The organism is Mesorhizobium subarcticum (assembly GCF_055456085.1).
Genome location: NZ_CM144237.1, coordinates 4471134 through 4528804, shown reverse-complemented (window position 1 = coordinate 4528804; position 57671 = coordinate 4471134). Strand labels below are relative to the sequence as shown.

Annotated in this window: 46 protein-coding genes and 1 pseudogene (2 of these 47 cut by a window edge); 17 read left to right on the top strand and 30 right to left on the bottom strand. The window is 62.7% G+C overall.

Annotation, left to right across the window (positions count from 1 at the left end; translation table 11 throughout):
* Together ACZYHG_RS21975 and ACZYHG_RS21970 are read left to right on the top strand one after the other, a co-directional pair.
* Positions 1 to 1072 carry the 3' portion of a YcjF family protein gene (locus tag ACZYHG_RS21975; protein ID WP_464610360.1) on the top strand. It extends 14 nt beyond the left edge of the window, so only the last 1072 of its 1086 coding nucleotides appear in the window; the start codon falls outside the window, past its left edge; the stop codon is at positions 1070 to 1072.
* A gap of 123 nt (positions 1073 to 1195) precedes the next feature.
* Positions 1196 to 1747 carry a hypothetical protein gene (locus ACZYHG_RS21970; protein WP_464610359.1) on the top strand — a complete coding sequence of 184 codons (552 nt, stop codon included), beginning with the start codon at positions 1196 to 1198 and terminating at the stop codon, positions 1745 to 1747.
* Positions 1748 to 1833: 86 nt separating this feature from the next.
* Here ACZYHG_RS21970 and ACZYHG_RS21965 read toward each other — a convergent pair whose 3' ends face one another.
* The 3 genes from ACZYHG_RS21965 to ACZYHG_RS21955 form a co-directional block, all read right to left on the bottom strand.
* Positions 1834 to 2100 (bottom strand): hypothetical protein, encoded by a 267-nt coding sequence (locus ACZYHG_RS21965; protein WP_027029131.1) that lies wholly within the window; start codon positions 2098 to 2100, stop codon positions 1834 to 1836.
* A 180-nt stretch (positions 2101 to 2280) separates the two neighbouring features.
* Positions 2281 to 3489 carry an MFS transporter gene (locus ACZYHG_RS21960; RefSeq protein WP_464610358.1) on the bottom strand — a complete coding sequence of 403 codons (1209 nt, stop codon included), beginning with the start codon at positions 3487 to 3489 and terminating at the stop codon, positions 2281 to 2283.
* 60 nt (positions 3490 to 3549) lie between these two features.
* Complete coding sequence (locus ACZYHG_RS21955) at positions 3550 to 4539, bottom strand: AraC family transcriptional regulator (protein ID WP_464610357.1); 990 nt, start codon at positions 4537 to 4539, stop codon at positions 3550 to 3552.
* 162 nt (positions 4540 to 4701) lie between these two features.
* Between ACZYHG_RS21955 and ACZYHG_RS21950 the strand changes: the two genes are divergently transcribed.
* Together ACZYHG_RS21950 and ACZYHG_RS21945 are read left to right on the top strand one after the other, a co-directional pair.
* Positions 4702 to 6537 carry a monovalent cation:proton antiporter-2 (CPA2) family protein gene (locus tag ACZYHG_RS21950; RefSeq protein WP_464610356.1) on the top strand — a complete coding sequence of 612 codons (1836 nt, stop codon included), beginning with the start codon at positions 4702 to 4704 and terminating at the stop codon, positions 6535 to 6537.
* Between the two features lie 14 nt (positions 6538 to 6551).
* The gene (locus ACZYHG_RS21945) at positions 6552 to 7097 is read left to right on the top strand and encodes a DUF924 family protein (RefSeq protein WP_464610355.1); all 546 of its coding nucleotides are present in this window, start codon (positions 6552 to 6554) and stop codon (positions 7095 to 7097) included.
* 40 nt (positions 7098 to 7137) lie between these two features.
* On the opposite strand, the gene folK is transcribed toward ACZYHG_RS21945, so the two are convergent.
* From folK to folP, 3 genes are read right to left on the bottom strand one after another with little or no spacing between them, the layout of a single operon-like run.
* A complete protein-coding gene (folK, locus tag ACZYHG_RS21940) occupies positions 7138 to 7650 on the bottom strand; it encodes a 2-amino-4-hydroxy-6-hydroxymethyldihydropteridine diphosphokinase (protein ID WP_464610354.1) in 513 nt (170 codons plus the stop codon).
* Positions 7634 to 7993: a dihydroneopterin aldolase gene (folB, locus tag ACZYHG_RS21935; protein ID WP_027029137.1), complete on the bottom strand. Its 360-nt coding sequence runs from the start codon at positions 7991 to 7993 to the stop codon at positions 7634 to 7636. Before folB ends, folK begins: the two co-directional genes overlap by 17 nt.
* A gap of 3 nt (positions 7994 to 7996) precedes the next feature.
* Positions 7997 to 8860: a dihydropteroate synthase gene (gene folP, locus ACZYHG_RS21930; protein ID WP_464610353.1), complete on the bottom strand. Its 864-nt coding sequence runs from the start codon at positions 8858 to 8860 to the stop codon at positions 7997 to 7999.
* A 115-nt stretch (positions 8861 to 8975) separates the two neighbouring features.
* Here folP and ACZYHG_RS21925 point away from each other — a divergent pair, with 115 nt between their 5' ends.
* Both ACZYHG_RS21925 and ACZYHG_RS21920 read left to right on the top strand, forming a co-directional pair.
* Positions 8976 to 9599 (top strand): DUF922 domain-containing Zn-dependent protease, encoded by a 624-nt coding sequence (locus ACZYHG_RS21925; RefSeq protein WP_464610352.1) that lies wholly within the window; start codon positions 8976 to 8978, stop codon positions 9597 to 9599.
* A 229-nt stretch (positions 9600 to 9828) separates the two neighbouring features.
* Entirely contained in the window at positions 9829 to 11310 is a 1482-nt protein-coding gene (locus tag ACZYHG_RS21920) for an MDR family MFS transporter (RefSeq protein ID WP_464610351.1), read from the top strand.
* Positions 11311 to 11371: 61 nt separating this feature from the next.
* Here the strand turns inward: ACZYHG_RS21920 and ACZYHG_RS21915 are convergent, their stop codons facing one another.
* The 3 genes from ACZYHG_RS21915 to ACZYHG_RS21905 form a co-directional block, all read right to left on the bottom strand.
* Positions 11372 to 12403: an NAD(P)/FAD-dependent oxidoreductase gene (locus tag ACZYHG_RS21915; RefSeq protein WP_464610350.1), complete on the bottom strand. Its 1032-nt coding sequence runs from the start codon at positions 12401 to 12403 to the stop codon at positions 11372 to 11374.
* 258 nt (positions 12404 to 12661) lie between these two features.
* A complete protein-coding gene (locus ACZYHG_RS21910) occupies positions 12662 to 12982 on the bottom strand; it encodes a 2Fe-2S iron-sulfur cluster-binding protein (RefSeq protein WP_027044661.1) in 321 nt (106 codons plus the stop codon).
* A gap of 99 nt (positions 12983 to 13081) precedes the next feature.
* On the bottom strand, positions 13082 to 13450 hold the full coding sequence (locus ACZYHG_RS21905; protein WP_464610349.1) for an Hpt domain-containing protein: 369 nt from the start codon (positions 13448 to 13450) through the stop codon (positions 13082 to 13084).
* A 272-nt stretch (positions 13451 to 13722) separates the two neighbouring features.
* Here ACZYHG_RS21905 and ACZYHG_RS21900 point away from each other — a divergent pair, with 272 nt between their 5' ends.
* Both ACZYHG_RS21900 and ACZYHG_RS21895 read left to right on the top strand, forming a co-directional pair.
* On the top strand, positions 13723 to 20319 hold the full coding sequence (locus tag ACZYHG_RS21900) for a coiled-coil domain-containing protein (protein ID WP_464610348.1): 6597 nt from the start codon (positions 13723 to 13725) through the stop codon (positions 20317 to 20319).
* 188 nt (positions 20320 to 20507) lie between these two features.
* Complete coding sequence (locus ACZYHG_RS21895) at positions 20508 to 21122, top strand: 3'-5' exonuclease (protein WP_464610347.1); 615 nt, start codon at positions 20508 to 20510, stop codon at positions 21120 to 21122.
* 37 nt (positions 21123 to 21159) lie between these two features.
* Here ACZYHG_RS21895 and ACZYHG_RS21890 read toward each other — a convergent pair whose 3' ends face one another.
* From ACZYHG_RS21890 to ACZYHG_RS21875, 4 genes are read right to left on the bottom strand one after another with little or no spacing between them, the layout of a single operon-like run.
* Complete coding sequence (locus tag ACZYHG_RS21890; protein WP_464610346.1) at positions 21160 to 21810, bottom strand: ABC-type transport auxiliary lipoprotein family protein; 651 nt, start codon at positions 21808 to 21810, stop codon at positions 21160 to 21162.
* Between the two features lie 37 nt (positions 21811 to 21847).
* A complete protein-coding gene (locus ACZYHG_RS21885; RefSeq protein ID WP_464610345.1) occupies positions 21848 to 23221 on the bottom strand; it encodes an MlaD family protein in 1374 nt (457 codons plus the stop codon).
* Between the two features lie 14 nt (positions 23222 to 23235).
* Complete coding sequence (locus ACZYHG_RS21880; protein WP_464610344.1) at positions 23236 to 24057, bottom strand: ABC transporter ATP-binding protein; 822 nt, start codon at positions 24055 to 24057, stop codon at positions 23236 to 23238.
* Between the two features lies 1 nt (position 24058).
* The gene (locus tag ACZYHG_RS21875) at positions 24059 to 25246 is read right to left on the bottom strand and encodes an ABC transporter permease (RefSeq protein WP_464610343.1); all 1188 of its coding nucleotides are present in this window, start codon (positions 25244 to 25246) and stop codon (positions 24059 to 24061) included.
* Positions 25247 to 25323: 77 nt separating this feature from the next.
* Here ACZYHG_RS21875 and dgcA point away from each other — a divergent pair, with 77 nt between their 5' ends.
* Positions 25324 to 26307 (top strand): N-acetyl-D-Glu racemase DgcA, encoded by a 984-nt coding sequence (gene dgcA / locus ACZYHG_RS21870; protein WP_464610342.1) that lies wholly within the window; start codon positions 25324 to 25326, stop codon positions 26305 to 26307.
* Here dgcA and ACZYHG_RS21865 read toward each other — a convergent pair.
* The gene (locus ACZYHG_RS21865) at positions 26278 to 27492 is read right to left on the bottom strand and encodes an MFS transporter (RefSeq protein ID WP_464610341.1); all 1215 of its coding nucleotides are present in this window, start codon (positions 27490 to 27492) and stop codon (positions 26278 to 26280) included. The genes dgcA and ACZYHG_RS21865 overlap by 30 nt on opposite strands.
* A gap of 125 nt (positions 27493 to 27617) precedes the next feature.
* Positions 27618 to 28433, bottom strand: a complete 816-nt coding sequence (locus tag ACZYHG_RS21860; RefSeq protein WP_464610340.1) for a UDP-2,3-diacylglucosamine diphosphatase — start codon at positions 28431 to 28433, stop codon at positions 27618 to 27620.
* Between the two features lie 119 nt (positions 28434 to 28552).
* Between ACZYHG_RS21860 and ACZYHG_RS21855 the strand changes: the two genes are divergently transcribed.
* The 4 genes from ACZYHG_RS21855 (at position 28553) to ACZYHG_RS21840 (ending at position 33962) form a co-directional block, all read left to right on the top strand.
* Positions 28553 to 29332 carry an SDR family oxidoreductase gene (locus ACZYHG_RS21855; protein WP_464610339.1) on the top strand — a complete coding sequence of 260 codons (780 nt, stop codon included), beginning with the start codon at positions 28553 to 28555 and terminating at the stop codon, positions 29330 to 29332.
* A gap of 175 nt (positions 29333 to 29507) precedes the next feature.
* Positions 29508 to 31832, top strand: a complete 2325-nt coding sequence (locus tag ACZYHG_RS21850) for an NADP-dependent malic enzyme (protein WP_464610338.1) — start codon at positions 29508 to 29510, stop codon at positions 31830 to 31832.
* Positions 31833 to 31991: 159 nt separating this feature from the next.
* A complete protein-coding gene (locus tag ACZYHG_RS21845; protein WP_464610337.1) occupies positions 31992 to 32672 on the top strand; it encodes an outer membrane protein in 681 nt (226 codons plus the stop codon).
* 84 nt (positions 32673 to 32756) lie between these two features.
* The gene (locus ACZYHG_RS21840; RefSeq protein ID WP_464610336.1) at positions 32757 to 33962 is read left to right on the top strand and encodes a DUF2865 domain-containing protein; all 1206 of its coding nucleotides are present in this window, start codon (positions 32757 to 32759) and stop codon (positions 33960 to 33962) included.
* Here the strand turns inward: ACZYHG_RS21840 and gltX are convergent.
* The 7 genes from gltX to ACZYHG_RS21805 form a co-directional block, all read right to left on the bottom strand.
* On the bottom strand, positions 33880 to 35253 hold the full coding sequence (gene gltX / locus ACZYHG_RS21835) for a glutamate--tRNA ligase (protein WP_464610335.1): 1374 nt from the start codon (positions 35251 to 35253) through the stop codon (positions 33880 to 33882). The genes ACZYHG_RS21840 and gltX overlap by 83 nt on opposite strands.
* Before the next feature lie 145 nt (positions 35254 to 35398).
* Entirely contained in the window at positions 35399 to 36574 is a 1176-nt protein-coding gene (locus ACZYHG_RS21830) for a hypothetical protein (protein WP_464610334.1), read from the bottom strand.
* A gap of 372 nt (positions 36575 to 36946) precedes the next feature.
* On the bottom strand, positions 36947 to 38752 hold the full coding sequence (locus tag ACZYHG_RS21825) for an ABC transporter ATP-binding protein (RefSeq protein ID WP_464610333.1): 1806 nt from the start codon (positions 38750 to 38752) through the stop codon (positions 36947 to 36949).
* A gap of 382 nt (positions 38753 to 39134) precedes the next feature.
* Positions 39135 to 40085 carry a diacylglycerol kinase catalytic domain-containing protein gene (locus tag ACZYHG_RS21820; protein ID WP_464610332.1) on the bottom strand — a complete coding sequence of 317 codons (951 nt, stop codon included), beginning with the start codon at positions 40083 to 40085 and terminating at the stop codon, positions 39135 to 39137.
* A gap of 8 nt (positions 40086 to 40093) precedes the next feature.
* The gene (locus ACZYHG_RS21815; RefSeq protein WP_464610331.1) at positions 40094 to 40978 is read right to left on the bottom strand and encodes an SPFH domain-containing protein; all 885 of its coding nucleotides are present in this window, start codon (positions 40976 to 40978) and stop codon (positions 40094 to 40096) included.
* A 35-nt stretch (positions 40979 to 41013) separates the two neighbouring features.
* The gene (locus ACZYHG_RS21810) at positions 41014 to 42690 is read right to left on the bottom strand and encodes an NAD+ synthase (RefSeq protein ID WP_464610330.1); all 1677 of its coding nucleotides are present in this window, start codon (positions 42688 to 42690) and stop codon (positions 41014 to 41016) included.
* A 106-nt stretch (positions 42691 to 42796) separates the two neighbouring features.
* Positions 42797 to 43513: a DNA-3-methyladenine glycosylase I gene (locus ACZYHG_RS21805; RefSeq protein WP_464610329.1), complete on the bottom strand. Its 717-nt coding sequence runs from the start codon at positions 43511 to 43513 to the stop codon at positions 42797 to 42799.
* A gap of 89 nt (positions 43514 to 43602) precedes the next feature.
* Here ACZYHG_RS21805 and ACZYHG_RS21800 point away from each other — a divergent pair, with 89 nt between their 5' ends.
* Positions 43603 to 44166, top strand: coding sequence for a DUF1003 domain-containing protein (locus ACZYHG_RS21800; protein ID WP_464610328.1), 564 nt, complete (start codon positions 43603 to 43605; stop codon positions 44164 to 44166).
* Entirely contained in the window at positions 44163 to 44750 is a 588-nt protein-coding gene (locus ACZYHG_RS21795) for a DedA family protein (protein WP_464610327.1), read from the top strand. Before ACZYHG_RS21800 ends, ACZYHG_RS21795 begins: the two co-directional genes overlap by 4 nt.
* A gap of 3 nt (positions 44751 to 44753) precedes the next feature.
* Here the strand turns inward: ACZYHG_RS21795 and ACZYHG_RS21790 are convergent, their stop codons facing one another.
* From ACZYHG_RS21790 to ACZYHG_RS21780, 3 genes are all read right to left on the bottom strand, one after another.
* A complete protein-coding gene (locus tag ACZYHG_RS21790; protein ID WP_464610326.1) occupies positions 44754 to 45341 on the bottom strand; it encodes a hemerythrin domain-containing protein in 588 nt (195 codons plus the stop codon).
* Positions 45342 to 45381: 40 nt separating this feature from the next.
* Positions 45382 to 45741 carry a diacylglycerol kinase gene (locus tag ACZYHG_RS21785; RefSeq protein WP_027029167.1) on the bottom strand — a complete coding sequence of 120 codons (360 nt, stop codon included), beginning with the start codon at positions 45739 to 45741 and terminating at the stop codon, positions 45382 to 45384.
* Positions 45742 to 45819: 78 nt separating this feature from the next.
* Positions 45820 to 46236, bottom strand: a complete 417-nt coding sequence (locus ACZYHG_RS21780) for a GFA family protein (protein ID WP_464610325.1) — start codon at positions 46234 to 46236, stop codon at positions 45820 to 45822.
* A 410-nt stretch (positions 46237 to 46646) separates the two neighbouring features.
* Here ACZYHG_RS21780 and ACZYHG_RS21775 point away from each other — a divergent pair, with 410 nt between their 5' ends.
* On the top strand, positions 46647 to 47717 hold the full coding sequence (locus tag ACZYHG_RS21775) for a diguanylate cyclase (RefSeq protein ID WP_464610324.1): 1071 nt from the start codon (positions 46647 to 46649) through the stop codon (positions 47715 to 47717).
* Positions 47718 to 47830: 113 nt separating this feature from the next.
* Here the strand turns inward: ACZYHG_RS21775 and ACZYHG_RS21770 are convergent, their stop codons facing one another.
* The 3 genes and pseudogenes from ACZYHG_RS21770 to ACZYHG_RS21760 form a co-directional block, all read right to left on the bottom strand.
* Complete coding sequence (locus tag ACZYHG_RS21770; protein ID WP_464610323.1) at positions 47831 to 49204, bottom strand: class II 3-deoxy-7-phosphoheptulonate synthase; 1374 nt, start codon at positions 49202 to 49204, stop codon at positions 47831 to 47833.
* Between the two features lie 135 nt (positions 49205 to 49339).
* Positions 49340 to 52838 (bottom strand): annotated as a pseudogene (gene mfd, locus ACZYHG_RS21765) (transcription-repair coupling factor).
* Positions 52839 to 52910: 72 nt separating this feature from the next.
* Positions 52911 to 53198, bottom strand: a complete 288-nt coding sequence (locus tag ACZYHG_RS21760; protein WP_464610322.1) for an FAD assembly factor SdhE — start codon at positions 53196 to 53198, stop codon at positions 52911 to 52913.
* 92 nt (positions 53199 to 53290) lie between these two features.
* Between ACZYHG_RS21760 and recG the strand changes: the two genes are divergently transcribed.
* Positions 53291 to 55399 carry an ATP-dependent DNA helicase RecG gene (recG, locus tag ACZYHG_RS21755; RefSeq protein WP_464610321.1) on the top strand — a complete coding sequence of 703 codons (2109 nt, stop codon included), beginning with the start codon at positions 53291 to 53293 and terminating at the stop codon, positions 55397 to 55399.
* Here the strand turns inward: recG and ACZYHG_RS21750 are convergent.
* On the bottom strand, positions 55351 to 56103 hold the full coding sequence (locus ACZYHG_RS21750; RefSeq protein ID WP_027058805.1) for a DUF502 domain-containing protein: 753 nt from the start codon (positions 56101 to 56103) through the stop codon (positions 55351 to 55353). The genes recG and ACZYHG_RS21750 overlap by 49 nt on opposite strands.
* 190 nt (positions 56104 to 56293) lie before the next feature.
* A protein-coding gene (gene glmS, locus ACZYHG_RS21745) for a glutamine--fructose-6-phosphate transaminase (isomerizing) (RefSeq protein WP_464610320.1) crosses the window boundary here: on the bottom strand, positions 56294 to 57671 show its 3' portion. It continues 446 nt past the right edge of the window; 1378 of the gene's 1824 nt are visible here — the last part of the coding sequence; its start codon lies off the right edge, out of view — the gene reads right to left on this strand; its stop codon occupies positions 56294 to 56296.

The window sequence follows — 57671 nt, the reverse complement described above, 5'->3', positions numbered from 1 at the left end:
CAAGCCGGCGGCATTCCGCATCGAGCCGGAAGCCGCGCCGAAACAAGCAGCGCCGGAGGCGCGCCAAGCCGAGCTTTCGCGCAAACCTCGGTCGCTTAAGACGGACGTCGCACTGGTCATACCGGCCGAGGTCGACGTGTTCGACGAGCCAGACATCGTTGCGGCCGAGCCGCCGCCGGCGATCGCCCCCGGAAAACGCTCGCTGTTCAGCAGCATTTTCTTTGGCGCGATCGGCGTGCTGGTTTCGCTGGCTGTCGGTCTGTGGACCGACCAGCTGATCCGCGATCTCTTCGCCAGGGCCGAATGGCTGGGCTGGCTGGCCGCCGGCATGGCAGCGATCGCCCTGCTGGCGCTTCTGGTGATCCTGATCCGCGAGTTCCTGGCGATCGCGCGCCTCGCCGAAGTCGAAAAACTGCAGAAGCGGGCACTCGATGCCATCGCGCGCGACGACCCCAAGGCGGCGCGATCGGTGGTCGACGAGCTTTCGGCCTTCGTTGCGGCCAAGCCAGAAACCGCGGCCGGCCGGCGCGCGCTGGCCGAACTGCGCGGCGAAATCATCGACGGCGGCAATCTGGTGCGTCTGGCGGAAGCGGAAATTCTCGGCCCCCTCGACGCCAGGGCAAAGGTGATGATTCTCGAGGCCGCCAAACGCGTCTCACTGGTGACGGCGGTCAGCCCGCGTGCGCTCGTCGATGTCGCCTATGTCGTGTTCGAGGCCGGGCGCCTCATTCGCCGGCTCTCGGAACTCTATGGCGGACGCCCGGGAACGCTCGGTTTCTTCCGCCTGGCGCGCAGCGTGCTGGCGCATCTGGCGGTTACCGGTTCGATCGCCGTCGGCGACAGTTTTGTCCAGCAGATCGTCGGCCATGGCTTGGCGGCGCGCCTCTCGGCAAAACTTGGCGAAGGGGTGGTCAACGGCATGATGACGGCGCGCATCGGCATAGCGGCGATGGAGACGGCGCGTCCCCTGCCCTTCAGCGCCGCGAAGCGCCCGGGACTGGGCGATTTCCTCTCGGCATTGACATCGTTCGCGACCAAGAAAGACACCGAACCAGCAGGCTCCGGCAAATAGAGTTCTGTTCTTCCCAGCGATGAGCGGATTGCGGTTTCGAAGGCCCGCAGTGACGAAGCATTAACCAATCTTCTTCATGGTCAAACCGGTTCCAAACAGCCACTTTGTTGCCGGGTGTCGTCGATGAAAAGCGTAATTCTGTCCAGCGTCCTGCCCCTGGCCGTCGCGATCACAGCAGTCGTCGGTGTCGCCTCGGGGGCTTCCGCTGCAGAGCCGGACAGGCAGTTCTTCCAATCGGCCGAAGGCAAATGGGTTGGCCCAGGCGAAATCGTCGCCGGCAAGTACAAGGGCACGAAATTCAACTGCAGCTTTACCGGCTCCACGCCGGACGGCAAGATGGGCATGACGCTCGACGGCGGCTGCCGGGTCGGCGTGTTCACCCAGCCGATGTCCGCCACGATCGAGCGCAAGGGCCGCGACTACAAGGGGTCCTTCATGGGGGGAGCTGCCGGTTCAGGCCTCGATATCATCGGCGGCAATGTCGTCGATGCCCGCAAGGTGATCTTCACCATCAACCGCAACCAGCTGCGCGGCGTCATGCAGGCCCGCATTCCCGACGACAATTCGATGACCGTGACGATTGCCGTGCGCGTGCAGGACCAGTTGGTGCCGGTGATCGGCATGAGCCTGAAGCGCGTCGACGCGGTCGAAGTCGGCTCCATCGCACCGAACTGAGCGCCTATCGCGCTACCCTCAGATACATCCCCAAAAAAAAGGCGGCGGCCCATCGCCACCGCCTCCTTGAACAGTCGAATCAGGCGTCAGCCCTTGATCGCTGCCGTCACTTCGTCATAGGCCTTGCAGGCGTCGGCCAGGGTCGTGGAGCCCTGGTACTTGGTTGTCACCGCCTGGACCTTGGCGGTCAGGTCGGCCGCCTTGGACGGATCCTTGGTGATCGCTTCCTGCAGCGCGGCAGCCATGTCCTGAGCCTTCTTGGTCGCGATCTCGGTCGTGCATTCCGGCGCCTTCGAACAGGCCGAACCAGCAAGCACCGCCAAGCCGACGGCAACAAGCAAAAACTTCTTCATGTCAGTCATCTCCTCAAAAGGGCGCGACTTGATCGTCGCTCACCCTCCAATGGCCGAAGCCGAACGTCCTTAGCCTTCGATTGTGGCAACAAGCAACGCACGCCCGGCGTAAACTTGTGTAACGCGCCTGCAACATCGCCGGCGGCCGGATTGAGGCTACTGTGTCAGCGGCAGCAAAGTTTAGCTGCGTGGCTGTAGCAGCGCCAAGAAGGCTGTCGAAGCGGCAAGGATAGCAGTCAGAGTCAAAGGCCCGGTAGCGCCATAGCTGTCCACGACATAGCCGCCAACAACCGCACCGATAGTGATGGCAACCTGGAAGGAGGTCACCATCAGGCTGCCTGCTGCTTCCAGCGCATCAGGCGCCGCGCGGGACATATTGGTCGGCAGAACCACAGGCGCCATGCCAAAGGCGAAGCCCCACAGCGTAACGAAGCCGAAGGCAACACCGATATGCGCGCCCCAAAGCACCAGAGCCAGCGCCGCAAACGCCATTAACGCAGCGGTGACCGCGAGGGCCACGTGGATGTTGGTGTCGGCCATGCGGCCACCGGCGATATTACCGATCACAGCGGCGATGCCAAACCCGAGCAGCGCCAGGGCAATTGGTCCGGTTGTAAGGAGCGTCACATGTTCAAGGAAGGGGCGCACATAGACCGAGCCGGCAAAATGCCCCGTCATCAGCAAAACAATAGCAAGCATGCCGAGTTGAATGCCACGCCGCCGTGTTAGCCGAAATACGTCTGCAAGACTGTTGCTGGCTGTTGCAGGCAGGGTCGGCAGGCTAAGCAACTGTAGCAGCATGGCGACCGCGGCCAATCCCGCTGTCATGGCCATGGCGCTGCGCCAGCCTATCCAGTCACTGATCAACGCGCCCATCGACGGCGCGGCAATGGTTGCGAGCGAGACGCCGAGGGTGACGATAGCCATGCCGCGACCTGTCGCATTGGCGCCAACCAGCCGCGCCACGACGGCAACTGAAAGTGCCCAGAAAGCGCTGAGCGCGATACCCAACCCGGCCCGGCCCAGCAACAACAGCCAGAAATTGGGCGCCAGCGCCGCAAGAATATTGGAACCGACTGCCAGGGCCATGAGGCCAATCAGCACCGTCTTGCGGTTCAGTCGGCCGATGAGAACATTGCTCAACATGGCCGTCACGGCGCCGACGGAAGCCGTGGCGGTGACGACCTGCCCGGCCGTTCCCTCGCTGATGCCGAGATCGCGCGCCATTGGCGTCAACAAGCCTGCCGGCAGGAATTCGGCTGACACCAGGGCAAAGCTGGTGGCAGCCAGTGAAATGACCGCGAACCAGGTGGCCGCGCTCCACGCGGCCGGGGCGTCGGCATCAAGGCCGATCGCGGCGTCTTCAAGCTGTAATGTTGTGTCAGTCACGGGAAGATCTCCAAAGTTTGGAGATCTTAGATAGGCGAGTCCCGTCGGATCATATGTACCTTAAAATCCGAAATTCATGTCTATTCGTCCGGGAATTGTGCGACGCACAACGCCCGGCGAGACATTCGTGATGCGCTTGAACGCGCGAGCGAAGGATGCCTCGGAATCATAGCCCAGGCGGGTAGCAACCTCGGCCACCGACAAGCCGTTTTGCCCCAGCAACTCGCGGGCTAGCTGCATGCGCAGACGGGCGAGATAGCGTGCAGCACCCTCTCCCAATACAGCGCTGAAGCGCTCGGCGAAAATCGAGCGCGATTGGCCTGCCAGCCCGGCGAGGCTTTCGAGCGTCCAGTTATGGCCGGGGTCTCGGTGCATGGCTGCCAGAGCGCGGCCAATATGGGGGTCGCGGATGGCAGCGAGCCAACCGGTGGTCGAGGCTCCATTGCAATTGACCCAGCAGCGGATGAGCCGGGCAGTCAGCAGGTCCGCCATACGCGACAGAATCGTGGCGCTGCCCATCTGCGGTTGCGCGGCCTCCGCCGTCATGGCCGCCAGCAGAGGGCCGACAATCGGGTCATTGCCGGCCACATCGCACCCCTTGATGATAGGCGGCATCAACGTGATCAATGGGTTAAGCGCACAAGAGCCCAGGGCCATGGAGCCACAGAAAAGAGTGCTCGTCGCCCCCGTTCCTTCCCGCACCACCTCGCAGAAATTGCCGCCCAATTTGATCACCTGGCAATCCCCGAGCGAGTTGCCTGCAACGTCCGGGGCACTCGCCAGCCGATGGGCGATGCCTTGCGGCAACAGCACCAGATCGCCATCGCGCAATTCCTGCCATCCCTGCGCTTCGGTATGGATCCAGCATGGACCCTGACCAACAAAGTGAAACCGAAGCAGCGATTGTTGCGGAAATTCTATGCTCCAGGGATGTCGGAGCTCGCAGCGGCCATAATTGACGCCACTCAAGCGAAAGTCCTGTAGAACTTCGCTGAGCGCGTCCATCGGGATATGTGGCCGCGGAGACGGCCGGGACGAATGGTCAGTCATTCCATAGATATAGATACCAATCGTCCGGCGAGCAAGCGGAGACCGTTGTTCAAACAGCGGAAACGCTTCAACGGCACCCTACCCGTCCTGGCAGGCTCCCCGCCCTTGCCTCCCGCTCCAACTGCATGCAAGGAGTTGCTGTCGGACACAGGGACAAGAGGCATGGCAGCGGAAGCATCGGGCAGCGATCTCATTCAGGTGGTGGCGCTGCTTGCCGCGGGGGTCATCGCCGTTCCCATCTTCAAACGCATGGGTCTCGGTTCGATCCTGGGCTATCTGGCCGCCGGCGTGGTGATCGGCCCGTTCGGTATCGGCGTCTTTTCCGAATCGGGAGCCATCCTGCATGTCGCCGAACTCGGCGTCGTCATGTTCCTGTTCATCATCGGGCTGGAAATGCAGCCGTCGCGGCTTTGGGGCCTGCGTCGGGAGATTTTTGGCCTCGGCGCGCTGCAAGTAGGCGTCTGCGCGGTTCTGCTGACCGGTGTCGGCATGGCCGGAGGCTTTCCGATTGCGCAATCCTTCGTTGCCGGCGCCGGTTTCGTGCTGACCTCGACGGCGATCGTCATGCAGCTCCTCGAGGAACGCGGCGAGATCGCCTCGCCGAAAGGCCAGCGCATCGTCTCCATCCTGTTGCTTGAAGACCTGGCCATCGTGCCGCTGCTGGCCCTCAACGCGTTCCTGGCGCCGGGCGGTGCCGACACCAGCCTGTCGGAACGGTTGACCGAGGTCGGCATCGGCCTTGCCGCGATCGTCGGACTGGTGCTGGCCGGACGCTACCTGCTCAACCCCTTCTTCCGCATCCTGGCGGATGCGCGTGCCCGCGAGGTTATGACGGCCGCCGCACTCCTGGTCGTGCTCGGATCGGCACTCGTCATGCAGCTCAGCGGCCTGTCGATGGCGATGGGCGCCTTCCTGGCCGGCGTGCTTCTGTCCGAATCGACCTTCCGCCATCAGCTTGAGGCAGACATCGAGCCATTCCGCGGCATCCTGCTCGGCCTGTTCTTCCTTGCGGTCGGCATGTCGCTCGACCTGCATGTGGTGGCCGCGAACTGGAAGCTGATTGCGATCTATGTCGTCGCCTACATGGTGATGAAGGCGTTTGGCATTTACATCGTCGCCCGCATCCTCAAAACAGGCCATCGCGAAGCGCTGGAACGCGCGGTCTTCATGGCGCAAGGCGGCGAGTTCGCCTTCGTCCTCTATTCGGCGGCCGCGGCGGTCGGCATCATCGACGGCAACGCCAACGCAACGCTGACGGCAATCGTCATCATCTCCATGGTGCTGACGCCGCTGGCGATCATCGCCTTGCGGTATATCACGCCGCGCGACGAGCAGTCGCTCGACGGGGTCGACGTCGCCGATGGCCTGACCGGCAGTGTGCTGGTCATCGGCTTCGGCCGCTTCGGCCAGATCGCCAGCCAGCCGCTGCTGCTGCGCGGCATCGACGTCTCGATCATCGACAATGATGTCGAGATGATCCAGGCGGCGGCCGATTTCGGCTTCAAGGTCTATTATGGCGACGGCACGCGGCTCGACATCCTGCGCGCCGCCGGCGCTGGCCAGGCGCGCGCCGTGCTGATCTGCGTCGACAAGGCCGATGCCGCCGTTCGCATCGCCGAGCTCGTCAAGGCCGAGTTTCCCTTGCTTACCGTGCTGGCCCGCGCTTTCGACCGTGGCACGGCGCTGCAGCTCATTCGTGCCGGCGTCGACTTCCAGCTGCGCGAGACCTTCGAATCGGCGCTGGTTTTCGGCGGCTCGGCGCTGGAATCGCTTGGTGTTGATCCCGAAGACGTGGCTGAAACGATCGAAGACGTCAGGCGCCGCGACACCGACCGTTTCGAAACCCAGCTCGCCGAAGGCATTCGTGCCGGACAACGCTTCTTGCGGGGCAATATCGGCACGCCAATCCCGACACCGCTCTCCACGCCGCGCCGCCCCGGTCGAGCCCTCAACGAGGAGACGGCCGGCGTTCTGCACAAATCCGAAACGACCGACTGAACAGGGAACCAGGCATGGAATTGGACAGCAGGGCCCTGTCGGTCACCAAATTCTGGCGTGACGCCGGCGAGGACGCATGGTTCGAGAAGAGCGATGCCTTCGATACCGATTTCCGTCAACGCTTTCTCGACCTGCACTATGCCGCCGCGCGGCGCGAATGCGACGACTGGTCGGAGCACGCCGAAGGATCGCTGGCGCTGATGATTCTCCTCGACCAGTTTCCGCGCAATTGCTTTCGCGGCACCGGCCACATGTACGCCACCGACTCCCTGGCAAAGCATTTCGCTCAAAAGGCGGTCACATCAGGGCATGATCTGGCGCTGGAACCGGAGCTCCGCGTCTTCCTCTATCTGCCGTTTGAACATGCGGAAGCCCTTTCCGACCAGGACATTTCGGTCGAACTGCACACCGCCAAGGCCGAATTCAACCTGAAATATGCGCTGGAGCATCGCGACATCATCCAGCGCTTCGGCAGGTTTCCGCACCGCAACAAGATGCTGGGCCGCGAGACGACACCGCAGGAACAGGCATTTCTCGACGGCGGCGGGTTCTCCGGCTGACCGCTACGACGCCCGGCAGCCACCCAGTCTAACGGAGAGCTCAGGTCAGCCACCAATCGCGGCCGGACGCCAGACGCTCGATCCCTGATGCATTGACTGCCGCCAATCGATCCGACACACTTCGTCCGCCGACGGCAAGATCCGGCGCGATCTCGGCCAGCGGCGCCAGCACGAAGGCGCGTTCCAGCATGCGCGGATGCGGCACTTCCAGCCCGGTCTCGTGGATGACGCGGTCGCCGAACACCAGAATGTCGATATCGATCAGGCGCGGCCCCCAACGCTCCTCGCGCACACGCTTCAGCTTGCGCTCCGCGTCGAGGCAGAGATCAAGCAGCGCCCGCGGCGGGAGCCGCGTCGACAGCTCGGCAGCGGCGTTGAGAAAATCCGGCTGGTCGAGCTTGCCCCAGGGCGGCGTGCGGTAGAGCGAGGAGACGGCAGCGACGCGCGTGTCCGCATCGGCATCGAGAATGCGCAGCGCAGCCGCCATCGAGGCCGCCGGATCGCCCAGATTGCCGCCAAGACTAAGGTAGACGGTGTTATTCTGGCCAGACAACGGTCACCTCGACATAATCGAGCACACCAGGCACCGGAGCGTTCGGCTTGCGCACGGTGATCTCGGCCTTGCGTATCTGCGGAAAGCGTGCCGTCAGCGCCTTTGCCACCTCCATCGCCAACGCCTCGATCAGGAAGCGGCGCTGCCCGGTGATGATCTTTTCGATCACCGTGAACGCAATACCGTAGTTTACGGTTTCCCCGATGGCGTCATCGACGAGCGCGCGACCGGGTTCCACGGTGAGTTCCGCGTCGACATAGAAGCGCTGGCCAAGCGCCTCCTCTTCGTCGAGCACACCGTGCCGGGCAAAGAAGGCGCAGTTCTTCATGCGGATGACATACATGGCTCAGCGTTCCGATCTGTGGTCCGACCTGGCGGTTTCCCGCGCCAGCATAGCATCCGCCACGGCCAGCGCGTCCACGTTGATTGCGACATCATGGACGCGAAACAGATGCGCGCCCTTGAGCCTGAGAATGACGCTGGTTGCCGCCGTCCCGGCAGCGCGACCGGCCGCATCGCGGCCGGTGACGGTGCCGAGGAAGCGTTTTCGCGAGGTGCCGGCCATCAATGGAAAACCGAGCGCATGAAGTTCGGAAAAGCGCGCCATCAGGTCGAGATTTTCCTGCGCCGTCTCCTTGGCAAAGCCGAATCCGGGATCAAGCACGATGCGGTCGTCCGCAACGCCATTGTGACGGGCGATCTCTAGCGATTTCTCCAGGAAAACAAACTGGTCGGCAATCACGTCGGGCAGTTTCTCGCGATCCCGCCCGGTATGCATGATGATCAGCCCTGCACCGGTTTCGGCGGCGATATGCGCAATATCGGGCTCGCGCTGCAGGCCCCAGACATCGTTGACGATATGGGCGCCGGCCGCTACCGCAAGCCGCGCGGTTTCGGCGCGATAGGTGTCGACGGAAATCAGCACCTCGCCGGCCTTCGCCAACGCCTCGATCACTGGCAGGATACGGTCCTGTTCCTCACTAGCCGATACAGCGGCGGCACCGGGCCGGGTCGACTCGCCACCAATATCGATGATCCGGGCTCCTTCCCCGACCATGCGACGCGCCTGGGCCAGCGCCGCTTCGGGAGCATCAAACAGGCCGCCGTCGGAAAAACTGTCGGGGGTGACGTTGAGGATGCCGACGATCACGGCCTTGCCGCCAAGGTCGAGATGGCGTCCATGCGCCAGCTGCCATCGCCTCGCCGTCATTGTTCATCAACCATGGGGCTCATCAACCAAGGGCTCATCAACGATGTGTGATCCGCAAAGGATCAATTCCGTTGCGCCGGCAACGGCCGTAAAGCAAGGTGGTCGAAGAGGCAATATGATGAAACGATCCCTGCTCTGCGCGCTGCTGCTTGCCGTAACCGCCGTCCCGGCGGGCGCTGCCAATCTGGTGAAAACATACAGCTATTTTTCCATTGGCGGCAGCACGCTCGAGGATATCGAGGCGCAACTTTCCAAACACGGGCCGCAGGTCAAAAGCACAGGCTCCCGCCACCCCGGCGCCACCCAGATGGCCTTCACCACCCGCATCAGCTACGCAAGGCAGGCTAGCTCCTGCCGGATCGCCGACGCCGCCGTAACGGTCAAGGTCAAGGTGATCCTTCCGGAATGGCGCCGTCCACGCAAGGCGGACCCCGATGTGAAGCTGTTCTGGGACACGCTGGCGGCCGACATCAAGCGCCACGAAGAACGCCATGTCGAGATCGCCAAGAACCACGCCCGCGAGCTGGAAGACGCGCTGAAGGCGGCCTATCCGCAGAAGGATTGCGATACGGCCAAGGCCAAGGCGGCCGAGATCACCGCCGCCGTCCTCGCCAGGCACGACCGTGCCCAGGTGCAGTTCGACCGCGTCGAAAGCGTCAATTTCGAAAGCCGTATCCTGCGGCTCATGCGCTATCGCATCGAGCGGATCCAGAACGGTCAGCTGCCCCCACCGGCCTGAATTTCGGCGACGCACTCAATGGCGCCGACGCAAGCCAAGCGGGCCGAAGCGTAGTGCCAGCTTCGAAAAATTTTCGAGCAGGGGTCGAAATCGGCTTATACGGAACGAGATATCACGGGGTTGGCAGGGCACAACCTTCGAAGCACGAGCACCACGATCGATCGCGCCGCGGATGCACCAGGCAAGCCCAATCGGTGAACGCGTAGCGCGCAAACACACGGACAAGACTATGGACCAGGCTGTCGATAAGCAGACCATCGCGGCTGCCGCAACGCCACTGACCGAACGCGAGAAGAACGCCATTATCGGCGGCGTGCTGTTGTCGATGCTGCTGGCCGCGCTCGATCAGACCATCGTCGCGCCCGCCATGCCGACCATCGGGCGCTCGCTTGGCCATGCCGAATACCTGCCATGGATCGTTACGGGCTACCTTTTGACCGCAACCGCCGTGGCGCCGCTTTACGGCAAGATTTCCGATGTTTATGGCCGCCGGCCGACCGTCTATGCGGCCATCCTTATCTTTCTCCTGGGATCGCTGGTTAGCGCGCTGGCCCCCAACATGTTCGTCCTTGTCCTGGGGCGCGCGATCCAGGGTGCCGGTGGCGGTGGCCTTTTCGCGCTGACGCAGACCGTGGTCGGAGACCTTGTACCGCCGCGCGAGCGCGCGCGCTACGCGGCGTGGTTCTCTGGTACGTGGGCGGTCGCCAGCGTCGCCGGGCCGCTGCTGGGCGGAACCTTCGCCCAACATCTGCACTGGTCGCTGATCTTCTGGATCAACATCCCGCTGGGCTTCGTTGCGATGGCAATCATCAACAAGCCACTCAAGAAACTGCCGATCGCCGCCAAGAACCACAGCATCGATGGTCTTGGCGCGTTGCTTCTCATCGTGGCCACGGCCCTGCTGCTGCTGGCGCTGAACTGGGGCGGCAGCGCCTATCCCTGGATCTCGCCGGAAGTCATTGGCGTCCTGGCCTGCTCCGCTGTTTTCTGGAGCGCCTTCGCCTTACGCCTTATGCGAGCCGCCGAACCGCTGATCTCGCTCGAGGTGCTGGGCAATCCGATCGTGCTCGCCGGCACCCTGTCAATGTTCCTTTTCCAGGCCTCCAGCGTCGGCGTTGCAGTCTACCTGCCTGTCTATCTGCAGTCGATACTTGGCCTGACGGCCAGCCAGTCGGGCATTGCAATGCTTGGCCTTCTGCTTGGAACCGTTGGCGGGGCCGCTTCCAGCGGCCGCCTGATACCCCGCTTCACCCACTACAAGCGCATCGCGATGACCGGCGTCGTCTTCGCCTCGCTGTGCATGGGCCTGCTGGCCTTTGTCGCCGGCCATGCATCGCTGATTGTCGTCGAAGTCCTGACAATCTGTATCGGACTGGGAACCGGAACGACATTCCCGGTAACCACCGTCTCCGTGCAGAACGCTGTCGATCGCATACACCTTGGCGTAGCAACGGGCGTGCTGACCTTCCTGCGTTCATTGGGCAGTGCGTTGGGTGTCGCGATACTCGGCGCCGTCGCTCTGGGCTACGGGTTGCCGCTGGCCGGCGAAGGCGTGCAGATGGCTGGACATGTCGCATCGGTCCAACCCTTCGTGATGATCTTTCTCGTCGCCGCCGCCACTATGGTGCTGGGGCTCATAACCCTGACGCTGATGCCCGAGAAAGAGCTTCGCGGCCATGTCGACAACCCGGCGCCGATCCTGGCGGAGTGAGAGCAATCCCAGGAAAAGCGTGAAGCGGTTTTCCCTTTGGGAATTGCGTCGCCAAAAAGCGCTAGCCGGAAACGCCGAGCTTCTTCTGCAGGCTGGTCGACGAGGTCGTGTACTGGAACACGATGCGTTCGCCAGGGCTGATGACGCGCTTGGCGGCCTGCGCCATCAGCGCCACCTCGTGGAAACCCGACAGGATCAGCTTCAGCTTGCCCGGGTACCAATTGATGTCGCCGACCGCGAAAATGCCGGGCACCGACGTCTGGAACTTCTCGGTGTCGACCGGAATCAGGTTCTCATGAAGATTGAGCCCCCATTCGGCAATCGGCCCGAGCTTCATGGTCAGGCCGAAAAACGGCAGCATGCGCGTGCATGGCACCTCGATATCGCCATCCGGGCCACCCTTGATGGTGGCCGATGACAGCTGGCCATCGGCGCCGGTGAGCCCGGTCACCTGGCCGACCCTGAATTCCAGCTGCTTCATCTCCTGCATGGCGTACATCTTGTTGACGCTGTCGGGAGCGGCGCGGAATTCAGGGCGCCGATGGACCAGCGTCACGCTCTTTGCCACCGGCTGGAGGTTCAGCGTCCAGTCGAGCGCCGAGTTGCCGCCGCCGACAATAACGAGATCATGGTTGCGAAAATCCTCCATCCGGCGCACCGAATAGAAGACGCTCTTGCCCTCATAGGGCTCAATGCCCGGGATCGGCGGACGCTTCGGCTGGAACGAGCCGCCACCGGCGGCGATGACCACCACCTTGGCCTCGAACACCTCGTTCTCGTCGGTGACGACGCGAAAGCTGCCGTCCTCCAGCTTTTCGAGGCTGGAGACCATGCGATTGTAGGTAAAGTCAGGCTTGAACGGCGCGATCTGCTCGAGCAATTTGTCGACCAGCCCCTGCGCCGAGATCGAAGGCCAGCCGGGAATGTCGTAGATTGGCTTCTCCGGATAGAGTTCCGCGCATTGGCCGCCGGGCTTGTCGAGGATGTCGATCAGGTGGCACTTCATGTCGAACAGGCCGAGTTCGAACACGGCAAACAGGCCGACCGGCCCTGCCCCGACAATGAGGACGTCTGTGCTGATGGTCCCGGTCATGCGCTGTGCCTCGCTGCTGGATTGGCGTGAGACTGCATGACCACTGGCCCGCTGCCAAGCAGCCAGTGTCAAAGAAATTGGTACGTGGGCCGAAGGCGTGTTGAGATTCAGGTCAGGCCGAGCGAAAATGGCTGATCCCGAGAACCGGAGCGGAGCGTACTGTTCGTACGTGAGCTCTGTTCTACTGCGACGCAGTAGAATGCGGAAGCGCAGGTATCAGCCGTTTGCAGGCCGGCATCACCTGAATATCGACGCGCCTTAGCCCTGGCGCTCCGGCACCCGCACCACCAGCCCGTCGAGCGCGTCGCGCACCTTGATCTGGCAGGACAGCCGCGAATTCGGCTGGACGTCGTAGGCGAAGTCCAGCATGTCCTCCTCCATCGCTTCCGGCTCGCCGACTTCCGCCGTCCATGCCTCATCGACATAGACGTGGCAGGTTGCGCAGGCGCAGGCGCCACCGCACTCCGCCTCGATCCCCGGCACGGCGTTGCGGATGGCGTTTTCCATCACCGTCGAGCCGTTTTCGGCATCCATGTCGAAATGTGTGCCGTCATGGGCGATGAAGGTCAGCTTGGTCATTTGTCACCTGAAGGGAGTTTCCGCCGAGATAATCACTCCGGCCGACAAGTCAACAGCCGCGCGAAAGCGCTGCTCCATGACGTTTTTCCGCAAACCGGCCTAGCGATTGATGGCGGCGATGAAATCGCGCACCTCGTCGATCAGCTTGCCAAGCCGCCTGAGCGTCTGGCTGTCCTCCGGCCGCAGCTCGATCTCGGTGGCGCAATCGGCGATGGCGAAGGCGCCGACACCACGAGCCGACCCCTTCAGCCCGTGCGCCAGCAGCAGTCGGCCCTTGATGTCGGCATCGACTATTTTGTCGCGCACCGACAGTGCCTGCTGTACAAACAGCGCCAGCACCTCTTGCTCAAGGGCTCGGTCACCCATCGTCTGTCGGGCAAGGTGTGCCAAATCGACTGGTCGGGGCTGCCTCGTTCCCGATACGTCGCCCCCGGGCATTGAAAAGGCAATGCCGCTTTCGCCACGCATGAACTCGAACTCCATTTTCTTCGATCGCCTGAAAAACTAGGCGAATCCAGTGGACAACGGGTTAATGAATGGCCTGGAAAAATGTTGCGAAAGCGGCGCCCAAATCACGCTTCCGTTAACCTTATATTTAAAGTTTTACGTATCTCGCGGAATGCATGTTTTCTTTACCCCCCTGTGTCATTACGATACGAGGGTCCATTTTCAGCCTCCTGCGCGGGGGTACGACAAAGACAATTATAAGCCCGCGGCAGCTAGTACAGGGTAGCGAAGGCATGGCAAAGAAACCAACGACGACGACGAGAACTCTCGACAGCGACGTGGCCAGGGAACTGGAAAAAGCGCTCGATCTCGATCTCAGCAGCGATGTCAACAACGGCGACCTCGACATCGCGGCTTCGATGGAAGATCTGGAAGCGCAGATATCGCAGGCCGCCGACGAGCTGGCACGCGAGGGACGCAGCCAGAAGCCAGCGCCCGCCGCCAATCAGCCCCCCATCACCAATCAGGCCGCGAAGCCCGCACCAAAGGCCAAGCCCGCCGAGCTGCGTCCTGTTGAAACACGCAATGCCGCCCAGCCAGCAGGTTTCGCGCCGGCCAACGACGATCGCCAGAAGGACTACAAGACGCTCCTGCACAGCCTCAACAGGCGTGCCTCGAACACCGTCTACTGGATTATTGCCTTTGTCTCGCTCGCCTGGATCGCAGGCGCCGGCGGGCTGGCCAACCTGCTGTTTGGACCGACCATCTGGCGGATCCGCACGCTTGACCAGCTCCTTGCCCGTCCCGAGCTGATTGGCCTCGCGATCGCGGCGATCGTACCGGTCATCCTGTTCTGGGCCTTCGCGGCCATGATTCGCCGCGCCCAGGACATGCGCATTGCCGCGCAGTCGATGACCGAGGTGGCTTTCCGTCTGACCGAACCGGAAAACATGGCGCAGGATCGCGTTATGATGATCGGCCAGGCCGTTCGCCGCGAGGTGGCGGCCATGGGCGAAGGCATCGAACGCACGCTTGCCCGCGCCGTGGAACTGGAAACGCTGGTCCACAGCGAAGTCAACCAGATCGAGCGCTCCTATTCGGAAAACGAAACCCGTATCCGTTCGCTCGTCGACGGGCTCGGCAGCGAGCGCGAGGCGGTCGTCACCCATGCCGAGCGGGTCCGCGCCTCGATTTCGGGGGCGCATGAGACGCTTCGGGATGAAATCGGCGCCGCCAGCGACATCATCCGCGACTCGATCCTCAACGCATCGACCAAGCTGTCGATGACGATCACCAATTCCGGCGACACGTTGATCGACCGCATCAATGAAAGCTCGATGTCGATCTTCGATTCGGTGGAAGGGCGCCTCGACAACATCACCGACCGGCTGTCGACCTCTGGCGAGGCCTTCGCCAGCCTGCTCGACACGCGCATTGCCAAACTGACGGATACGACGGACGGCCTGACCCGGTCGCTGACCGATCTGCTCGACGATCGCACCACCGGCATGGTGTCGCTGCTTGGCGGCGCCGCGCGCACCCTCAATTCGGAGTTCGAAGCCAGCCTCAACGGCATCGAGCGCACGCTGGCCGAACGCGGCCAGGCGCTGATCAGCGAATTCCAGACCCGCGCCGAGGCGCTGGACACCGGCACACAGAAGCTCAACGCCGCCCTTGAGGCCCGCGCCCGCCAGATCAACGAGACGCTGGTCGAGCGCGCCCGCGAGATCGCCCACACTTTCGCCGAGAGCAAGGATACGCTTTCCGCGATGATCGATCAGGGCAAGACCCAGATCGGCGCCGACATGGCCGACATCGTCACCTCGACTTCGAGCATGCTCGAAGCCCGCGCCAGCGACTTCGCCGGCCGCATGGAAGCGGCGCGTCATGTCGTCTCGCGTTCCTTCGACAGCGATATCCAGCGGCTTGCCGACGCTCGCGTCGGCATCGAGGAAGCCGTCGAAAACCACAGCCGCAAGCTATCCGAAAGCCGCGAACGGATGGCCGCCGCCATGCAGGCGGACCTGGCGAAATTCGCCGAGGGCCGCGCCGGCATCGATGCCGCGGTGACCAACCAGGTGCAGAAGCTGGCCGAAGGCCGCACCCTGATCGCGCGTGCCCTCGAAGAGGATCTGCGCAAGGTCAACGAATCGCGCGCTGCCATCGATGCGTCGCTCGGCAGCCACCTCGAAAGGCTGGAAGAAGGCCGCAACCGGCTCTCGCTGGCTCTCAATGAAGACTCCGGGAAACTCGTGCAAGCCCGTACGATTATTGATGAAATGGTCGCCGGACATGTGGGAAAATTGGCCGAAGGCCGCAACATCCTGTCGCGCGCCCTCGAAGCAGACCTCGGCAAACTGTCCGACAGCCGCGCCAGCATCGATGGTCTTGTCGCCGGTCAGGTCGAGAAGATCGCCGAGGGCCGTGCGGTGCTCGCCAAGGCGCTGGAAAACGACATCGTCGGCATCAAGAGCCTGATCGAGACCCATTCGGCAAAGATTGCGGAAGACCGCACCCAGCTCGGCCGTTCGCTCGAAAATGACCTCTCGGGCATCAGGGGCCTGCTCGACGATCATTCGGGAAGGCTTGTCAACGACCGCAGCCTGCTGTCGCAGACACTCGAAGCCGACCTTGCCAAGCTGGCCGAAAGCCGATCGAGCATTGACGGCCTCGTCGCCGGCCAGGTCGAGAAGCTGGCCGAGGGCCGCGACATTCTCAAGCGCGCTCTGGAATCCGACCTCAACACAATCAAGACTGTCATATCCAGCCAGTCGGAAAGGCTGGCGGAGGATCGCGGGCAGCTTTCGCGGGTCCTGGAGGCTGACCTGCAGAATGTTAACAGCGTCATCGCCGACCACATGAACAGGCTGGTTCAGGATCGTTCCACCTTGTCGAAGGCTCTCGAGGACGACCTCGCCAAGCTGGCCGACAGCCGCTCCAGCATCGACGGACTGGTCGCCGGTCAGGTCGAGAAGCTGTCGGAAGGCCGTGACATCCTGCGGCGTGCCCTCGAATCCGACCTGAATACGATCAAAGGCACCATTGCCGACCAGTCGCAGAAACTGGTTGACGACCGCGCGCAGTTCGCCCGGGCGCTCGAAGCTGATCTTGAAAGCGTCAACAGCCTCGTCAACAGCCACTCCGAACGGATTGTTCAAGACCGTTCGACCTTGTCGAAAGCATTGGACGCTGACCTCGAAAACGTCAGCGGGCTGGTGAACAACCACGCCGAAAGGCTCGTCCAGGATCGTTCGGCGCTTTCCAAGGCGTTGGAAGACGACCTCGCCAAACTGGCGGAGAGCCGCTCGGGTATCGACGGGCTGGTTTCTGGCCAGGTCGAGAAGCTGGCCGAAGGCCGCGATATCCTCAAGCGCGCGCTGGAGGCCGATCTTAACACGATCAGGGGCACGGTTGCGGACCAGTCACAGAAGCTGCTCGATGACCGGGCACAGTTCGCACGGGCCCTGGAGGCCGATCTCGAAAATGTCAGTGGCTTGGTGAACAGCCACGCCGAAAGGCTCGTTCAGGATCGTTCGACCCTGTCAAAGGCGCTCGAGGATGATATGGCCAAGCTGGCCGAAAGCCGTTCGAGCATCGATGGGTTGGTTGCTGGCCAGGTGGAAAAGCTGGCCGAAGGCCGCGACGTTCTCAAGCGCGCGCTGGAAGCGGACCTCGCCAAGCTGGCCGAAAGCCGTTCCAGCATCGATGGTCTGGTCGCCGGCCAGGTCGAGAAACTGGCCGAAGGCCGCGACATTCTCAAGCGCGCGCTGGAAGCGGACCTGCAGAAGCTGACCGAAAGCCGCGGCGATATCGACGGTATTATCGCCGGCCATGTCGGCAAGCTGGCCGAAGGCCGCAATATGCTCACCCGCGCGCTGGAAGACGATCTCGTCAAGCTCGCCGATACCCGCAAGGACGTCGACCGCTCGCTGTCCGGCCACATCGACCAGATCGCAGCCAGGAGCACCGACATTTCCGCCGCGATCGCCGCCGATGTGGAGAAGATCGAGCAGGCGTTCAGCCGGCAGACCGGCATCATCGAGGAACGCTCCGGAACCATGGAACGCGCGCTCTCGACTGGCGTCGACAATGTTCGCAGCGTGCTCGAGAAGAGCGCGGTCTTCGTCGCTGGCGCCTTGCGCGAAAAGGTCCTGGAAGTCACCAGCACGCTGCATGAGCAGGCCGGTGCGGCCTTCAGTGACGCCGACCGCAAGATCGCCGAGCGCGCCGAACAGACGTCCGCCGCCCTTTTGGCGCGGGCCGAAGACATCGCCCGCACCTTCGAGGAGGCCGATCGTCGCCTCCACGCCCGTGCGGAAGATACCTCGAACGCCTTGCTTGCCCGCGCGGACGACACCTCCAGCACGCTGCTGGCCCGTGCCCACGAAACTGCAGATCAGCTGGCCGCACGCGCCGGCGAGATCGCCGGCACCTTCGATCTGGCGGACCAGAAGCTTGCCGCCCGCGCCCAGGCAACCACCGACCAGTTGGCCGCCCGGGCTCAGGATACCGCCGATCATCTGGCCACCCGTGCCAACGAGATTGCCGGGGCCTTTGATGCGGCCGACCAGAAACTGGTTGCCCGTGCTGTGGAAACCGCACAGTCGCTGGCCGCCCGCGCCGGTGACATCCTGCGCAACTTCGAAAGCGCCGACCAGCGGCTCGGCATGCGCATCGGCGAATCCGCCGAGGCGCTGGCCGCCCGTGCATCCGATCTCGGCCGCATCTTCGATGCCGCCGACCAGCAATTGGTCTCGCGCATCGCCGAAGGCTCGGACGCGCTATCCAGCCGTGCGTCGGAAATCGGCCGCATCTTCGACGACGCCGACCAGCGCCTGGTCGCGCGCATCGCCGACAGCTCTTCGACGATCGGCGAGCATGCACAGACCATCGTCGGTGCTTTCGCCAGCACCGAGCAGAGGGTTGCCGACCGTGCGCGCCAGACCGGCCAGGAGATGGCAGTGCATGCCCGCGAGATCGAGCAGGCACTTGCCGGCGCCGACGAGCGTCTTGCATCGAGCGCGGCGGCCGCGGCCGCCCGTGTCGAGGAGCAAATCGCCAGCGTCGAGAACCGGCTCGCCTACACGACCGAGGCGATGGGCCAGAGGCTCAACGAGCAGGTTTCGACCGCCGAGGCGCAACTGGTTTCGCGCGCCAACGTGATCGCCGAGACCTTCACCGCGGTTGGCCAGCATATCGGCCAGAGCACCAACGATGCCGCCAAGACGATCGGCGCCAACACTCGCGAACTCAACACCATGCTCGCGGCGCGGTCGGCCGAAATGGCGAAGATCCTCAACGAAACCGCACGGCCTCTGGTCGAGCGCTTCGCCCAGGGCGGCTCGGAACTGCAAAAAAGCATGGAAGAAGTCACCGAACGCGCCACCGAGAAGCTGCGCAGCGAGAATGCAGCCCTCGTCAACGCACTCGCCAGCCGCACCGCCGAGACCTTGTCGGCGGTCGAAGGCGCCCGCTCGTCGCTGTCCGACAGCGTTGCCGATCTCATCGGCCGCATGACCAAGTCGAGCTCGCAGCTCGGTCAGCTGATCGAGCAGGCTGCGGTCAATCTCGGCCAGGTCGACGAACGCCTCAGCGGCAGCACGCAAAGCTTCGCCGCCACCACGGAGAAGGCCGCGCAGACCTTCGCCAGCTCGGCGCGCCTGGTCGATTCGAACACGACAAGGCTGACGGAACTGTCATCGTCGACCCTGCGCGAGGTCGCTTCGATCGCCACCAAGTTCGACGAACACAGCCGCCTTCTGTCCAGTGCCTCCGACCTGCTGAGCTCGGCCCAGAGCAATCTGGAACATACGCTGGAGAGGCAGTCGTCGCTCGAAGACCTCGCCGTCGGCCTGGTCAAGAAGTCGGAAGATCTCGAAAGGGTCATGCGCTCGTTCGAAAACCTCGTCGGCCAGACGCTGCAGAACGCCGAAGGCAAGACGATGGAGTCGGCCGACAAGATCCGCATTGCCATCACCGACGTCGTCGATTCGGCAACCAAGCGCTTCGCCGATGCGACCGAGGAGATGCGGCGCACCGCAGGCTCGATCAAGAGCGAACTCGACCTCACCCGCGCCGAGCTCAAGAAAGGCGTCATCGAGATGCCGGAAGAGGCAAAGGAATCGACCTCCGCCATCCGCCGTGCCGTTTCCGAACAGATCAACGCCCTGAAGGAGCTTTCGGACATCGTCGCGAAGTCCGGTCGCGGCGGCGACACCTCGGAGCCGCGCAACCTGCGTCCGGCCCCGCAAGCGCCGGCTGCACGTCCCGCCGAGCCGCCGCGTCGCGCGCCGCCAGCACCGCAGCCGGAGCTTCGCACGCCTCAGGCGCCGCTAGGTGGTGCAGGGCTGCGCGGCACGCTCGACCTCGAGCGTCCGGCCGAGGCAGCACCGCGCCCGCGTCCAGACGCCAACACCCGCACGCCGCAGGGCGGCTGGGTGCGAGACCTCCTGAGCGCGGCATCGACCGATGCGGATCTGAGGCCCGCAGCACCTTCGGCGCCCGCGGAAGCACCGCGCGCGGCCCCTGCCCAGCGCTCGCCGGCGCATGTCGTGGAATCGCTGAACTCGCTCTCCGTCGACATCGCACGGGCCATCGACCATGATGCTTCGATCGAGTTGTGGAACCGCTATCGGCGCGGCGAGCGGGACGTGTTCACACGCCGGCTCTACACGCTGAAGGGCCAGCAGACATTCGACGAAATCCGCCGCAAGTATCAGGGAGAGGCCGAGTTCCGCGCCGCCGTCGACCGTTACTGCGACGACTTCGAAAAGCTGCTCAAGGACGTCTCGCGCAACGACCGCGACAACATCATGGCACAGACCTACCTGACCTCGGACACCGGCAAGGTCTACACCATGCTGGCCCACGCCAGCGGCCGTCTGCACTAAGCCAGGAATTGTACAGGCGGGGCCGACGCCCCGCCTGGTGCCTGCCTCCAGACTTTCGGCCCGTGCTGAGCCGCCCTCAGCGGTTTGTGTGATCCGGATGCGTTCGAAACTATCCCGAAGCCAAAGTCCAACAGCACGAAGGCTACGGCGAAACCGCTGCCCTGAGCCCGATACCAAGGGTGCTGACCGTGAAGACGGCGATCATATTCGACTGCGAATTTCTCTGCCTTGAGGGCTCGCAACGCAGGTTCTGGTGCGCGGCCCACGATCCTGACCCCGTCATCGCGCAGATCGGCGCGGTCAGGCTTGGGCTCGAAGGCGACTTTCCGCTGCTCGGTACACACAAGGCCTACGTCAGGCCGATCGACCGGTTTGGTGAGCGATACGCGCTCGACCCGTTCTTCACGAAACTGACCGGCATCACCGAGGAAAACATCGAGGCCGAGGGGGTCGCGCTGGGAGAAGCCCTTGCCGAGGTCGATCGGTTTTCCGGCGGTGCGCGGTTCTGGTCCTGGGGCAAGGACGAGCTGAACATGATCGCCATCAGCTGTTATATCGCAGGCATTCAGCCTTCCATCCCGGCCACCCGGTTTGACAACGCGGTAAAACTGCTGATCGCTGCCGGGATGCCGATCGAGGATTTGGCGAGGACGCCGAGCAACAAGCTCGCGGACTATTATGGCGTCGACCACCCGCCCTTGCAGGGGCACGACGCGCTCGACGACGCGTTGTCCGTGACCTACACCCTTCAGCACCTGATGAAGACTGGAAAGTTGCGGCCGGACGTCTTCGACCGCTTGTAGCTTGAAAGAGTTTGGCCGGATTGCAGCGCGCTGAAGTTCAGATCACCGAATCCGTCCAGCGAACGATCTGCTTGGCGGCATCCCCAAACGCGCTGTCGAGCGCGCGGACATAGGCAGGATTTCCACTGCCCGAAACGGTTGCGGAGGCGCTAAAGCTCTTGGAAGCGCGCACCTCACCGTTACGGTCGTTCAGGATGCGCACGAACAGATCGACCTCGGCGTGTTCGCCACCCTCGACGCGCACCTCGAAGGACCGGATCTCGACGATCACCTGGTAATCGATCGCCAAGCCTTCGCCCGGCTTGCCGACGCCGGCAAAGCTGCCGGAGCGCTGGAATGTCTCGGCCAGCCGTGCCTGCACGATCAACGGCAAACGGTCGGCCCATTGCGCGCCCTTGAGATACTGGATCGAGCGATCGGAGGGCTTGATCACTATGTTCTGGCTGTCCAGCGCCTTGAGCGCCGAAGGCTGGGCGATCAGGATTTGCTTGCGGCTGTGGCCATGCGCATCAACCGAAGGCGCAGACAGTTCGAACGTGTCGAGCGGCGCAGGCTTGCCGCCCAGTGCCGCGCAGCCGGCAAGCGATAGCGCAAGCAGCGCCGCTGCCGGTGTCAATCCAACCGTTCTTACCCACACCGACTTCACGCGCGATCCCCGTTGTCCCCGGATCGTAAGATCAACCCGCATCCGCAACTCATGTTCTTGGGGCGCGCCGACGCCGAAGTCAACGCCGCGCCCTGCCGTCAAACTGCCGAACCTCACCGTCCCCACCCGAAAGAATGCGCTGCGGATTGCGGCTGAGATCCGTGACCGCCTCCTCGATGCGGCTGATCGAGCGGCGGCTGTCCTGCACCAGCGCCTCGACATTCGACAGGCCCTGGCCCGAGAAGCGTGCCAGATTGTCGGTGATGACTCCAAGCCGCGCATTCAGCGTATCGGCAACCTGCTTGAACGATTTCAGCGTATCCCTGGCGTCGGCCATCACGCCATCGGCCTGACCCGATCCAAGCAAGGTATCGACCTTGGCGAGGATGCCGTCGACGCGCACCGAGGCATCGTTGAGCCGCTGCGTCAGTTGCCTGGCATCCTTGATCGTCTGGTCGATATCGTCGGCGCGGTTGGCGAACTTGTCGGTCACGACAGCGATATCGGCAGCGGCCTTGTTGGCGTTTTCGCTGGCCTTCTGGATATTGGCCAGAGCGACACGCACCTGCGCCGGATCGACACCGTCGAGCACGCCGTTGACCTTGGCCAGCGTGCCTTGCGTCTGCTTGGCGAAATCATTGACGGATCCGACCGCCGTATCGACGTTCTTGATCACGCCGTCGAGCTGCTGCGACGTTTCCTTGAGGTTCGCGGTCACCGTGTCGACATTGGCAACAATGCTCTTGATCTTGTCCTTGTCGACAGCATTGAGAATCCCTTCGGCGGCCTTCAGCGTGCCGTCCAGCTTGCCGGAAACGCCTTTCAGCTCATCGGACAGCGCACTGACGGCGGACAGGAACTTGTCGATGCCGTCGGCATTCTTGGCCAGCGCATCGGAGAATGTCTGCGCGTTCTGAACGGTCTGCGTCAGCGGCCCGCGAACATCCTTTGTGAAACCTTCGAGCTCCGAAAGCACCTTGTCGGCGCGCGTGAAGATGTTCTGCGCCGTCTGCAGCAGGTTGGTCACCGCAGATGGGTTGGCTATGATCTCCGCGACCTTGCCTTCCTTCTCAGCCTGGTCAAGCAGCTTGACCTCCTTGGGGTCGGCGCCCTTGAGTTCGATATTCGCCTGGCCGGTGAGGTTGGCAAGGCCGAGATCGGCCTGCGTCGACTTGGTGATCGGTGTCAGCCGGTCGACTTGAGCGTCGGCGATAGCGACCGTCGGATTGTCGAGATCGAGATAGACGCGCTTGACCACACCGACCTTGACGCCGTTGAACAGCACCAGACTGCCGGGGCCGAGGCCGGAAGCCGAACCCGGAATGCGTACGCGCAGCACCGCGGTCTCGCCCCTGTCACCGATCGCGGCCGTCCAGTAGACGAAGGCGAACGCCGCCAGGATCGCAACCAGCGTGAAAATGCCGACAATGACGTAGTTGGCTCTGGTTTCCATTACTTCACTTATGGCTATGCACGTGCGGCAAGATCAAGTTGCCGGGCGCGTTTTCCGCGGAAATAGGATTTTACCCACGGTTCTTCGCTCTTCATCATGTCGTCGATGGTGCCTTCGACCAGCACCTTCTTGTTGCCTAGCACGGCCACCCGGTCGCAAGCGGTGAAAAGCGTGTCGAGATCGTGCGTCACCATATAGACTGTCAGGTCCATCGTATCGCGCAGCTTGACCACCAGCTCGTCGAACTCCGCCGCACTGATCGGATCGAGACCCGAGGTCGGCTCATCCAGGAAGACGATGTCCGGGTCGAGCGCGAGCGCACGGGCCAGGGCCGCGCGTTTGATCATGCCGCCCGACAGTTCGGAGGGGAACTTCTGCGCCGCATCAGGCGGCAGGCCGACCAGTTCGATCTTGAGCAGCGCCAGCTCGTCCATCAGCTTCTTCGGCAGGTCGAGATATTCGCGCATCGGCACCTGGACGTTCTCCTGCACGGTCAGGGCCGAAAACAGCGCGCCATGCTGGAACAGCACGCCAAGCCGCATGTCGACGCGAACGCGTTCCATGTCGCTCGCTTTATCGACATCGACGCCGAACAACTTGATCGTGCCGGATTGCTTGCGCAGCAGGCCAAGAATGGTGCGCAAGAGCACCGATTTGCCGGCGCCCGAAGCGCCGACAAAGCCCAGGATCTCACCGCGCCTGATGTCGAGCGACAGCTTGTCGAGGATCAGCTTGTCGTCCAGGGACACCGTGATGTCGTGGGCGGAAAGCACGATGTCGCCCTCGTCGGCATTGTTGACCGGTGTGCTCGCCCGCTTCCTGTCCCGCAGCTTCATCTCAGAACTCGATCGCTGCGTAGAAGATGGCGAAAAGCCCATCCAGGATGATGACGATGAAGATCGACTTCACCACCGAGGCTGTCACATGCTGCCCGAGCGATTTGGCGCTGCCGCCGACCTTCATACCTTCGACCGAGGCGATCGTGCCGATGATCATGGCCATGAAAGGCGCCTTGATCAGCCCGGCAAAAATGGTGCTGAGGTCGATGGCGACGCGCAACCGGTCCAGAAATGCCGTTGGTGTGATGCCGGAATAAAGCCAGGCTGCAGCCATGCCGCCGCCAAGTGCGGCGAAATTGGCGATGATGGTCAGGCAAGGCAAGGCGATGACAAGCGCCACCAGCCGCGGAAACACCAGAACGCCGATCGGGTTGAGGCCGATAACCTTCAGTGCGTCGACCTCCTCACGCATCTTCATCGAGCCGATCTCGGCGGTGATCGCACTGCCGGAGCGGCCGGCGATCATGATCGCGGTCATCAGCACGCCAAGCTCGCGCAGGATCAGCACGCCGACGAGGTCAACGACAAGGAGGTCCGCGCCGAAATAGCTGAGCTGATAGGCGCCTTGCTGGGCAACGATGGCGCCGACGATGGCCGACATCAGCACCACCACCGGGATGGCGCCGACGCCCATGCGATCGATCTGGTTGAAGATCGCCGCCGGGTTGACGCCGTGGCCCCGGCCGAGCTTCATCTGCGCGCCGCGGATGGTGGCGCCAAGGATGTTCATGGAAGCAAGGAAGTCGTCGCGCATCTCATAGACGCGTCGCCCGACCAGCTCCAGCGCCCGCATGACGATGTTGGGCGGCCGCGCCGGCGCGGATTCGGGTTCGCGCCGGACAGCTTCCGCGACCGCGTCGAGCAGGATGGAAGCGATCTCGCTTTGGCCTTGCATCCGGACCTCGACGTTCTTCTTCTCGAAGACGCTGACCAGCCGGTCGATCAGCCACGCACCGGCCGTGTCGATCTTCTCGATATGGGAAAGATCGAGGGCCAAAGTCTTGAAACCGCTTCGTTTCTCGATCTTGCGCATTTCGGCGTCGATCAGCGCCACGGTCCGCGTCGTCCAAATTCCGGAGAAAGCGCAGCCGAGAACGCCACCTTCCTCGCCGACCGCCACGCGCGGTTGGTGGTCAGCCTCCGAGGCGGTCGTGCCGCTTGCGTCGCGCTTGCCGATGGTCAACATGGCGTCCTGTTTAGCCTGATGGGTCCGACCTTGTCGATTTGCCGACAACCCTTCTCGCATAGCGGGAGCAGAAAAATATGGCGCGTGTCATTTCGGTTGAGGCCGAGCGTTTTCCGATCGCCGGCACCTTCACCATTTCACGCGGTTCCAAGACCGAGGCCGAAGTCATCACCTGCACGATCAGCCAGGATGGTCATAACGGGCGCGGCGAATGCGTTCCCTATAAGCGCTACGGCGAGACCATGGACGGCGTGCATGCCGCGATAGAGGCCATGCGAGACCGGATCGCCGGTGGCATCGACCGGATCGCCCTGCTCGACGCAATGCCGGCGGGAGCCGCCCGCAACGCCGTTGACTGCGCTCTGTGGGATCTTGAAGCCAAGATCAGCGGCAATCCGGCGGCGCACGCAATCTGGCCGGCCCCGCTACTTCAGCTGGAAACCGCCTACACACTGTCGCTGGGCGAACCCGAAGCGATGGCGGCACAGGCCCGCGCCAACGCCAGCCGGCCGTTGCTGAAGGTCAAGATCGGCGGCGACAACGACATCGCCCGCATCCAGGCTGTCAGACAGGTGGCACCCCGGAGCCGAATCATCCTTGATGCCAATGAAGGCTGGACCGACGACAACATCGTCGCAAACCTCGCTTTTGCCGCGCAGCAAGGCATTGCGCTCGTCGAACAGCCCCTGCCCGCGGGCCACGACGAAATCCTGCGCCACATCGGGCATCCGGTGCCGATCTGTGCCGACGAAAGCGTTCATGAGGCGAAGAACCTGGAAACGCTGGTTGGTCTCTATGACGCCGTCAACATCAAGCTCGACAAGTCGGGCGGGCTGACGGCGGCGCTCGTGCTGCGCGACCGCGCCCGCGAATTGGGTTTTGGCATCATGGTCGGCTGCATGGTCGGCACGTCACTGGCGATGGCGCCGGCGGTCCTGCTTGCCCAGGACGCCGATTTCGTCGACCTTGACGGCCCGCTGCTGCTTGCCCGCGACCGTGTGCCGGGTCTCGTCTACCAGGGTTCGCTCGTCTCACCCCCGGACCGGGCGCTTTGGGGCTGAGCGCGCCGCAAGCCCGATCAGCACCAGTCCAACGATCGCAATCGGGATCATAACCAGGAACCCATCGACGCCGAGACGGTCATAAAGCGGGCCGGAAGCAAGCGTGACGGCGGCCATGAAGAAGCCGTTGAAGAAATAGGCGATGCCTTGCGCGGCACCGGTACGCTCTTCGGAGACGGTTTCAGCGATCATTCTCGGCAGGCCGATCAGCACCATGGCGACAGACACCGAATGCAGCGATTGCACGGCGAAGAAGCCGGCGATGCCTAGGCCGAGCGGCCATATCAGCGGGAAGATGATCCAGCGCACGATCGACCCGATGCCGGCGATAACCATCACCTTGACGACCGACACGGAGGCGAAAATGCGATTGAAAAACAAAAACATGCAGACTTCGGACACCACGCCCCACGCCCATAGGAGGCCGACGACCGAATCACTGATGCCGATCGATTTCCAGTAGATGGAAACGAAGCCGTAGAGGAAGGCGTGGCTGGCGGTAATGATGCCGACGCCAAAGGTGAAATAGAGGAAATAGGCATTGAACAGGCTGGGCGCCGCGTGCTGAATTTCCACGGCCGACAGCGGCGAGGCCTTGCGCGGCCGCCCCATGCGCGGCGCCAGAAGCCCGGCGATGAGTGCCGCGCCAAGGGCAAGAAATATGATCACCGGAACGGCTTGAGGGCCGGTGGCCGCCAGGATGAAGCCGCCCGCGACGTTGGCGCAGAGATAGCAGATCGAACCCCATTTGCGCATGCTGGCGTAATTCGAGCCAAAGCGGCGCACGCCCGAAAGCGCCAGCGAATCGGCAATCGGCGATTGTGGCGTCCAGACAATGGTCAGCGCCAGCGAGACCGCCAACACCATCGCGTAGGTCGGTGTGAGGAAATAACCCGCCGAGAGCAACAGTGAGGCTGCCACCAGCGCGACATAGACATTGGCGCGGTCACTCGCCCGATCGGCGAGCGTCGTCAGCAGCGGCGTCGCCACGACGCGCAGGAACATCGGCGCCGCCAGGATGACAGCTATCTGCTCGGCGTGAAACCCCTTGGCCTGCAGCCAGAGCGGGAAATAGGGCACATGCGTGCCGAGCGATATGAACAGCGTGCCGAAAATCAAACTCATGCGCAGTTCGAAATGGCGCGGCTTGACAAGCTGTTCTGGCGAAAGCGGCGGCAGGGACATGAATCGATCCAATTACGCCGCGCATGACTGGCCGGCGACGGTGATCGATCCCTTAACATGGCGGAAAACCGGACGAAACCGGCTGGACCAATCGATCAACGCTTAAAGTCGTCGCGACGTTCGCGTCAGGCCGCCTGTCCCACGCGATCTTCGAGGAGCATCGGGATGAAAGGCTCATCCAGCGACTCCGGCAACACCTGCGCCCAGGTCAGGATTTCCATCCGGCCATCAAAGTGCTCGACCACGGCGGTGCAGCTTTCCACCCAGTCGCCGGTGTTGATGTAGCGCACGTCATCGAAATTCTCGATCGCGGCATGGTGGATATGGCCGCAGATCACGCCGTCGACATGCGAGCGACGGGCTTCCTCGGTCAGCACCGTCTGGAACGAGCCGATGAAGTTGACCGCCTTCTTGACCTTGACCTTGGCCCAGGACGAGAACGACCAGTAAGGCAGGCCGAGCAATTGGCGCAGCCGCGTCACCACCCGGTTGACAATCATCGCCGCGTCATAGGCATGATCGCCGAGATAAGCGAGCCAGCGCTGATTGTGGACGACAGTGTCGAACTGGTCGCCATGGATGACGAGCAGGCGCTTGCCGTCGGCTGTTTCATGGATGGCGCGGTCGGCAACGACGATGCCACCGAAATGCACGCCCTGGAACTGGCGCGCGAACTCGTCATGGTTGCCGGCGATATAGGTGATGTTGGCGCCCTTGCGTGCCTTGCGCAGCAATTTCTGCACCACGTCATTGTGGCTTTGCGGCCAGTGCCAGCTGCGCCGCAACCGCCAGCCATCGACGATGTCACCGACCAGATAGATGATGTCGGCGTCGTGGTACCGCAGGAAATCGATCAGGAACTCGGCCTTGGCCGCCTTCGAGCCGAGATGGACGTCGGAAATGAACATGCTGCGGAAAGTGCGGGGCTCTTGGCCTGACATCGCGATTTCACCCTTGCTTTCCAGCAGCCTATGCCCCGATTCATGCAACAACCGTATGACGGTTGCGATTGGTCCAGCCTAGGGACTAGCTTGCCGTCCAAATCACAGGAGAAATCGTCATGGATCTCGGTATCCGCGGAAAGAAAGCCATCGTCTGCGCTTCGAGCAAGGGGCTTGGAAAGGGCTGCGCCATGGCGCTCGCCGAAGCCGGTTGCGATGTCGTCGTCAACGGCCGCAATGCCGAACTGGTCGCCAAAACCGCAGCGGAGCTGCGCCAGCGCTACGGTGTGACGGTCACGGAAGTCGTCGGCGACGTTTCAAAGCCGGAGGTGCAGAAGGCGCTGCTCGCCGCCTGTCCTGAACCCGATATCCTGGTCAACAACAATGGCGGCCCGCCGCTGCGCGATTTCCGCGAACTGGATCGCACCAAGATCCTTGAAGGCGTCACCCAGAACATGGTGACGCCGATCGAGCTGGTGCAGGCCGTCCTCGACGGCATGGCCAAGCGCGGCTTCGGCCGCATCGTCAACATCACCTCGCTGTCGGTCTACGTTCCCATCCCTGGCCTCGACCTGTCGTCGGGGGCACGCGCCGGACTGACCTCGTTCCTCGCCGGCGTGGCGCGAACGGTGATCGACCGCAACGTCACCATCAACAGCCTTCTGCCGGGCAAGCTCGACACCGACCGGCTGCGCGGCCCGCATGAGGCCGGCACGTCAGAAGATCCGGCCGCGGCCGCCGCGCGCAAGACCCGCATCAGTGCCGATGTGCCGGCCAAGCGGCTCGGTACGCCGGAGGAATTCGGCCAGATCTGCGCCTTCCTCTGCTCTGTCCATGCCGGCTATCTGACCGGGCAGAACATACCGGTCGACGGCGGTCTCTACGTCAGTGCTTTCTGATCAACTTGTCGATAAAACAGCTGGATCAAACAGCCATCAAGTTCTCTTAAGCATCTGATAAGCTGTGATTTTATGTGCGCCGGCAGGTAAAGCTGCCGGCGCGTCATTTAGCATCGTGAAAAACCTGGGCTGCGTGCTAAAAGGAATCTTCGGGCAGATTTCGAGGAGCGGCCGCATGGAAGGCGAGAACAAGAAAACGGCACGTTCGGACCTCGACGAAGCCGCGCTCTACTTCCACAAGTATCCGAGGCCGGGAAAGCTCGAAATCCAGGCAACCAAGCCGCTTGGCAACCAGCGCGACCTGGCGCTTGCCTATTCGCCGGGCGTCGCCGCGCCTTGCCTGGAAATCCGCGACGATCCAGCAACCGCCGCCGACTACACGGCGCGCGCCAATCTGGTTGGTGTCGTCTCCAACGGATCGGCCGTGCTCGGCCTCGGCAATATCGGCCCGCTGGCCTCCAAGCCGGTGATGGAAGGCAAGGCCGTCCTTTTCAAGAAATTCGCCGGCATCGACGTCTTCGACATCGAGATCGACGCCCCTGGGATCGAGCGCATGGTCGAGACGATCTCGGCACTGGAGCCGACCTTCGGCGGCATCAACCTCGAGGACATCAAGGCACCTGAATGCTTCGAGGTCGAGGAACAGCTCAAGGCGCGCATGAAGATACCGGTGTTCCACGACGACCAGCATGGCACCGCCATCATCGTCGCCGCCGCCGTCCTCAACGGTCTGGAATTCGCCGGCAAGACCATATCGGACATCAAGGTCGTCACATCAGGCGCGGGTGCGGCCGCCCTTGCCTGCCTCAACCTTTTGGTCTCGCTCGGCGTGCGGGTCGAAAACATCTGGGTCACCGACCGTTTCGGCGTCGCCTACAAAGGCCGCGTCGAAGAGATGGACCGCTGGAAAGATCCCTATGTGAAAGACACCGAGGCGCGCACGCTGGCCGATGTCATTCCGGGCGCCGACGTCTTTCTCGGCCTCTCGGCAGCCGGCGTGCTGAAGCCTGAACTGCTCCAGCACATGGCGCCAAAACCGTTGATCCTGGCGCTGGCCAACCCCAATCCGGAGATCATGCCGGAAGAGGCGCGCGCCGCCCGCCCCGATGCCATGATCTGCACGGGCCGCTCCGATTTTCCCAATCAGGTCAACAACGTCCTGTGCTTTCCCTACATCTTCCGCGGCGCGCTCGACTGCGGCGCCAGCGCCATCAACGAGGAGATGAAGATGGCGGCGGTGCGCGCCATCGCCGCCCTTGCCCGCGAAGAGCCTTCGGACGTCGCGGCCCGCGCCTATTCCGGCGAGACGCCGATCTTCGGACCCGAATTCCTGATCCCCTCGCCCTTCGATCCCAGGCTCATCCTGCGCATCGCACCGGCCGTCGCCAAGGCAGCCTGCGACACCGGTGTGGCGACACGGCCGATCACCGATTTCGCCGCCTATATCGACAAGCTCAACCGCTTCGTCTTCCGTTCCGGCCTGGTGATGAAGCCGGTGTTCTCATCCGCCAAGGCATCGAGCACCAAGCGTGTCATCTATGCCGATGGCGAGGATGAGCGCGTGCTGCGCGCTGCCCAGGTGGTGCTCGAGGAAGGCATCGCCGAGCCGATCCTGATCGGCCGTCCGCACGTCATCGAAGTCAGGCTGAAGCGCTACGGCCTGCGCATCAAGCCGGGTGTCGATTTCGGCCTGATCAACCCCGAGGACGATCCGCGCTACCGCCATTACGTCGACCTGCTGATCGAGCTCGCCGGCCGGCGCGGCGTGACGACGGAGGCAGCGCGCACCATGGTGCGCACCGACAACACGGTGATCGCCGCTCTGGCGCTGAAGCGTGGCGATGCCGACGCCATGATCTGCGGCCTCGAAGGTCGCTTTGAGCGGCATCTGCGTAATGTGACCCTGATCATTGGCCCTCGCGCCGGCATCAAGGACCATGACCTGTCGACGCTGTCGATGCTGATCTCGCAGCGCGGCATCATCTTCCTCACCGATACCCACGTCTCGGTCGACCCAACGGCTGAGGAGATCGCCGAGATGACCGTGCTGGCGGCCGAGGAGATCCAGCGCTTCGGCATTGAACCGAAGGCGGCGCTTCTGTCGCATTCGGATTTCGGCTCGCGCGACTCGCCAAGCGCGCTGAAGATGCGGCAGGCGGCGGCGATCCTGGCGCGCATCGCACCGGAGCTCGAATGCGATGGCGAAATGCATGCCGATACCGCCCTGTCCGAGCATCTGCGCCAGCGCGTCTATCCCCACTCCAGGCTGAAGGGCGAAGCCAATCTGCTGGTTTTCCCCAATCTGGACTCGGCCAACATCACCTTGACCGCGCTTAGAACCATGATGGACGCGTTGCATGTCGGGCCGATCCTGCTCGGCACCGATATGCCGGCGCACATACTGACGCCTTCGGTCACGTCTCGCGGCGTGGTCAACATGACGGCGCTGGCGGTGGTCGAGGCCGCACACAAGGCGCAGGCGGTCGTCAATCTCAGCTGAAACGGCTCCGGCAGATTTTCCGGCAACCACTTCGTTTCAAAAATCGGGTGTTGCGGTCCGGCAACTTGCGATTGCGGAAATTCGGCGCTGGCGGAAGCGGATTTTACAGGGAAGGCCGATCTGATATGGTTGCCCAACTGATTTGACGGCGAGGACGTCATGAAGGGCCTGTTGCTAGCATCCGCATTGCTGTCCCTGATCAGCGGACAAGCTCTGGCCGCGGACGCCATCAGTGCCGAGCCCGCAACCGTCCATGACTGGTCCGGCGTCTATGTCGGCGGGCAAATCGGCTATGGTTTCGGAAAGACCGACGCGGCTTACAATTTGCCGAACACTCCAACAATCCGAGGCTCGCAGGACTACGATACCGACGGTTTCCTGGGCGGCGTCCAGCTCGGCTACAACTACCAGATCAACGCCGTTGTTATCGGCGTCGAAGCCGATTTTTCCGGAGCCGACATCAAGGGGTACTCCGACGAGATACATGTCGGCGGAGGCGATACTTACGACACCAAGGTGGACTGGTATGGAACGCTTCGCGCGAGGGCTGGCTACGCGTTCGATCGTACGCTGATCTATGGAACCGGTGGTCTCGCTTACGGAAGTGTCGAAAACCAGTATCTCGACGGTCCCGCCAACAGCTTTTCCGAGAAGAACACCAAGGTCGGCTGGACCATTGGCGCCGGGCTGGAGCAAGCGATCACCGACCAATGGTCGGCAAAGGTCGAATATCAATATGTCGACCTGCGCGACCAGACCATCGACTATGGCGCCAACTCCAACACCACCTTCGACAACACGTTCAATACGGTCAAGATCGGCATGAACTACAAGTTCTGACAACCAACCGGACCGCATCCGAAATAGACGATTAACCGCGTACGGGGTAGCTTGGCGACCACAGGCAAGCGGGATTTGAGGCGGATGACAAGCGGAGGGTTGAAGCGGGCGCATGCTGCCATGCTGCTTGGCCTGCTGCTGTCCGGCGCCACCATCAGCGAACCACAGGCCGCCTCGCGAGCCTGCCGGCAGTTGGAGGCCGATCTTGCCGCGGCTTCGCGCGGCGGTGGCGGCGGGACGGCAATGATCCGGAAATTCGACGCCGCGATCGACCGGCAGCGCGAACAGATCTCAAAGGCGCGCGGCCAGGCGAATAGCTCCGGTTGCGGGTTTTCGCTGTTTTCCCGCAACATCAATCAATGCGCCGGGCTCAACGCCACCCTGGACCGCATGAACGCCAATCTCGACAGTCTCCAGGCCAAGCGCGCCCAGATCGCCGGCGGCGGCTCGCGCCGCGACCGCGGCCGCATCCTCGCCGCGCTCGACGCCAATGGCTGCCGTGACGACACGGTTGCGCCGCGCCGCGCACCGCTGGAGGAAACGGACCGTGGAGATGATGGCAGTACAAACCTGTTCGACCAGCTTTTCGGTGGCGACAGCCAGCGGAGCGACACACTTGACCAGCCAGATGACCCCGGCGAGGAACGCAACGTCCGCCGTGTCCTGAACCAGCCCCGCATTCCGGACTTTCCGAGCACCGGCGGCGAGTTCCACACCAGCTGCGTGCGCACCTGCGACGGCTATTTCTTCCCCATGTCGAACGCCGCCTCCGTCAGCGACTTCGAACGTGACCAGAAGAATTGCGAATCGAGCTGCCCCGGCACCGAGATGCAGGTCTTCTATTCGCGCGGGATGGACGACGATTCGGCATCGATGACGTCGTCCGTCACCGGCAGGCCCTACAGCGAATTGCCGACCGCCTATCTCTACAAGCAGTCCAACATGCCGCGACCGCCGGCCTGCGGCTGCAACGCCGCCACACAGAATTTCCAGATCATTGGCGGCAACCCGCCAAATCCGTCGCAATCGCAGCCCGAAACCGAGGCAGCGCCACTCATTCCCGTGCCGGCCTCGAAGCCCGATCCTGGCGCGGACCCGGAAACCTTGGCCAATATGGAAGGCGGGCTCGACCGCGAGGCCATCAAGCGGCTTTCCGCCAAGCCGGTCACGTCGCCCGTGTCCGCCTTGCCGCCGGAGCAGCGCAAGGTCAGGGTCGTCGGGCCAACGTTCCTTCCCGACCCATCAGCGGCAATAAATCTGCAAGCTCCGGCCCCGAAGGCAGTCCAGTAAGGGCAAGCCTCAGCGGCATGAACAGCCCCTTGCCCTTGCGGCCGGTCGCTTCCCTGATCTTGCCGGTCCAGTCCTTCCAGACCGTGCCATTCCAGGGCTCCTCCGGCAGCAGATCGAACGCCTGTCCGAGGAACTCACGATCATCGTCGGAGAACTCCGGCCTGTCCTGTGAACCCTCGCGCAGGATGCGCCACCAGCCCACGGCATCGGCAAGCCGGTCCAGATTGCCGCGCACCGCCAGCCAGAACGGCTCCGCCTGTTCGCCGGAGATGCCAAGCACCATCAGCCTGTCTCGCGCCTCGTCGAACGGCATATGGTGCAAGAGCACGCGGTTGAGCACGAAAAGCTCGTCCGGATCGAACTTGGCCGACGACTTCGAAGTTGCGGCCGGGTCAAAATGGCCGGCGAGTTCGGTGAGATCGTGCGCGGCCGCGACATCTTCCGAAGTGCCGACCAGCACGGCCAGCGACGCGACGGCCATGGGCTCGATGCCGTCCTCGCGTAGACTTTCGATCGAGAGCGCGCCGGTGCGCTTCGACAGCCCCTCGCCCGAGACGGTGGTCAAAAGGTTGTGGTGGCCGAAGACTGGCGGCTCGGCGCCCAACGCCTTGAACAAGGCGATCTGCACGCCGGTGTTGGTGACATGGTCGTCGCCGCGAATGACATGGCTGACGCCCATCTCGATATCGTCGACGACGGAAGGCAGCGTGTAGAGATAGGTGCCGTCCTCGCGCACCAGGACCGGGTCGGACAGCGAAGCCAGATCGACCGTTTCCTCGCCGCGCACCAGATCGTTCCAATGCACGTCCGTGCGCTCAGGTTGCAGCGCATCCCCAGTGAAATTGGGAAGCAAAAAGCGCCAGTGCGGCCGGCGGCCATCGGCCTGATACTCTGCCACCTGCTCTCGCGTCAGCGTCAATGCCTCGCGGCCATAGACCGGCGGCAGGCCGCGCGTGCGGCGCACTTTTCGCCGGAGATCGAGTTCCTCCGGAGTTTCGTAGCAGGCATAGAGCACACCCGCCGTCTTCAGCCGCTCGACAGCCGCGTCATAGACCTCGAAACGCCGGGACTGATATTCGGTGGCGTCGGGAAAAATGCCCAGCCAATGCAGGTCGTAGAGAATGGCGTCGGCGAATTCCTGCTTCGAGCGGGCGGTGTCGGTGTCGTCGAAGCGCTGGATGAAGCGGCCCTTGTTGTTGAGGGCAAACAGCCAGTTGAACAGGGCGGTGCGCGCATTGCCGATATGGATGCGGCCGGTCGGTGATGGGGCGAAACGAACGGTAACTGTCATGGGCGGGGCGTACCGGATGCCTTTGTGATTGACAAGATGCGCCCCCGCGCCGGTCGGCACACATAGAACATCATGCGCGCAATGAAAAGACTTAGGCCATGCGAGACGCGTGGCCTGTTCGATCAGTTCAGATCATTGAAGGCGATCAGCGGCCGAAGTCATCGGAACTGAGGCGGGTCCAGCGGTCGCCCGTCAACCCGCCTATGAAGATATCGCCCGAACGCACCGCTTCCACAACTTCGGGGATACGCGAGCGCACCATCGTTCCACCGGCATAGCGGAAGAAGACATTCTTGTAGCTGAACAGTTGCGGCATGAATCGGATCTGCGTCTGCCCGACGACGCCTGCGCAGCCCATAGTCCACGCATCCGCAATCAGAGCATCAAGTGTCGCGCCCCAGTGGGATCCGGAAGCCTGGATTTGCAACAGGTTGGCGATGCCGCCGGCTTGACCGTAGAAGGCGTAGCAACCGAGCATTTTACCGGCTTCGTCGTAAGTCCCGCCGAAATGAAGGGGGCCGTCCGCTCGCTTCTCGGCCGCCAGCGCGAGCAGCCGTGGCAGTTCGCCTTCCTGCCAACTCGGCCGAAGCGCGTAATCGGACACGACGGTTGGCAACCGCTCCGCAAATTGCGCGGCATCCATCGGCTCGCGATGGACCCGATGTGACGAGGAATGTTGGACGGGCGGCTCGAACCTTTTTCTCGTAAAAGGATCGAATGCCTTGGCGCAAGGATCGAATACGAAACGAGACAGGGCCGGCCATTTATCGCGCACCGCGGCGGAGGCCACCGCAGCCGGGCGGAAAATGCGGGTCCATCCCAGACAATGTGCCGGCAGGAGCTGGTATTTCATCGGGCGCGCAAAGGCCAGAGATACCCGGTTTGCCGAATCGGTCAGTTGCAGATCGAATTCGCCTTGATGCACGGCACGCAGCAATTGCGGTCCGGCCGAACCGTGATCGGTGCTGGGGTCGGACATAAGCGGCCCGATAATCGCCGCGTTCAATCCCGCTCCGTTGAGCTCATAGCGGGCTTTCAGGACGCCGAGGAAGCCACCCAGATCGCCCTGCGGAGTGATCTGGACAAGGGCGTTGCTCGCATCGCCGGCAGGGTCAAGATAGATCTTTCTCATATACTCGGCTGTCTCCGCGATCGCGCGATCGAGGAGGTGGCGCCGCCGCCGGCGAAACTTCGTCAGGAAGAGTGCGGCGACGCGCTCGAGATCTTCGGCAGCAAGCGGCCGAACCGAGCCGTGTTGAGAGTCCAATACAGCCGGCGCAAACACCTTCTCCACACCGGTAATTTTGGCAACAAGTTGCATCGTGAAACCTATGGAGGTCGTCTGGCGGAGGGCTAAATCCTGCGCTGATCAATCGAATCCCGGGATGCGCATCGGTCGTCCTTGGGTTGCTTGGAGTAAATGTATACTAATCAATGGTTGAAACAACATATCTCGCTCGGTATCGTAAACGAGCGTCTCAAAATTCAAGATCTGGAAAAGAATTGGATGCCGCTTGGTGTCGCGGATGTGCTCTGCCAGCAAACGCGGAGCGACAGGCATTCGGACATCTCATGCCTCGCCGACGTGCTCGCATCTGCTCGGCTCCGCCCTGCCATTGCGTCACCAACCGCCCGCCTGGCTGACAGCGCCTGATAGAGATGGCCTCCAGCCGAAGCCGGAGGCCATCTCGGGTCAGATGACAAGCCCCTTGGTCAGTTCAAGCGCCTGGCGTTCGAACAGGCGGCGGTAGATACCGCCCTTCAGCCGGATCAGCTCGTCATGCGAGCCTTCCTCGACGATCTTGCCGCGGTCGAAGACCAGCAACCTGTCGAGCGCGCGCACCGTCGACAGCCGGTGCGCGATGACCAGCGTGGTGCGGCCGACCATCAGCCGTTCCATAGCCTGCTGGATCAGCACCTCCGATTCCGAATCGAGACTCGATGTAGCCTCGTCCAGGATCAGGATGCGCGCATCGGCCAGGAAGGCGCGCGCGATCGCCACGCGCTGCCGCTCGCCGCCCGACAGTTTGACGCCACGCTCACCAACCAGCGTGCCGTAGCCCTTCGGCAGGCTGGTGATGAAATCATGCGCGCTCGCAAGCTTCGCGGCATGCTCGATCTCCTCTTGCGTGGCACTCGGCCTGGCATAGGCGATGTTCTCGGCCAATGACCGATGGAACAGGATCGGCTCCTGCTGGACGATGGCGATCTGCCCGCGCAGCGACGCCTGCGCCACCTGCGAGATGTCCTGGTCGTCGATCAGGATCTTTCCCGCATTCACGTCATAGAGCCGCTGGATGAGCTTGACGAAGGTCGTCTTGCCCGAACCGGAGTGACCGACGAGCCCGACACGTTCACCCGGGGCGATATCGACCGAAAAGTGGCGATAGAGCGCCGTGCGATGGCTGCCATAGTGGAAGGTGACGTTGTCGAAACCGATCGCCCCTTGCGTGATCCGGATCGGTTTGGCGCCCGGCCGGTCCTCGATGCCGAGCGGTTCGGACTGGAAATCGACCAGTTCCTCCATGTCGTTGACCGAACGCTGCAGATTGCGGATATGCGTGCCGATATCCCTGAGATAACCCTGCAACACAAAGAACGACGTCAGCACGAAGGCGACATCGCCGGCGCTCGCCTGCCCCCACGACCACAGCATCAGCGCCAGACCGATCACCGCGGCGCGCATCACCAGCAGCAGCACCCCTTGCGTGGTGCCGTTGATGGTGCCGCGAACCCAGGTGCGCCGCGTGCGCGCACGCCATTTGGCGACGACCTTGGCAAGGCGGCGCTCCTCGCGCTCCTCGGCGCCAAAGCCCTTGACCACGGCGTTGCAGCTCACCGCGTCGGCCAGCGAGCCGCCAAGGCGCGTGTCCCAGGTGTTGGCAAGCCTCGCCGCCGGCGCGACATAGCCAAGCGACAGCATCGCCGTCACCATGATGAACAGCACGGAGCCTGCGGCAACGACCGCGCCCATCAATGGCCAGAACCAGCCAAGCAGCAGCGTCGAGCCAACGAGCATGACGACCGACGGCAGCAGCGCGATCAGGATGGTGTCGTTGAGCAGGTCGAGCGCCCACATGCCGCGGGTCACCTTGCGCACGGTCGAGCCGGCAAACGAGTTGGCGTGCCAGTCGGTGGAAAAGCGCTGGACGCGATGGAAGGCGTCGGCGGCGATATCCGCCATCATCTTCAGCGTCAGCTCGACGATGCCCATGAAGGCAAGGTTGCGCAGGACGAGGCCGCCCAACGCCAGCGCCATCAGGATGGAAAACGCCGCCATCGCGGCATTCCAGGCAATGGCGTCCGCGCCGGCGCTGCTGGCAACGGCATCGACCAGCCGGCCGGAATAGAGCGGCGTCAAGACGTCGGCGAGCGTCGACAGCAGGAAACCGGCCATGATCAGCGAAAGCCGCCAGGGCTGGCGCCGCCAATGGGTGAGCGTGAAACCAAGAACGCTGCGAAAGGCGCTCGCGCGCAAATCGATCTTGAAACGAGCCATGATGTCATTCGGGCGCAAACGAGCCCGATCCCAGTAAGGTCGAAAATTGAAGAAGCCGCGCAAGGGCTAATGATTGCCCAGAAGCGGAGTGGCATATTTTGGCGTCACGCCCGCAATCGGGCGGCGACCGGCATCGGCATAAGCCTGTGCTCAAACCGGCTCCGACGCGAAGGATGGACCTTCGCGGAGCGCCGGTAGAGACCTAGGCTTCGCGGCCTCGCATTACCATTTCAAATACTGCCATTCGGACCTCCCGCAAATGAATCGCGGAACGGTCCTTATAGAGACGCCCCGATGCATCGCCAAGACGGGCTCACGCCCAAAAGCCTATCTGGTCCAAGTACTGAGGTTATTTTGCAACAACGCGTTCCACAGGCCACGATTACGGCACCACGAGATAAGCCTTTTGGTCGGCAATCGCGATCGTCACGTCGGTACCAGAATTGAACTCGACAAAATCGACCTCCATCCCGTCGCTGAAGATGACGCCGCCCTTGCTCTGCCGCGAAGAGACGACCAGTGGCCGGTCGCGGGTGATGACGCCATGGACGAGCGAAACGCCCGTAATGTTGCTCGGAAAAGGTTCGCGCACCGAGAAGAACAGCTGCTCGCCTTCACGGTCATAGCCCTGCGCAGGCACTGTCGGCACGGATGTCTCGCCATAGGCGGCCGCCAGTCCGGCGGCACCAGCCATGACCGAGCGCAGCCACCCGGTGGAGCCGGCGCCGGTCGAAATGATGATGCCGCTTGATGATTGCCGCTCGGTCCTGCCGCCATAGGTCAGTTCATAGCGGGCCGAGACATGGGTGCTTGCGCCGACGAACAGGTCGTTGAAGGCGATCAGCCGCCTTCCGTCATTGGAGCGCGCCTCGGCCATCACCACCGCCTGGCGCTTTGCCTTGCCGGAAAGTGTGAGCCCAAGAACAGTTTCGGTGTCGCCGGCAGTCCAGGGCAGCAGCGCGCCGTCGAAAAGCGCGGGGTTCGGGTTGATGCCGATCAATGGCTGGTAAGGAAGATACTTGGCCGTATTGGAGACCAGCCCGTCCTGGCCAATTGCGATTACCACATCGGAACCGAATTCGAACTGCGGCACCAGTTCCCGGTCGAGCCGCAATTGCTTGAGTCCTTGGGGAAGCGAGCCCATCACCCGGTCGAGCGCCTGATGATAAGTGTCGTGCGCCGCCTTGACCGGGTCGAAATCCATGCCGGCCTGCTTGAGATAAAAGCGCGCCTGTCCCTGCGTGTTGAAGCGCGCCGTCAACTCCTCGAGCTCGGTCTTGCGGGTGACGACAATCACCCGGTCGATCGGCGTGTCGCTCTGGTCACCGGCCACGTCGACTTCTAGCTTCCGGTCTTCGGCGCGGAAAGCTGGCTCAGCGCGCTGGTCAGCATATCAGGCGTAATCGACAGATTGCCGACCGAACCACCCTTTTCCGCCCAGGCCTTGAAGGCCATCGCCGTCAGCACGTGTGCCGGTGCCGACGAATAGACGGTCAGTTCCAGCTGCTGCGCCTTGGCTTCGGCCTCTGCCAGCGTCAGCTTGTTGCGCGCCTCGGTGTCGACCAGCAGCTTGTTGCGTTCGGCAAGCTCGATCTCGGTCGCGAGTTCGCTCTGCTTGATCTCGCGCTCCTTCTCGACGCCCCAGGCCCGGCGCCCATAGATCGCGGCATCGGCCTGTCGCTGCAGCGCCTCGCGATATTCGGTCTGCAATGCCTTGCGGATTTCCGGGGTCGGCTGGACCGAGGTGATGTGGACCTCCTCGATCGACAGGCCGGCCGTCGCGGCGATCGGATCGCTGCGCAGCAATTCGGCCAGATTGCCGCCGAGTTTCGTCACTTCGGCGAGCGCCTGTTCCAGCGTCATGCTCGACACCATGGCCCGTGCCCGGCTCTGGATGGCCAGCACCAGGCGCTCGGCGATCTTCTCGCGGCCGTCGCCGGCAATATCGGAATTGCTGAGCTTGGCGCTGAAATCAAAACCTTCCGCCGCCTTCACCGGATCGACGATGCGGTAGCTGACCGACCCCTGGATCGCCAGATCCTGGAAATTGGCCGTGGTTTCGGTGAAGATGAACGGGTTGTCGAGCGACGTCACCGGCACCATGGCAATGGTGGTGCCCAATGTGCCGTACCAGAAGCTGATGCCGCGCCCCTGTCCGCGTATCTTGCCGTTCCTGAAGCGAACGATGTGATACTCAGGCGTTCCCTTGAAATAGCTGATGAACATGCACGCCCCCAAGGTTTCTCAAAGCAGTCGAGTATCTAGCCGCGATCCCTGAAACGGTTGGTGATGGGATAGCGGCGGTCGCGGCCGAAATTCTTCCGGGTGATCTTCACGCCCGGCGCCGCCTGCCGGCGTTTGTATTCGGCGATGTAGAGCAGATGTTCGATGCGTGTCACCGTCGCCCGGTCATGGCCGCGCGCCACGATGTCGTCGACACCCATCTCATTCTCGACCAGGCATTCCAGGATATCGTCCAGCACCGGATAGGGCGGCAGCGAATCCTGGTCGGTCTGGTTCTCGCGCAACTCCGCCGACGGCGCCTTGTCGATGATGTTCTTCGGGATCACCTCGCCCGAAGGCCCGAGCGCGCCCGGCGGCACATGGCTATTGCGCCAGCGAGACAGCGCGTAGACCTGCATCTTGTAGAGATCCTTGATCGGATTGAAGCCGCCATTCATGTCGCCGTACAGCGTGGCGTAGCCGACCGACATCTCGCTCTTGTTGCCTGTCGTGACCACCATCGAGCCGAATTTATTGGAGATCGCCATCAGGATGGTGCCGCGCGCGCGGCTCTGCAAATTTTCCTCCGTGATGCCTTCCTTGGTGCCTTCGAAAAGCTGCGTTAACGTATGCAGAAAGCCTTCAACCGGCTCGAAGATCGGCACGATGTCATAGCGGCAGCCGAGCGCGCGGGCGCAGTCCTCGGCATCCTTGAGCGAATCCTTCGAGGTGTAGCGGTAGGGCATCATCACCGCGCGCAGCCGCTCCTCGCCGAGCGCATCGACGGCAAGGGCCGCGCAGATCGCCGAATCGATGCCGCCGGACAGGCCAAGCACGACATTCTTGAAGCCGTTCTTGTTGACGTAGTCGCGCAGGCCCAGCATGCAGGCGCGATAGTCGGCCTCTTCCCGCTCCGGGATTTTCGACATCGGCCCTTCCGAGCAGACCCAGCCCTCCTCCGTACGCTTCCAGGTGGTGACATCGACCGCGTCCTCGAACTGGCTCATCTGGAAAGCCAATGTCTTGTCGGCGCCGATGGCGAAGGACGCGCCGTCGAAGATCAACTCGTCCTGGCCGCCGAGCTGGTTGGCGTAGATCAACGGCAGGCCGCATTCGATGACCTGCTTGATGACGACCTGGTGGCGCACGTCGATCTTGGCGCGATAATAGGGCGAGCCATTCGGCACGAGCAGGATTTCGGCGCCGCTTTCAGCCAGCGTTTCGCAGACCGCAACGTCGCCCCAGATGTCCTCGCAGATCGGGATACCCAGCCGCACGCCGCGGAAGTTGACAGGTCCCTGCAGTTCCAGCCCGGGCTGGAAGACGCGCTTTTCGTCGAATTCACCATAGTTCGGCAAATCGAGCTTGTAGCGCTCAGCCAGGATCTTGCCGCCATCGGCGACGATGATCGAATTGTGCGTGCCGCTCTTGCGCTTCAGCGGCGTGCCGATAATGACCCCCGGCCCGCCATCCGCGGTATCCGCGGCAAAGTCCTGAGCCGCCTTTTCGCAGGCTTTCAGGAAGGCCGGCTTCAGCACCAGATCTTCCGGCGGATAGCCGGCGAGGAAAAGCTCGGTATAGAGCACGAGATCGGCGCCCTGACGCGCGGCATCCGCCCTCGCCTCGCGGGCCTTGGCGAGATTGCCTGATATGTCGCCGACAGTCGGATTGAGCTGGGCGATTGCGATGCGCAGGATGTCGAGCTTCTTGATCATGGCTGCCGGTTTAGCGCGGCGGAATTTCCCGGGCAATGGCGTTCGTTTGGACCAATTCAGACCCAGACAGAATGACGAATGTCGATCGCGGCCGGGTGACCGACGATCAGTCGTCGCCCATATATTGGCGCAATGCCTCCGGCGAGCGGTTCTCGCCGATCGACATCGCCAGGATCCGCGAAATGTGCCGGCGCGACAGGCCGGTTTCCGCCGCCCATTGATTGATCTGGGCCTGGATCTTGTCGAGGTCCTTCTTCGATGTCGGGCTCTCGGCAATGTCGAGGCCGGCGTCGCGAAGGGCCGCCCCGACATCACCCGAGATGACGAAGGCATCCCAACCGATGAAGCGCAGAAAATACTGGCCGGTATTGCCCCCAAGGCGGCTGCCATGCTTGCCGAAATAAGCCATCAGTCCGATCTGGTCATCCGCGGGCCAGTCAGCAAGGAATTTGCCGAAGCCGCCATGCTCCTTTGATATCCGCTCGACGAAAGCCGCATTGTCACGCACCGACTTGATCTTCTGAGGGTTGCGCACGATGCGCTTGTCTGCAGTCAGTTCGTGCCAGAAATCGTCCGGCTGGAACAACAGCCGCTTCGGCTCGAAGTGGAGAAAGGCTTCTTCAAAGCCCGGCCATTTCTGCTCGATGACGCGCCAGACAAACCCGGCGGCAAAAACGCGCTCCGCCATCGCCGACAAAATGCGATCGTCGGTGACCGCGGCGATGGTGGCATTGTCGGGCGCTGGGCCTAAAAGCGCGGCAAGCTCCACCTCGCCGCCCTTGCGTTTTGCCGCGCGCAGGCGAATTTTCTTGAAATCGGCCATCGGTCCCTCGCTGTCGGCTTAAATGTAACACTTCCCGTGCGGGCCAGCAGCCTCTACGTCTTATGGCAAGGCAAGCCTTGGAGACGGCCATGAACAAGACAATCGACGAGCTGGCAAACCGCTGGTTCAAGCGGCGGCCGGACGGCCTGAGCGTGCTCGAAAGCCGGGTGCTGCAGTCGACCCTCGAACGCACCACCATCACTCGCGACACCAACAAGGCCGTCGCCTTTCACCAGACCTTCGGCGACCGGCTCGCCGACTCGATCGCCCGCATCGGCGGCTCATGGTCGTTCATCGTGACCTTCCTCGTCTTTCTGGTCCTGTGGACATCAGGCAATGTCTGGCTGCTGTCGCGCGACGCCTTCGATCCCTACCCGTTCATCTTCCTCAACCTGGTGCTGTCGATGGTCGCCGCCCTGCAGGCACCGGTGATCATGATGGCGCAGAACCGCCAGACCGAGCGCGACCGCATCGATGCCGCCCACGATTATGAGGTCAATCTGAAGGCCGAGATCGAGATCATGGCGCTGCACGAAAAGCTGGATGAACTGCGCCACGGCCAGATCATAGGCATGCGCGACGAAATCGTGCAGCTGACCGAGATGGTCAAACGGATCGATGAAAGGCTGTCGCAGCAGCAGTCCGCTTCATGACCGAAGGCATCCATCATTTCATCGAACAGTATGGGCTGCTTGCCGTCTTCCTGGGTTGCATCGCCGAAGGTGAAAGCATCGCCATCCTCGGCGGCTTCTTCGCCCACCAGCATGTCTTCGTGCTGTGGCAGGCCTTTGTCGCGGCCGCCCTCGGCGCTTTCCTCGGCGATACGTTCTTCTTCATCCTCGGCAGAAGTTTCGCCGACAACCGCTATGTCGTCAGGTTGCGCCGACGGCCCGGCTTCCGCCGCGCCTATCGCCTGCTCAACACCCATCCCAACATCTTCGTGCTGTCGAACCGCTACGTCTACGGCATGCGCCTGGTCGGCGGCATCGCGGCCGGCCTTTCGACCATACCGATGCCGCGCTTCATCATCCTCAACGCCATCTCATCGGTGATCTGGGCGGTGCTGTTCAGCTCAATCGGCTACGTTTTCGGCCTGGGCGCCGAGCACTTCGTCGGCCAGGCCTTGCTGCACCACGAGCGCTTGCTGATCGGGCTTGGCATCGGCCTGACGGTGGCGATCATTGCCTGGCTCATCGCCCGCCACGTCGCCAAGCGGGAGCGCGCCAAGGAGAGCTGATCGTCAGTCGATGCCGAGTGCCTGATCCCCCCGCTCGAGGATCAGCGGGATAATCAGATCCTCCTCGTCGGCAAGATGCCGGGTCAGCATGGCGATCAGACGGCTGTTTTCGTCGGCATAGGCATCCGCCGCGAAGCGCTGCTTGTCCTCACTCTCCTGAAGCGTCTTGATGAAAGCATTGGCCGCTTCGGCATTGCGCTCCAGTCCTTCATGGATGGTGTGGTGGTCGGCGTCGAGAATCTCGAAACCACGCTTCAGCCGTGCCTCCGCCTTGGCGAATACCGGAAAGTAATGATGGTCCTCGACATTGTGGTGACCGTCGAGATTGCCGAGAAAATGGTTGAGGCGCGGGGCGAACCATTGCGCGAAGCCAGGCGCTGTCAGCCTGCCCTCGCGATAATCGCCGATGCCTTTGGTCAGCATGCCGCCGAGTTCGCGGAACATGTCGTGCCGCTGCAGCCACATATTGGCGATGCCGTGGATGTTGGCATGGCTTTGCCAGTCTTCGCGCGGGTACTTTTGCACCAGCCAGCGGAGGTCTTCCGGTAGACCTGGGCGTTCGAGAAGCAGAAAATTGGCGGTTTCGGGCATGACAGTTTCCTTTGGTAACCGTCATGTAGGATCAGGGATGCTAAATCGGTAGGCCGGTGATCCGCTCGATGAGCGCGATGCCCCAGACGCCGGCGACGATGACCACCGAAATCAGCACTGCCAGCGAGCCGCAGTCCTTGGCCAGCTGGATGTCGACATTGAACTCGCGACTGAAGGCATCGCAGGCCGCCTCGATGCCGGTGTTCAGCACCTCGACCATGATCAGGAGCAGGACCGCGCCGATGAGCAGGGCATAGCCACGCCACGACACCGAAACGAACCACCCGGCCGGCAAGGCCAATGCGAGCAGCATCAGTTCCTGCTGGAATGCCTTCTCGCTGGCGGCCAGCTTGCGGAACGCCCGCACAGAATTGATAAAAGCATCGATCAGTCGCTGCATGCCCAAACCCCGTTCGGAATCACCGGCACGGGATAAAGCAATGACCCGGTCAATGGAATAAGGCGGCTCGTCCAAAATTCATTCCGCGACCGGAATTGATGGCGTTGATTTCTCAAACTGCGGCAGCCCGTCATCGATCGAATAATAATCGCCCTTGTCGCCGACGAAGATATGACAGTCGCCCTTGAGGCCTGTGGGATTGTCGAACGATCCGGCCATGACCGAAATATAGTCCTGATCCCCTGGCTTCCAGAACAGCACCGACCCGCATGTCTTGCAAAAGCCGCGCCTGGCGAACGCGGACGCTTCATACCAGGTGATGCTTTCCGCGCCTTCGATCACGATGTCGGCGTCGGCAACATTGGTCGCGGCATAGAAATGTCCGCTCTGCTTGCGGCATTGCGAGCAATGACAGTAGACGACGCCGCGCAGCGCCCCACTCGTTCGGAAGCGCACCGCTCCGCACAGACATGATCCCTGGCGACTGTCGCTCATTCCGGCTCTCCCTAGGCAATCCTGTCTAGCATCGTCGTCAGGATTCCAGCTTTGCGGTGGTTACGCGCAAGCAAATGCGACATCGACTGGCGTGACAAATTCGAAATTCAGTTTCATTTCCAGCAGCGCGATCCTGCAATTCGGATTCAAGGCCACCAAAACTGGATGTTGTCCCGCCGCGATGGTGAAAAAGTTTACGCTTCTACAGCCACAAGTAGAGAAAAACCTGTGGATGTCGTGCGAATTAAGGAAACTTTAGCGCTGCCGCAATTATGGTCTTTCAAGCGAAGGTCGTGGGTGGGGACGCGCCTCTTCGCAAATTGGTCTGGGATGTCGGTAGCCTTCCCCATGTCGGCGACAAGTGGAACCCGCAAACTCTGTCGGGATCCCAGGGGAAGAGTGAATTTGACATGCAGCCGGCAGCCGCCCCAACCGAAAAAGACACCGATATTGCATCCGCTGTTGTCGCCACCATGCGCCAACTGGGGGTACTCGGCCTGCCGCGCAACTACGAAATCTTCTACGAAGCCCTGAGCGGCACCAATCGCGAGCTCAGCCTTGCTGTCCTTGCGCTGAGCAGCCGGCCGACACAGGACGAGCTGGACAAGATCGGGCGCGCTTTCTTCGCCCAGAACCATGGTCCCAGCATCGTCGAGCATGCCCGAGACGTCATCGCCAAGGAGCTTGAGGACGTCGCTTCGTTGTTGAGAAGCGAGCGCAGCCACATCGAGAAATACGGCAGGATCCTCGACGAGACATCGAGCGGCCTGAGCAACCGCAGCCTCCTCTCCCAGGATCTTCTGCAGAAGATCGCCAACGCCATGGCGGTCGCCACCAATTCGACCATCGATCACGGCCGGCAGGTCGCCTCGACGCTCAACGACAAGACGGCCGAGCTTGAGAGCGTCAAGTCGAAGCTCGAGGAATACAAGCGGCTGGCCGACACCGACCCCTTGACCCACATCTGGAACCGTCGCGCCTTCGACAAGGAAATCACCAGGATCTACACCAGCAACAAGGGCATCCTGTTCAACGCCTTGATCCTTGCCGACATCGATCGCTTCAAGGACATCAACGATCGCTATGGCCATCCTGTCGGCGACAAGATCATCCAGATCATCGCCGAGATTTTCCAGACCAGCATCCGCGGCGACATGTTCGTTGCCCGCACCGGCGGCGAGGAGTTCGCGCTGATCATCGAAGGCGCCAGCGAAGACGCCACCTATGAGATCGCGGAGCGCATTCGCGCTCTGATCGAGCAGACGCCGTTCACCAGCAGCCAGACCGGCATGAATTATGGCACCGTGACGGTATCGATGGGCGTCTGCATGGCGTCGGAGGCCGAGGGGCCCGAAGACCTCTACACCAAGGCCGACCGGGCGCTCTACCGCTCGAAGGTGAGCGGGCGCAACCGCGTCACCAAGCATTCGACAATGGCCGGCCGCGCCGGCAAAAGCTGGCTGCTCTACAAGAAGGACTGACCCTCCGTCTTGCCGGTCCCCGTGTCGTCGGCGCCTCAGCCAATCTGGCGCTGACCAGCCACTAAAAAGCGCCGGATTTCTCCAGCGCTTTTCAATTCCGATAGAAGCTGAAATCAGCCGTTGACGGCCTGCTTGTGCTGTACCGGATGGCTCTTCTTCAAGAGATCCGACACCAGAAAGGCCAGTTCGATCGCCTGGTCGGCGTTGAGGCGCGGGTCGCAATGCGTGTGGTAGCGGTCCTGCAATTCCTCGGCCGTGATCGCACGCGCGCCGCCCGTGCATTCGGTGACGTTCTTGCCGGTCATCTCGACATGGATGCCGCCCGGATGCGTGCCTTCGGCGCGGTGCACCTCGAAGAAGGTCTGCACCTCCTTCAGGATGCGGTCGAACGGCCGGGTCTTGTAGCCGGCGGCCTCGATGGTGTTGCCATGCATCGGGTCGGATGACCATACAACACTGCGGCCTTCCTTCTGCACCGCACGCACCAGCTTGGGCAAATGGTCGGCGACCTTGTCCGAACCAAAGCGGGCGATCAGCGTCAGCCGGCCGGGCTCGTTCTCCGGATTGAGCAGGTCGATCAGCTCCAGCAAACCGTCCGGTGTCAGCGACGGGCCGCATTTCAGGCCGAGCGGGTTCTTGATGCCGCGGCAGTATTCGACGTGGGCATGGTCGGGCTGGCGGGTGCGGTCGCCGATCCAGATCATGTGGCCCGACGTGGCGTACCAGTCGCCGGAGGTCGAATCGACGCGGGTCAACGCTTCCTCATAACCCAGCAGCAGCGCCTCATGGCTGGTGTAGAAATCGGTCTCGCGCAGCGCATAATTGGTTTCCGAGGTAATGCCGACGGCCTTCATGAAGTCCATCGTCTCGGTGATGCGGTTGGCGAGCGCGCCGTATTTCTCGCCTTGCGGGCTGTCGGCGACGAAGCCGAGCATCCAGCGGTGCACATTCTCCAGGCTGGCATAGCCGCCCTGCGCGAACGCGCGCAGAAGGTTGAGCGTCGCCGCCGACTGGCGGTAGGCCATCTCCTGGCGTGCGGGATCGGGAATGCGCGATTTGGCGTCGAACTCGATGCCGTTGATGATGTCGCCGCGATAGCTCGGCAGCGTCACATCGCCCTTGGTCTCGTTGTCGGACGAGCGCGGCTTGGCGAACTGGCCGGCGACGCGGCCAACCTTCACCACCGGCTGTGCGCCGGCGAAGGTCAATACGACCGACATCTGCAGGAAGACGCGGAAGAAGTCGCGGATGTTGTCGGCACCGTGCTCGGCAAAACTCTCGGCGCAGTCGCCGCCCTGGAGGAGGAAGGCGTCACCGTTTGCGACAGCCGCCAGCTGTTTCTTCAGCTTGCGCGCCTCACCGGCAAAAACCAGCGGTGGAAAGGTGGCAAGCTGGGCCTCCGTGCTCTTGAGCGCGGCAAGGTCCGGATAGGCAGGAACCTGCTTGATCGGCTTTGCTCTCCACGAATTCGGCGACCATTTCGTCATCGCTGCACCCAAAACTCTTTCCGGCGAGCACCCTCGCCCGCCATTTCCGCCCCTATATGGGTTGGCGGCTCCATACACGAAGCCGATTTCCTATTCTAGACTGGAATTTCAGCACTGGCGAATGGGCCGGGTGGGCTAGGCCGCCTTCTCCACCAGCCGCGCCAGTTGCGTCATGACCACCGCCGAGCCTGCCAACCGCTTCTCGGCCGTTGGCCAGTCGCGGGTGAAGACGACGCTATGGTCCGGCCGGATCTTGGCCAGCGAGCCCTGCTCGCCGATAAACTTGACCAGACCGACCGGGTTGGAGAATTCGCGCTTGCGGAAATGGATGACGACGCCCTTGGGACCAGCATCGAGTTTTTCGACATTGGCCTTGCGGCAAAGCGCCTTGATGAACACGATCTTCAGGAGATGCTTGACCTCGTCCGGCAGCGGACCGAACCGGTCGATCAGTTCGGCGCCGAACGCGTCGATCTCCTCGGTGTTTTCGAGATCGCCAAGGCGGCGGTAGAGTGCCAGCCGCAGTTGCAGGTCCGGCACATAGCTTTCCGGGATCATAACAGCCGTACCGACGGCGATCTGCGGCGACCAGCCGCCATCCTGGACCTCGCCGGAATCCTTCACCTCGGCCACGGCCTCCTCCAGCATTTGCTGGTACAGCTCGAAGCCGACCTCCTTGATATGGCCGGACTGTTCTTCGCCCAGAAGATTGCCGGCGCCTCTGATATCGAGGTCGTGGCTGGCGAGCTGGAAGCCGGCGCCCAGCGTGTCGAGCGACTGCAGCACCTTCAGCCGGCGCTCGGCGGTGTCGGTCAGCTTGCGGTTGGCTGGCAGCGTGAACAGCGCATAGGCGCGCACCTTGGAGCGGCCGACGCGGCCGCGCAGCTGGTAGAGCTGCGACAGGCCGAACATGTCGGCGCGATGGATGATCAGCGTGTTGGCCGTTGGGATGTCGAGGCCGGATTCGACGATGGTGGTCGACAGCAGCACGTCGTACTGGCCGTCATAGAAGGCATTCATGATGTCGTCGAGTTCGCCCGGAGGCATCTGGCCATGGGCCACGGCGACTTTCAGTTCAGGAACCGATTCCCTCAAGAAATCATGGATGTCCGCGAGATCGCTGATGCGTGGTACCACATAGAAGGAATGGCCGCCGCGGTAGCGTTCACGCAGCAGCGTCTCGCGAATGACCAGCGGATCGAAGGGCGAGATGAAGGTGCGCACCGCCATGCGGTCAACTGGCGGCGTGGCGATCAGCGACAGTTCGCGCACGCCCGTCAGCGCCAGTTGCAGCGTGCGCGGGATCGGCGTCGCCGACAGTGTCAGCACATGCACATCGGCCTTCAGGTCCTTCAGCCGCTCCTTGTGCTTGACGCCAAAGTGCTGCTCCTCGTCGATGATCAGCAGGCCGAGATTCTTGAACGAGATCGCGGAGCCGAGCAGCGCATGGGTGCCGATGACAATGTCGACCTGGCCCTCGGCAATGCCTTTCTTGGTCTCGGCGAGTTCCTTGGCACCAACCAGCCGCGAGGCTTGGCCAACCCGGATCGGCAGGCCGGAGAAGCGCTGCGAAAACGTCTTGAAATGCTGGCGTGACAACAGCGTCGTCGGCACCACCACGGCGACCTGGAACCCTTCCATGGCCGCGATAAAGGCGGCGCGCAGCGCCACTTCGGTCTTGCCGAAGCCGACGTCACCGCAGATCAGCCGGTCCATCGGCTTGCCGGCGCCAAGATCGTCCCGCACCGAGTTCGATCGCGCTCTGCTGATCGTCGGTCTCCTCATAGGGGAAACGGGCGGAGAACTCGTCATAGAGGCCTTCGGCCGGCACCAGTGCTGGTGCGGCGCGCATCTGCCGCTCGGCGGCGATGCGGATCAACTGCCCGGCCATGTCGAGCAGGCGCTTCTTCAGTTTTGCCTTGCGTGACTGCCAGGCGCCGCCGCCCAGTTTATCCAGCGTCGCTTCGGCTGTATCGGAGCCGTAACGCGACAGAAGCTCGATGTTTTCCACCGGCAGGAACAGCCGGTCGTCGCCGGCATAGTGAATCTCAAGGCAATCATGCGGCGCACCGACCGCCTCGATGGTACGCAGGCCAATGAAACGGCCAATGCCATGGTCGGCGTGGACAACGATATCGCCAGCCGACAAGGCCGAGGCTTCGGCAATGAAGTCGGACGCGCGCTTCTTGCGCTTCGAACGCCGGATCAGCCGGTCGCCCAGAATGTCCTGTTCGGCGACAACGACCAGTTTTTCCGTTTCGAAACCGGATTCAAGCGGCAGCACGGCCAATGCCGCCTGCCCCGGCTCGAGCTGTTCGGCTTCGGCAAGGGTTTCGACCTGTTTGAGATTGCCAAGATGGTGCTCGGCGAGAATCTGGCCAAGCCGGTCGAGCGAGCCTTTGGTCCAGCCTGCGACGACCACACGGCGGCGCGCCGCGCGTTCATCGGCGATGTGCCTGACGACGACATCGAAGACATTGATGTTCGGATCGGCGCGCTCCTCGACGAAGCTGCGGCCATGGCGCGAGCCGGCGTGGTAGACCTTTTTGGCGCCGGCATCGGGCGCGTCGAAGGGCGTGAAGTCGATCGCTTCGCGCGGCCCGAGCGAGGCGATCAGGTTTTCCGGCGAGAGATAAAGCAGGTCCGGTGGCACCGGCTTGTAGGGCACGGCATCCTTCAATGAGGCGTCGGCCTGCTTTTTGCGCGCCTCATAGTGATCGAGGATCAGCGTATGGCGTTCGGCAAGCGCCTCATGCGCCAGATGGTCGAAAATGACAGGCGTGTCGGGCAGATAGTCGAAGACGGTCTCCAGCCGTTCGTAGAAGAACGGCAGCCAGTGTTCCATGCCGGCGAAGCGCCTGCCCTCGCTCACCGCCGCGTAGAGCCCGTCATCGCGCTGGGGAGCGCCGAAGGCTTCTATATAGGAGCGACGGAAGCGGCTGATGGTTTCCGGCGTCAACGCCACTTCGCTCATCGCCTGCAGCGCCATCGACTTGCGCTGACCGGTGGTGCGCTGCGTGCCGGCATCGAAGACGCGGATCGATTCCAGCGTATCGCCGAAGAAGTCGAGCCGAAGCGCCTCGGTCCAGCCCGGCGCAAAGAGGTCGAGAATGCCGCCGCGCACCGCGAATTCGCCGATGCCACGCACTGTCGGCACCCGCTCGAAACCGGATGTTTCCAGCCGCGACACCAGCGCGTTCATGTCGATCTGGTTGCCGGGCCTGGCATGAAACGTCTGTGCTTCGACCAAATCGGCCGGCGGAATGCGCTGCAGCAGCGCATTGGCGGTGGTGAGGATGACGGCGCGGTGCGGCTTCTTCGCCAATGCGATCATCGCGGTCAGCGCATCGAGGCGCTTGGCGGCCGCATCCGAACCGGGCGAGACGCGGTCATAGGGGAGGCAATCCCAGGCCGGCAGTTCCAGCACCGGCAGGCCGGGGGCGGCGAAGGACAGAGCTTCGATAATGGCCGGCAAGCGTTGGCCGTCACGCGCCACGAACAGCACCGGCTTGTCGGGCGCGATCTCGAGTGCCGCCTGCACCAGCGCGAAGGCTTCATAGCCGTCGGCGACGCCATCGACGATGAACTGGCCGGCGCGGCCTTTCGGCAAGCCAATGACGGGAATGAGGCTCATAAAATCACGGTCTTGTTTTGTCGCAATTCCGGACGGAAAACCGCTTCGCACTTTTCCTGGAATTGCTTGTGTTCAGAATGTCATGGTCCGGCGGGACGCCAGGATCTTTTGCAGGACGGCACAATCGATATCGGAAGGCACCAAGCGTTCGCCCGTGACCAGCGGCAGGAATTCGGTGTCGGTGATGTCGAGGAGCCTTTCATATTGGTCGATTTCCTCGTCGGTCAAGGCAGCGATCTCGGCGTCGGCGAAAGTGCCGAGGATGAGGTCCATCTCGCGCATGCCGCGATGCCACGAGCGGAACAAGAGCTTGCGGCGCCTGATATCCAGCCCCTCGCTTGATCGTTTCGTTCCGGTCATTGTGCCGCATCCTCACTTGCTGCGGCGCATATAGCGTGGATAGAGGGTGCTGTCAGCCTTGCGCTGAGGCCGTCGCGACATAAGCTGACATCATGCGTCCTTCCATCCTCGATCCGCTGTTTGTCCCGATCACTTCGCTTGCCGGCGTCGGGCCGAAGGTCGGCGCGCTGATCGAGAAGGTGGTCCCCGCCGATCTCGGTGATCGCGCCGCGCGCGCCGGCGACCTTCTGTTCGTACTGCCGCACACCGTCATCGACCGCCGCAGCAGGCCAGGCATTGCAGGGTCCGCGGAAGGCCAGATCGTCACGCTCGATGTGCGCATCGACCGCCACCAACCGCCGTCGCGCGGCAACAGATCGGTGCCCTACAGGGTCTATGCCCATGACGATACGGGTGAAATCGGCCTGACTTTCTTCCATGCGCACGCCGCCTATCTCGAAAAGGCAATGCCCGTGGGCGAGCATGTCGTGGTCTCGGGCCGCATGGAATGGTTCAACGGCCGCCCGACCATGGTCCACCCCGACCATATCGCGCTGGCCAGTGAGGCGGAAAACCTGCCGCTGGTCGAACCGGTCTATCCGCTCACCGCAGGCCTCTCGGGCAAGGTGCTGCGCCGGGCGATCGGCCAGGCGCTGGCGCGCTTGCCCGAACTGCCCGAATGGCAGGATGGCGCCTTCATGCGCCGGCACACTTTTCCCACCTTTGCCGACGCGCTCACCCGCATCCACAATCCGGCGGACCCAATCGACGTTTCCATCGATGGTGCGGCCTGGCGACGTCTCGCCTATGATGAATTGCTGGCCGGCCAGGTCTCGCTGGCGCTGGTGCGGGCAAAGGTCCACCGCCTGTCCGGCCGTCCGCTGGTCGGCGACGGCCGCATCGTTGAGAAACTGCGCGCCGCTCTTCCCTATTCGCTGACATCGAGCCAGGAATTCGCTCTCGCCGAAATCAATGCCGACCTCGCCGACCCCGAGCGCATGCTGCGGCTGCTGCAGGGCGATGTCGGCTCCGGCAAGACGGTGGTCGCGCTGCTGGCCATGGCACGCGCCGTCGAGGCCGGCGGCCAGGCGGCGTTGATGGCGCCGACCGAAATCCTGGCGCGCCAGCATCTGGCGACGATCGCGCCGCTTGCCGCCAAGGTCGGGCTGCGCATCGCCATCCTGACCGGCCGCGAGAAAGGCCGCGAACGCACCGACACACTGGCCGGTCTGGCCAGCGGCGAGATCGACATCGTCATCGGCACCCACGCGCTGTTTCAGGAGACGGTGACATTCCACGACCTCGTCTTCGCCGTCATCGACGAGCAGCATCGCTTCGGCGTCCATCAGCGGCTGGCCTTCACCGCCAAGGGCGATGCGCCCGACATGCTGGTGATGACCGCGACCCCGATCCCGCGCACGCTGGTGCTGACCGCTTTCGGCGATATGGATGTGTCGAAACTGACGGAGAAGCCGGCCGGCCGCCAGCCGATCCGCACCGTCACCCTGCCGCTGGAACGGCTCGACGAGCTGGTCGCCCGTATGGAGGACGCCATCGCCGGCGGCCAGAAAATTTATTGGATCTGCCCGCTGGTTGAGGAGTCCGAAGAGATCAAGCTGATGTCGGCCGAGGATCGCTTTGCTTCGCTGAAGCCGCTGTTCGGCGACCGCATCGGCCTTGTCCATGGCCGCATGAAGGGTGCCGAGAAGGACGAGGCGATGCGCGCCTTCAAAGAGGGCGAGACCCGCATCCTGATCGCCACCACGGTCATCGAGGTCGGCGTCGACGTGCCGGACGCCACCGTCATGGTCATCGAACATGCCGAGCGCTTTGGCCTTGCACAGTTGCACCAGTTGCGCGGCCGCGTCGGGCGCGGCGACAAGCCCTCCTCCTGCGTGCTGCTCTACAAGGATCCGCTCGGCGAGACGGCAAAACGCCGGCTTTCTGTAATGCGCGAAACCGAGGATGGTTTTTTGATTGCCGAGGAAGACCTCAAACTGCGCGGCGAAGGCGAGCTTTTGGGCACCCGCCAGTCCGGCACGCCGGGTTTTCAGGTGGCGCGCATCGAGGCGCATGCCGACCTGCTGGAGGCGGCCCGCGACGATGCGAGGCTGATCCTGTCACGCGACCCGGAACTGCAATCCGATCGGGGTGAAGCGCTGCGCCTGTTGCTCTATTTGTTCGGCCGCGACGAGGCCGTGCGGCTCTTGCGCGCCGGATGAGGCCCTAGCGGCGGATTGGCGACCGTTCCGTTGATCGGCTCGCCGTTCAGCGTCACCATCTTGCTTTTCACCTCGGGCGCCACCAGCCCAGCCGACACGATCAGCTTGGCGCCCTCCTCGATCGTCATGTCGAGCAGCACAATGTCGGATTTCAGCACATACATCAGGAAGCCGGTAGTCGGGTTTGGCGTGCAAGGCATGAACACGGCGATCAGCGGATCGCCTTCCTGGTCGAGCTTCTGGTTGATCTCGGTTTCCTTCTCGCTGGCGACGAACACCAGCGACCACACCCCCTTGCGCGGATACTCAACCAGCCCGACCTGGCGGAACATGTCACCCTTGTTCGACAGTACGGTCTCGAAAATCTGCTTCAGCGAGCCATAGATGCCGCGCACCAGCGGCATCCGGCCAAGCAGCCTATCGCCGAAACCGACAATGGCGCGACCGACAATGTTAGCGGTGAGAAAGCCGATCAGCGTGATCAGGATCAGCGCGACGATCAGCCCGAACCCCGGTACCGGAAACGGCAAATAGGTGTCTGGACTGTAACGTGCTGGAATGTATGGCTTTACCCAGGAATCGACCCAGCCGATGAACGACCAGGCGATATAGGCGGTGATCGCCAGCGGCGCGCAGACGATGAAGCCTGTGAGGAAATAGTTCCTCAGCCGGGTCATGCCGGAAGTCTTGGGGGCATCGGACATGGTTCACCGGGGGCGCGGGTTGCAGCGCAACATTAGTGAACTGGAAGGGGCTTTGAAACTGCGAAGTTTTTAAAGGGTCGATTATGCGCCATCGCCGGCGCGGTCATGCGGGCGGAATGGCCCACCGGACGGACCAGGACGAGCGGCCACCTGACCGGTTCGTCGTTCGGGCGTATCGGCGATCGTCCCCCTACTCCACCGTCACCGACTTCGCCAGATTGCGCGGTTGGTCGACGTCAGTGCCCATGAACACGGCGGCGAAATAGGCCAGCATCTGGATCGGCAACGCGTAGATGATCGGCGAAATGATTTCCGGCACATCCGGCAGGATGATCGTCTCCATCGTCTTCACGCTCACCTGTGCCGCGCCCTTGGCGTCGGTGATCAGGATTATCTTGCCGCCGCGCGCCGCCACTTCCTGCATGTTGGACACGGTTTTCTCGAAAATGCGGTCATGCGGCGCAATCACGATGACCGGCATGTTCTCATCGATCAGCGCGATCGGCCCGTGCTTCAATTCGCCCGCCGCATAGCCTTCGGCGTGGATATAGGAGATTTCCTTGAGTTTTAGCGCGCCTTCCATGGCCAGCGGAAAATTGGTGTCGCGGCCGAGATAGAGCACGTCCTTGTAGCGCGAGAGTTCGCGCGCGATCCGCTCGATCTGCTCTTCGAGCTTGAGCACCTGATTGGCATAGCGCGGCGCTTCCGAAAGCGCGCGAACCAGGGTCTTTTCCTGCTCCTTCGAGATCGTGCCGCGAGCCACGCCGGCGCGCACGGCGAGAGACGCCAGCACTGAGAGCTGGCAGGTAAATGCCTTGGTCGAGGCGACGCCGATCTCCGGGCCGGCCAGCGTCGGTAGCACCACATCGGATTCGCGCGCCATGGTCGATTCGCGCACATTGACGATGGCGCCGATCTTCATGCCCGCCTTGCGGCAGTAGCGTAGCGAGGCCAGCGTGTCGGCGGTCTCGCCCGATTGCGAGATGAAGAAAGCGGCATCGTTTGCCGAAAGCGGCATTTCGCGATAGCGGAACTCCGAGGCGACATCGATATCGACCGGCAGCCGCGCATAGCGCTCAAACCAGTATTTGCCGATCAGGCCGGCCAGATAGGCGGTGCCGCAGGCCGAGATTGCCAGCCGGCCGATCTTGGCGAAGTCGAATGGCAGGTCGAGCGGCTTCGAGACGCCTGAGACGAAATCCACATAATGCGCCAGCGTGTGCGAGATCACCTCGGGCTGTTCATGGATTTCCTTCTCCATGAAATGGCGGCGGTTGCCCTTGTCGACCATGAAACTGGTCGACAGCGACTGCTGGCGCTTGCGCTCGACCTTCTTGCCGTCGATGTCGAAGATGGCGACGCCGCCACGACGCACCACGGCCCAGTCGCCGTCTTCGAGATAGGTGATCGAATTGGTGAACGGGGCAAGCGCGATGGCGTCGGAGCCCAAAAACATCTCGCCGTCGCCATGGCCGACTGCCAGAGGCGGGCCGTTGCGGGCGCCGACGATCAGGTCTTCGTCGCCCTTGAACATAATGGCCAGCGCAAATGCGCCTTCCAGCCGCTTC

What these genes read in the sequence shown, in the direction of transcription:
- gltX (WP_464610335.1), bottom strand. Translation starts at nt 35,253, where the DNA reads ATGACAGTTACCGTTCGTTTCGCCCCATCACCGACCGGCCGCATCCAT.
- ACZYHG_RS21775 (WP_464610324.1), top strand. Translation starts at nt 46,647, where the DNA reads ATGCAGCCGGCAGCCGCCCCAACCGAAAAAGACACCGATATTGCATCC.
- ACZYHG_RS21865 (WP_464610341.1), bottom strand. Translation starts at nt 27,492, where the DNA reads ATGTCCCTGCCGCCGCTTTCGCCAGAACAGCTTGTCAAGCCGCGCCAT.
- ACZYHG_RS21915 (WP_464610350.1), bottom strand. Translation starts at nt 12,403, where the DNA reads ATGACCGGGACCATCAGCACAGACGTCCTCATTGTCGGGGCAGGGCCG.
- ACZYHG_RS21875 (WP_464610343.1), bottom strand. Translation starts at nt 25,246, where the DNA reads ATGTTGACCATCGGCAAGCGCGACGCAAGCGGCACGACCGCCTCGGAG.
- ACZYHG_RS21965 (WP_027029131.1), bottom strand. Translation starts at nt 2,100, where the DNA reads ATGAAGAAGTTTTTGCTTGTTGCCGTCGGCTTGGCGGTGCTTGCTGGT.
- ACZYHG_RS21905 (WP_464610349.1), bottom strand. Translation starts at nt 13,450, where the DNA reads ATGCGTGGCGAAAGCGGCATTGCCTTTTCAATGCCCGGGGGCGACGTA.
- ACZYHG_RS21780 (WP_464610325.1), bottom strand. Translation starts at nt 46,236, where the DNA reads ATGAGCGACAGTCGCCAGGGATCATGTCTGTGCGGAGCGGTGCGCTTC.
- ACZYHG_RS21785 (WP_027029167.1), bottom strand. Translation starts at nt 45,741, where the DNA reads ATGCAGCGACTGATCGATGCTTTTATCAATTCTGTGCGGGCGTTCCGC.
- dgcA (WP_464610342.1), top strand. Translation starts at nt 25,324, where the DNA reads ATGGCGCGTGTCATTTCGGTTGAGGCCGAGCGTTTTCCGATCGCCGGC.
- ACZYHG_RS21925 (WP_464610352.1), top strand. Translation starts at nt 8,976, where the DNA reads ATGATGAAACGATCCCTGCTCTGCGCGCTGCTGCTTGCCGTAACCGCC.
- ACZYHG_RS21890 (WP_464610346.1), bottom strand. Translation starts at nt 21,810, where the DNA reads ATGCGGGTTGATCTTACGATCCGGGGACAACGGGGATCGCGCGTGAAG.
- ACZYHG_RS21885 (WP_464610345.1), bottom strand. Translation starts at nt 23,221, where the DNA reads ATGGAAACCAGAGCCAACTACGTCATTGTCGGCATTTTCACGCTGGTT.
- ACZYHG_RS21970 (WP_464610359.1), top strand. Translation starts at nt 1,196, where the DNA reads ATGAAAAGCGTAATTCTGTCCAGCGTCCTGCCCCTGGCCGTCGCGATC.
- ACZYHG_RS21900 (WP_464610348.1), top strand. Translation starts at nt 13,723, where the DNA reads ATGGCAAAGAAACCAACGACGACGACGAGAACTCTCGACAGCGACGTG.
- ACZYHG_RS21855 (WP_464610339.1), top strand. Translation starts at nt 28,553, where the DNA reads ATGGATCTCGGTATCCGCGGAAAGAAAGCCATCGTCTGCGCTTCGAGC.
- ACZYHG_RS21920 (WP_464610351.1), top strand. Translation starts at nt 9,829, where the DNA reads ATGGACCAGGCTGTCGATAAGCAGACCATCGCGGCTGCCGCAACGCCA.
- ACZYHG_RS21840 (WP_464610336.1), top strand. Translation starts at nt 32,757, where the DNA reads ATGACAAGCGGAGGGTTGAAGCGGGCGCATGCTGCCATGCTGCTTGGC.
- ACZYHG_RS21830 (WP_464610334.1), bottom strand. Translation starts at nt 36,574, where the DNA reads ATGCAACTTGTTGCCAAAATTACCGGTGTGGAGAAGGTGTTTGCGCCG.
- ACZYHG_RS21815 (WP_464610331.1), bottom strand. Translation starts at nt 40,978, where the DNA reads ATGTTCATCAGCTATTTCAAGGGAACGCCTGAGTATCACATCGTTCGC.
- ACZYHG_RS21800 (WP_464610328.1), top strand. Translation starts at nt 43,603, where the DNA reads ATGAACAAGACAATCGACGAGCTGGCAAACCGCTGGTTCAAGCGGCGG.
- ACZYHG_RS21750 (WP_027058805.1), bottom strand. Translation starts at nt 56,103, where the DNA reads ATGTCCGATGCCCCCAAGACTTCCGGCATGACCCGGCTGAGGAACTAT.
- ACZYHG_RS21760 (WP_464610322.1), bottom strand. Translation starts at nt 53,198, where the DNA reads ATGACCGGAACGAAACGATCAAGCGAGGGGCTGGATATCAGGCGCCGC.
- ACZYHG_RS21845 (WP_464610337.1), top strand. Translation starts at nt 31,992, where the DNA reads ATGAAGGGCCTGTTGCTAGCATCCGCATTGCTGTCCCTGATCAGCGGA.
- ACZYHG_RS21825 (WP_464610333.1), bottom strand. Translation starts at nt 38,752, where the DNA reads ATGGCTCGTTTCAAGATCGATTTGCGCGCGAGCGCCTTTCGCAGCGTT.
- ACZYHG_RS21805 (WP_464610329.1), bottom strand. Translation starts at nt 43,513, where the DNA reads ATGGCCGATTTCAAGAAAATTCGCCTGCGCGCGGCAAAACGCAAGGGC.
- recG (WP_464610321.1), top strand. Translation starts at nt 53,291, where the DNA reads ATGCGTCCTTCCATCCTCGATCCGCTGTTTGTCCCGATCACTTCGCTT.
- ACZYHG_RS21860 (WP_464610340.1), bottom strand. Translation starts at nt 28,433, where the DNA reads ATGTCAGGCCAAGAGCCCCGCACTTTCCGCAGCATGTTCATTTCCGAC.
- ACZYHG_RS21770 (WP_464610323.1), bottom strand. Translation starts at nt 49,204, where the DNA reads ATGACGAAATGGTCGCCGAATTCGTGGAGAGCAAAGCCGATCAAGCAG.
- ACZYHG_RS21945 (WP_464610355.1), top strand. Translation starts at nt 6,552, where the DNA reads ATGGAATTGGACAGCAGGGCCCTGTCGGTCACCAAATTCTGGCGTGAC.
- ACZYHG_RS21880 (WP_464610344.1), bottom strand. Translation starts at nt 24,057, where the DNA reads ATGAAGCTGCGGGACAGGAAGCGGGCGAGCACACCGGTCAACAATGCC.
- ACZYHG_RS21910 (WP_027044661.1), bottom strand. Translation starts at nt 12,982, where the DNA reads ATGACCAAGCTGACCTTCATCGCCCATGACGGCACACATTTCGACATG.
- ACZYHG_RS21795 (WP_464610327.1), top strand. Translation starts at nt 44,163, where the DNA reads ATGACCGAAGGCATCCATCATTTCATCGAACAGTATGGGCTGCTTGCC.
- ACZYHG_RS21810 (WP_464610330.1), bottom strand. Translation starts at nt 42,690, where the DNA reads ATGATCAAGAAGCTCGACATCCTGCGCATCGCAATCGCCCAGCTCAAT.
- ACZYHG_RS21955 (WP_464610357.1), bottom strand. Translation starts at nt 4,539, where the DNA reads ATGACTGACCATTCGTCCCGGCCGTCTCCGCGGCCACATATCCCGATG.
- folP (WP_464610353.1), bottom strand. Translation starts at nt 8,860, where the DNA reads ATGACGGCGAGGCGATGGCAGCTGGCGCATGGACGCCATCTCGACCTT.
- ACZYHG_RS21790 (WP_464610326.1), bottom strand. Translation starts at nt 45,341, where the DNA reads ATGCCCGAAACCGCCAATTTTCTGCTTCTCGAACGCCCAGGTCTACCG.
- ACZYHG_RS21950 (WP_464610356.1), top strand. Translation starts at nt 4,702, where the DNA reads ATGGCAGCGGAAGCATCGGGCAGCGATCTCATTCAGGTGGTGGCGCTG.
- ACZYHG_RS21850 (WP_464610338.1), top strand. Translation starts at nt 29,508, where the DNA reads ATGGAAGGCGAGAACAAGAAAACGGCACGTTCGGACCTCGACGAAGCC.
- folB (WP_027029137.1), bottom strand. Translation starts at nt 7,993, where the DNA reads ATGTATGTCATCCGCATGAAGAACTGCGCCTTCTTTGCCCGGCACGGT.